The sequence below is a fragment of the Curtobacterium sp. MR_MD2014 genome (assembly GCF_000772085.1).
In the GTDB taxonomy this organism is placed as follows: Bacteria; Actinomycetota; Actinomycetes; order Actinomycetales; family Microbacteriaceae; genus Curtobacterium.
In genome coordinates this window covers 1,774,864-1,832,534 of the sequence record NZ_CP009755.1, presented here as the reverse complement: position 1 = coordinate 1,832,534, position 57,671 = coordinate 1,774,864, and the positions used below count along the sequence as shown (strand labels likewise).

Annotated in this window: 51 protein-coding genes, 1 tRNA gene and 1 pseudogene (2 of these 53 only partly in view); 32 read left to right on the top strand and 21 right to left on the bottom strand. The window is 71.8% G+C overall.

Annotated features, from left to right (window positions below):
• The 4 genes from NI26_RS08455 to tkt all read right to left on the bottom strand — a co-directional run.
• Positions 1-165, bottom strand: the 5' portion of a protein-coding gene (locus tag NI26_RS08455; RefSeq protein WP_066654421.1) for a glucose-6-phosphate dehydrogenase assembly protein OpcA. 780 nt of this gene lie to the left of the window's left edge; only the first 165 of its 945 coding nucleotides appear in the window; its start codon is at positions 163-165; its stop codon lies off the left edge, out of view.
• Complete coding sequence (gene zwf / locus NI26_RS08450; protein WP_066654419.1) at positions 162-1,700, bottom strand: glucose-6-phosphate dehydrogenase; 1,539 nt, start codon at positions 1,698-1,700, stop codon at positions 162-164. The genes NI26_RS08455 and zwf overlap by 4 nt, the downstream gene beginning before the upstream one ends.
• Before the next feature lie 191 nt (positions 1,701-1,891).
• Positions 1,892-3,004 (bottom strand): transaldolase, encoded by a 1,113-nt coding sequence (gene tal / locus NI26_RS08445; RefSeq protein WP_066654417.1) that lies wholly within the window; start codon positions 3,002-3,004, stop codon positions 1,892-1,894.
• A gap of 156 nt (positions 3,005-3,160) precedes the next feature.
• A complete protein-coding gene (tkt, locus tag NI26_RS08440) occupies positions 3,161-5,254 on the bottom strand; it encodes a transketolase (protein WP_066654415.1) in 2,094 nt (697 codons plus the stop codon).
• A 373-nt stretch (positions 5,255-5,627) separates the two neighbouring features.
• On the opposite strand from tkt, the gene NI26_RS08435 reads away from it, so the two are divergent.
• A complete protein-coding gene (locus NI26_RS08435; RefSeq protein WP_066654411.1) occupies positions 5,628-6,572 on the top strand; it encodes a heme o synthase in 945 nt (314 codons plus the stop codon).
• Between the two features lie 596 nt (positions 6,573-7,168).
• Here NI26_RS08435 and NI26_RS08430 read toward each other — a convergent pair.
• Positions 7,169-8,155, bottom strand: coding sequence for a COX15/CtaA family protein (locus NI26_RS08430; RefSeq protein ID WP_081984874.1), 987 nt, complete (start codon positions 8,153-8,155; stop codon positions 7,169-7,171).
• A 250-nt stretch (positions 8,156-8,405) separates the two neighbouring features.
• On the opposite strand from NI26_RS08430, the gene sufB reads away from it, so the two are divergent.
• The 5 genes from sufB (at position 8,406) to NI26_RS08405 (ending at position 12,644) form a co-directional block, all read left to right on the top strand.
• Positions 8,406-9,824: a Fe-S cluster assembly protein SufB gene (gene sufB, locus NI26_RS08425; RefSeq protein ID WP_066654410.1), complete on the top strand. Its 1,419-nt coding sequence runs from the start codon at positions 8,406-8,408 to the stop codon at positions 9,822-9,824.
• Positions 9,825-11,159 carry a Fe-S cluster assembly protein SufD gene (gene sufD, locus NI26_RS08420; protein ID WP_081984872.1) on the top strand — a complete coding sequence of 445 codons (1,335 nt, stop codon included), beginning with the start codon at positions 9,825-9,827 and terminating at the stop codon, positions 11,157-11,159. It begins immediately after the preceding gene.
• Positions 11,159-11,485 (top strand): non-heme iron oxygenase ferredoxin subunit, encoded by a 327-nt coding sequence (locus NI26_RS08415; protein WP_081984870.1) that lies wholly within the window; start codon positions 11,159-11,161, stop codon positions 11,483-11,485. The genes sufD and NI26_RS08415 overlap by 1 nt, the downstream gene beginning before the upstream one ends.
• Before the next feature lie 62 nt (positions 11,486-11,547).
• Positions 11,548-12,315, top strand: a complete 768-nt coding sequence (gene sufC, locus NI26_RS08410) for a Fe-S cluster assembly ATPase SufC (RefSeq protein WP_066654406.1) — start codon at positions 11,548-11,550, stop codon at positions 12,313-12,315.
• The gene (locus tag NI26_RS08405; RefSeq protein WP_022902786.1) at positions 12,315-12,644 is read left to right on the top strand and encodes a metal-sulfur cluster assembly factor; all 330 of its coding nucleotides are present in this window, start codon (positions 12,315-12,317) and stop codon (positions 12,642-12,644) included. The genes sufC and NI26_RS08405 overlap by 1 nt, the downstream gene beginning before the upstream one ends.
• Before the next feature lie 252 nt (positions 12,645-12,896).
• Here NI26_RS08405 and NI26_RS08395 read toward each other — a convergent pair whose 3' ends face one another.
• A complete protein-coding gene (locus tag NI26_RS08395; protein WP_308301845.1) occupies positions 12,897-13,538 on the bottom strand; it encodes a biotin transporter BioY in 642 nt (213 codons plus the stop codon).
• A gap of 74 nt (positions 13,539-13,612) precedes the next feature.
• Here NI26_RS08395 and NI26_RS08390 point away from each other — a divergent pair, with 74 nt between their 5' ends.
• Positions 13,613-15,211 (top strand): ABC-F family ATP-binding cassette domain-containing protein, encoded by a 1,599-nt coding sequence (locus tag NI26_RS08390; RefSeq protein WP_066654400.1) that lies wholly within the window; start codon positions 13,613-13,615, stop codon positions 15,209-15,211.
• A 134-nt stretch (positions 15,212-15,345) separates the two neighbouring features.
• On the opposite strand, the gene NI26_RS08385 is transcribed toward NI26_RS08390, so the two are convergent.
• The 3 genes from NI26_RS08385 to NI26_RS08375 are packed head-to-tail and all read right to left on the bottom strand — an operon-like array spanning position 15,346 to position 17,101.
• On the bottom strand, positions 15,346-16,305 hold the full coding sequence (locus NI26_RS08385) for an SURF1 family cytochrome oxidase biogenesis protein (protein ID WP_081984869.1): 960 nt from the start codon (positions 16,303-16,305) through the stop codon (positions 15,346-15,348).
• Positions 16,302-16,610: a hypothetical protein gene (locus tag NI26_RS08380; RefSeq protein ID WP_081985298.1), complete on the bottom strand. Its 309-nt coding sequence runs from the start codon at positions 16,608-16,610 to the stop codon at positions 16,302-16,304. Before NI26_RS08380 ends, NI26_RS08385 begins: the two co-directional genes overlap by 4 nt.
• Positions 16,610-17,101 carry a DUF3099 domain-containing protein gene (locus tag NI26_RS08375; protein ID WP_081984867.1) on the bottom strand — a complete coding sequence of 164 codons (492 nt, stop codon included), beginning with the start codon at positions 17,099-17,101 and terminating at the stop codon, positions 16,610-16,612. Before NI26_RS08375 ends, NI26_RS08380 begins: the two co-directional genes overlap by 1 nt.
• Before the next feature lie 164 nt (positions 17,102-17,265).
• On the opposite strand from NI26_RS08375, the gene fabG reads away from it, so the two are divergent.
• Positions 17,266-17,979, top strand: a complete 714-nt coding sequence (gene fabG, locus NI26_RS08370; protein ID WP_066654398.1) for a 3-oxoacyl-ACP reductase FabG — start codon at positions 17,266-17,268, stop codon at positions 17,977-17,979.
• Between the two features lie 124 nt (positions 17,980-18,103).
• Here the strand turns inward: fabG and serB are convergent, their stop codons facing one another.
• A complete protein-coding gene (gene serB / locus NI26_RS08365) occupies positions 18,104-18,742 on the bottom strand; it encodes a phosphoserine phosphatase SerB (RefSeq protein WP_066654397.1) in 639 nt (212 codons plus the stop codon).
• A gap of 213 nt (positions 18,743-18,955) precedes the next feature.
• Positions 18,956-20,197, bottom strand: coding sequence for a glucose-1-phosphate adenylyltransferase (glgC, locus tag NI26_RS08360; RefSeq protein ID WP_066654395.1), 1,242 nt, complete (start codon positions 20,195-20,197; stop codon positions 18,956-18,958).
• Between the two features lie 47 nt (positions 20,198-20,244).
• Here glgC and glgA point away from each other — a divergent pair, with 47 nt between their 5' ends.
• From glgA to NI26_RS08345, 3 genes are all read left to right on the top strand, one after another.
• A complete protein-coding gene (gene glgA / locus NI26_RS08355) occupies positions 20,245-21,444 on the top strand; it encodes a glycogen synthase (protein WP_066654393.1) in 1,200 nt (399 codons plus the stop codon).
• A gap of 9 nt (positions 21,445-21,453) precedes the next feature.
• Positions 21,454-22,236 (top strand): ABC transporter ATP-binding protein, encoded by a 783-nt coding sequence (locus NI26_RS08350; protein WP_066654391.1) that lies wholly within the window; start codon positions 21,454-21,456, stop codon positions 22,234-22,236.
• Positions 22,237-22,372: 136 nt separating this feature from the next.
• Positions 22,373-22,621: a type B 50S ribosomal protein L31 gene (locus NI26_RS08345; RefSeq protein ID WP_022905175.1), complete on the top strand. Its 249-nt coding sequence runs from the start codon at positions 22,373-22,375 to the stop codon at positions 22,619-22,621.
• A gap of 871 nt (positions 22,622-23,492) precedes the next feature.
• Here NI26_RS08345 and NI26_RS08340 read toward each other — a convergent pair.
• Both NI26_RS08340 and treS read right to left on the bottom strand, forming a co-directional pair.
• Positions 23,493-24,191: a 3'-5' exonuclease gene (locus tag NI26_RS08340; protein ID WP_066658248.1), complete on the bottom strand. Its 699-nt coding sequence runs from the start codon at positions 24,189-24,191 to the stop codon at positions 23,493-23,495.
• A 382-nt stretch (positions 24,192-24,573) separates the two neighbouring features.
• Positions 24,574-26,286, bottom strand: a complete 1,713-nt coding sequence (gene treS / locus NI26_RS08335) for a maltose alpha-D-glucosyltransferase (RefSeq protein ID WP_066654389.1) — start codon at positions 26,284-26,286, stop codon at positions 24,574-24,576.
• A gap of 215 nt (positions 26,287-26,501) precedes the next feature.
• Here treS and NI26_RS08330 point away from each other — a divergent pair, with 215 nt between their 5' ends.
• Both NI26_RS08330 and NI26_RS08325 read left to right on the top strand, forming a co-directional pair.
• Entirely contained in the window at positions 26,502-27,515 is a 1,014-nt protein-coding gene (locus NI26_RS08330; protein ID WP_081984863.1) for an alpha/beta fold hydrolase, read from the top strand.
• Between the two features lie 5 nt (positions 27,516-27,520).
• Entirely contained in the window at positions 27,521-28,594 is a 1,074-nt protein-coding gene (locus NI26_RS08325; RefSeq protein ID WP_066658246.1) for a glycosyltransferase family 4 protein, read from the top strand.
• Positions 28,595-28,641: 47 nt separating this feature from the next.
• Here NI26_RS08325 and NI26_RS08320 read toward each other — a convergent pair whose 3' ends face one another.
• From NI26_RS08320 to NI26_RS08310, 3 genes and pseudogenes are all read right to left on the bottom strand, one after another.
• Positions 28,642-29,367, bottom strand: a complete 726-nt coding sequence (locus NI26_RS08320; protein ID WP_066654388.1) for a hypothetical protein — start codon at positions 29,365-29,367, stop codon at positions 28,642-28,644.
• 168 nt (positions 29,368-29,535) lie between these two features.
• Positions 29,536-30,171, bottom strand: a complete 636-nt coding sequence (locus tag NI26_RS08315) for a histidine phosphatase family protein (RefSeq protein ID WP_066654386.1) — start codon at positions 30,169-30,171, stop codon at positions 29,536-29,538.
• A gap of 158 nt (positions 30,172-30,329) precedes the next feature.
• Positions 30,330-31,136 (bottom strand): annotated as a pseudogene (locus tag NI26_RS08310) (Sir2 family NAD-dependent protein deacetylase); the annotation flags it as partial.
• Between the two features lie 74 nt (positions 31,137-31,210).
• Here NI26_RS08310 and NI26_RS08305 point away from each other — a divergent pair.
• Positions 31,211-32,038 (top strand): TrmH family RNA methyltransferase, encoded by an 828-nt coding sequence (locus NI26_RS08305; RefSeq protein WP_066654382.1) that lies wholly within the window; start codon positions 31,211-31,213, stop codon positions 32,036-32,038.
• Positions 32,039-32,074: 36 nt separating this feature from the next.
• On the opposite strand, the gene NI26_RS08300 is transcribed toward NI26_RS08305, so the two are convergent.
• Together NI26_RS08300 and NI26_RS08295 are read right to left on the bottom strand one after the other, a co-directional pair.
• Positions 32,075-33,649 (bottom strand): AtzH-like domain-containing protein, encoded by a 1,575-nt coding sequence (locus NI26_RS08300; protein ID WP_066654381.1) that lies wholly within the window; start codon positions 33,647-33,649, stop codon positions 32,075-32,077.
• On the bottom strand, positions 33,646-34,899 hold the full coding sequence (locus NI26_RS08295) for an acetamidase/formamidase family protein (RefSeq protein WP_081984861.1): 1,254 nt from the start codon (positions 34,897-34,899) through the stop codon (positions 33,646-33,648). The genes NI26_RS08300 and NI26_RS08295 overlap by 4 nt, the downstream gene beginning before the upstream one ends.
• 140 nt (positions 34,900-35,039) lie before the next feature.
• On the opposite strand from NI26_RS08295, the gene NI26_RS08290 reads away from it, so the two are divergent.
• Together NI26_RS08290 and NI26_RS08285 are read left to right on the top strand one after the other, a co-directional pair.
• The gene (locus NI26_RS08290; RefSeq protein ID WP_144411301.1) at positions 35,040-36,371 is read left to right on the top strand and encodes a D-alanyl-D-alanine carboxypeptidase family protein; all 1,332 of its coding nucleotides are present in this window, start codon (positions 35,040-35,042) and stop codon (positions 36,369-36,371) included.
• A gap of 10 nt (positions 36,372-36,381) precedes the next feature.
• Positions 36,382-37,779: a serine hydrolase domain-containing protein gene (locus NI26_RS08285; RefSeq protein ID WP_066654379.1), complete on the top strand. Its 1,398-nt coding sequence runs from the start codon at positions 36,382-36,384 to the stop codon at positions 37,777-37,779.
• 73 nt (positions 37,780-37,852) lie between these two features.
• On the opposite strand, the gene NI26_RS08280 is transcribed toward NI26_RS08285, so the two are convergent.
• Positions 37,853-38,644, bottom strand: a complete 792-nt coding sequence (locus NI26_RS08280; protein WP_066654378.1) for an SGNH/GDSL hydrolase family protein — start codon at positions 38,642-38,644, stop codon at positions 37,853-37,855.
• 23 nt (positions 38,645-38,667) lie between these two features.
• Here NI26_RS08280 and NI26_RS08275 point away from each other — a divergent pair, with 23 nt between their 5' ends.
• The 7 genes from NI26_RS08275 (at position 38,668) to NI26_RS08245 (ending at position 46,619) form a co-directional block, all read left to right on the top strand.
• The gene (locus NI26_RS08275) at positions 38,668-39,825 is read left to right on the top strand and encodes an acyl-CoA dehydrogenase family protein (RefSeq protein ID WP_066654377.1); all 1,158 of its coding nucleotides are present in this window, start codon (positions 38,668-38,670) and stop codon (positions 39,823-39,825) included.
• 46 nt (positions 39,826-39,871) lie between these two features.
• A complete protein-coding gene (gene dinB, locus NI26_RS08270) occupies positions 39,872-41,122 on the top strand; it encodes a DNA polymerase IV (protein WP_066654375.1) in 1,251 nt (416 codons plus the stop codon).
• Between the two features lie 164 nt (positions 41,123-41,286).
• Positions 41,287-43,086 (top strand): DEAD/DEAH box helicase, encoded by a 1,800-nt coding sequence (locus NI26_RS08265; RefSeq protein WP_066658243.1) that lies wholly within the window; start codon positions 41,287-41,289, stop codon positions 43,084-43,086.
• Complete coding sequence (locus NI26_RS08260) at positions 43,083-43,292, top strand: hypothetical protein (RefSeq protein ID WP_066654373.1); 210 nt, start codon at positions 43,083-43,085, stop codon at positions 43,290-43,292. The genes NI26_RS08265 and NI26_RS08260 overlap by 4 nt, the downstream gene beginning before the upstream one ends.
• Before the next feature lie 87 nt (positions 43,293-43,379).
• Positions 43,380-44,708, top strand: a complete 1,329-nt coding sequence (locus tag NI26_RS08255) for an NAD(P)/FAD-dependent oxidoreductase (protein ID WP_066654372.1) — start codon at positions 43,380-43,382, stop codon at positions 44,706-44,708.
• A gap of 178 nt (positions 44,709-44,886) precedes the next feature.
• Positions 44,887-46,026, top strand: coding sequence for a zinc-dependent alcohol dehydrogenase (locus tag NI26_RS08250; protein WP_066654371.1), 1,140 nt, complete (start codon positions 44,887-44,889; stop codon positions 46,024-46,026).
• A gap of 11 nt (positions 46,027-46,037) precedes the next feature.
• Complete coding sequence (locus tag NI26_RS08245) at positions 46,038-46,619, top strand: hypothetical protein (RefSeq protein WP_066654370.1); 582 nt, start codon at positions 46,038-46,040, stop codon at positions 46,617-46,619.
• Between the two features lie 175 nt (positions 46,620-46,794).
• Here NI26_RS08245 and NI26_RS08240 read toward each other — a convergent pair.
• Positions 46,795-46,880, bottom strand: a tRNA-Leu gene (locus NI26_RS08240).
• 187 nt (positions 46,881-47,067) lie between these two features.
• Here NI26_RS08240 and NI26_RS08235 point away from each other — a divergent pair.
• From NI26_RS08235 to mshC, 3 genes are all read left to right on the top strand, one after another.
• Positions 47,068-48,384 carry a M20/M25/M40 family metallo-hydrolase gene (locus NI26_RS08235; RefSeq protein ID WP_066654369.1) on the top strand — a complete coding sequence of 439 codons (1,317 nt, stop codon included), beginning with the start codon at positions 47,068-47,070 and terminating at the stop codon, positions 48,382-48,384.
• A gap of 61 nt (positions 48,385-48,445) precedes the next feature.
• Positions 48,446-49,276, top strand: a complete 831-nt coding sequence (locus NI26_RS08230; protein ID WP_066654368.1) for an undecaprenyl-diphosphate phosphatase — start codon at positions 48,446-48,448, stop codon at positions 49,274-49,276.
• Positions 49,273-50,517: a cysteine--1-D-myo-inosityl 2-amino-2-deoxy-alpha-D-glucopyranoside ligase gene (gene mshC / locus NI26_RS08225; protein ID WP_066654366.1), complete on the top strand. Its 1,245-nt coding sequence runs from the start codon at positions 49,273-49,275 to the stop codon at positions 50,515-50,517. Before NI26_RS08230 ends, mshC begins: the two co-directional genes overlap by 4 nt.
• A 190-nt stretch (positions 50,518-50,707) precedes the next feature.
• Here mshC and NI26_RS08220 read toward each other — a convergent pair whose 3' ends face one another.
• On the bottom strand, positions 50,708-51,643 hold the full coding sequence (locus tag NI26_RS08220) for a proteasome assembly chaperone family protein (RefSeq protein WP_066654364.1): 936 nt from the start codon (positions 51,641-51,643) through the stop codon (positions 50,708-50,710).
• Between the two features lie 159 nt (positions 51,644-51,802).
• Between NI26_RS08220 and NI26_RS08215 the strand changes: the two genes are divergently transcribed.
• The 6 genes from NI26_RS08215 to tatC form a co-directional block, all read left to right on the top strand.
• Positions 51,803-52,513 (top strand): HAD family hydrolase, encoded by a 711-nt coding sequence (locus tag NI26_RS08215; RefSeq protein ID WP_235426331.1) that lies wholly within the window; start codon positions 51,803-51,805, stop codon positions 52,511-52,513.
• Positions 52,510-53,640, top strand: coding sequence for a tRNA (adenine-N1)-methyltransferase (locus NI26_RS08210; RefSeq protein ID WP_066654362.1), 1,131 nt, complete (start codon positions 52,510-52,512; stop codon positions 53,638-53,640). The genes NI26_RS08215 and NI26_RS08210 overlap by 4 nt, the downstream gene beginning before the upstream one ends.
• Before the next feature lie 40 nt (positions 53,641-53,680).
• Positions 53,681-54,607 (top strand): FKBP-type peptidyl-prolyl cis-trans isomerase, encoded by a 927-nt coding sequence (locus NI26_RS08205; RefSeq protein ID WP_066654360.1) that lies wholly within the window; start codon positions 53,681-53,683, stop codon positions 54,605-54,607.
• A gap of 72 nt (positions 54,608-54,679) precedes the next feature.
• Complete coding sequence (locus NI26_RS08200; protein WP_066654358.1) at positions 54,680-55,768, top strand: helix-turn-helix transcriptional regulator; 1,089 nt, start codon at positions 54,680-54,682, stop codon at positions 55,766-55,768.
• A complete protein-coding gene (locus NI26_RS08195) occupies positions 55,761-56,732 on the top strand; it encodes a helix-turn-helix transcriptional regulator (RefSeq protein ID WP_066654356.1) in 972 nt (323 codons plus the stop codon). The genes NI26_RS08200 and NI26_RS08195 overlap by 8 nt, the downstream gene beginning before the upstream one ends.
• 208 nt (positions 56,733-56,940) lie before the next feature.
• Positions 56,941-57,671, top strand: partial view of a twin-arginine translocase subunit TatC gene (gene tatC / locus NI26_RS08190; protein ID WP_066654351.1) — the 5' portion only. 22 nt of this gene lie beyond the right edge of the window; 731 of the gene's 753 nt are visible here — the first part of the coding sequence; it begins with the start codon at positions 56,941-56,943; the stop codon falls past the right edge of the window.

Here is a 57,671-nt window from a genome sequence, read left to right as displayed (position 1 = left end):
CGACGCCTGGTTCGCGGCCGAGATCGCCTCTTCCTCGTGCCCGAGGGCGGTCGAGATGATGAGCGTCAGCACGCGGCCGAGGGCGACGGCGCCACCCTCCTCGCGGATGTGGACGAGCTTCTTCTGGATCTTCGAGACCGTGGTGTTCGGCAGGTCGATCTTCATGGACGCCTCCAGGTCCGGCCGTCGCGGGCGAGCAGGGCATCGGCGGACGCCGGACCCCACGTGCCGGGACGGTACTGCTCGGGCTGGCCCTGCGTGGCCCAGAACTCCTCGATCGGGTCGAGGATCTTCCACGACAGTTCCACCTCTTGGTGACGGGGGAACAGGGGAGGGTCGCCGAGGAGCACGTCGAGGATGAGTCGCTCGTACGCCTCCGGCGAGGCCTCGGTGAACGCGTGTCCGTAGCCGAAGTCCATCGTCACGTCGCGCACCTGCGTGCCGACGCCCGGGACCTTCGAGCCGAAGCGGAGCGTGACGCCCTCGTCCGGCTGGACACGGATGACGAGCGCGTTCTGCCCGAGGGGTGCCTGCGTGTTGCCGTAGACGTCCTCGGGGACGCGCTTGAAGACGATCGCGATCTCGGTCACGCGACGGCCGAGGCGCTTGCCTGCCCGCAGGTAGAACGGGACGCCCTGCCAGCGGCGGGTCGCGATGTCGAGCTTGATCGCCGCGTAGGTCTCGGTCGTGGACTCGGGGTCCATCCCCGCTTCCTCGAGGAAGCCCAGGACCTTCTCGCCGCCCTGCCAGCCACCGTCGTACTGGCCGCGTGCCGTCGCCGTGGCGAGGTCCTCGGGCAGGCGCACGGCGGAGAGCACCTTCTCCTTCTCGGCGCGCAGGTCAGCGGCCTTGAACGAGACGGGTTCCTCCATCGCGGTGAGCGCGAGGAGCTGTAGCAGGTGGTTCTGGATGACGTCGCGGGCTGCGCCGATGCCGTCGTAGTACGCGGCCCGACCGGCGACGCCGATGTCCTCGGCCATCGTGATCTGCACGTGGTCGACGTAGTTCGAGTTCCAGATGGGTTCGTACATCTGGTTCGCGAACCGGAGCGTCAGCAGGTTCTGGACGGTCTCCTTGCCGAGGTAGTGGTCGATGCGGAACACGTCGTCGGGCGCGAAGACGCTCTCGACGATCGCGTTCAGCTCGCGCGCGGTGCGGAGGTCGGAGCCGAACGGCTTCTCGACGACCACGCGGCTCCAGGAGCCCTCGCGCTTCTCGGTCAGTCCGGAGACCTTGAGCTGCTCGGTCACCACCGGGAACATCTTCGGTGGGATGGAGAGGTAGAAGGCGTGGTTGCCGAGCGTGCCGCGCTCCGCGTCGAGCTCGTCGACGGTGCGCTTCAGCTCGAGGAAGGCCTCGGGGTCGTCGAACGAGCCCTGCACGAAGCGGATGCCCTGCTCGAGCTGCTTCCAGACGGCCTCGTCGAAGGGGGTGCGGGAGTGGTCCCGGACCGCGTCGTGCACGAGCTGGGAGAAGTCCTGGTCCTCCCAGTCGCGCCGGGCGAACCCGACGAGTGCGAATCCCGGGGGCAGGAGCCCTCGGTTCGCCAGGTCGTAGACCGCGGGCATCAGCTTCTTGCGGGACAGGTCGCCCGTCACGCCGAAGATGATGAGGGTGCTGGGCCCCGCGATCCGGTTCAGACGTCGGTCGGTCGGCAACCGGAGCGGGTTGTGCTCCGGGGTGATCGCCACCGGTGACATGAGTGTGGACTCCTTGTGGGTCGAACGGAGACGGCGGAGCGCTGCGCTGCGGGGGCAGCGGCGACTCCGCCGTCGTGGTGGTCAGGTCCGGCCGGGAGGCGCGTCGCGGCTCCGGCGGTCGGGTCCTGACCGGGGGTGCCTGCGTCCGGGGGACGGTGGTCCCGTCCTCCGGACGCAGGCTCCGGTCGTGCTTACTTGCTGTTCTCGAGCGCGGTCTTCACCGTGTCGACGAGCTCGCCCCAGGAGACGTTGAACTTGTCGACGCCCTCCTTCTCGAGCAGCGCGACGACGTCGTCGTAGTCGACACCGGCGGCAGCGATCTGGTCCATGACCTGCTGCGCGTCGTCGAACGAGCCGGCGATGGCGTCACCGTGGATCTCGCCGTGGTCGAACGTCGCGTCGAGCGTCTTGCCCGGCATGGTGTTGACCGTGTTCGGCGCGGCGAGCTCGGTCACGTAGAGCGTGTCGGGCAGCGACGGGTCCTTGACACCGGTCGAGGCCCACAGCGGACGCTGCGTGTTGGCACCGGACTCGAGCAGGCCGAGGGCACGCTCGGTGGCGAACTGCTCGGTCCAGACCTGGTACGCGAGCTGCGCGTTGGCGATGCCGGCCTTCGACTTGAGGGCCTTCGCCTCGTCGGTGCCCGCGGCGTCGAGGCGCTTGTCGATCTCGGAGTCGACACGCGACACGAAGAACGAGGCGACCGAGTGGATCTTCGAGAGGTCGTGGCCCGCGGCCTTGGCCTTCTCGAGGCCACCGAGGTAGGCGTCGATGACGGCGCGGTAGCGCTCGAGCGAGAAGATCAGGGTGACGTTGACCGAGATGCCGGCACCGATGACCTCGGTGATGGCCTCGAGGCCCTCGAGCGTCGCGGGGATCTTGATGAGGACGTTCTCGCGACCGACCTTCTCGAACAGGAACTTGGCCTGCTCGATGGTCTTCTGGGTGTCGTGGGCGAGGCCCGGCTCGACCTCGATCGAGACACGGCCGTCGAAGCCCTTGGTCTCGTCGTAGATCGGCTTGAAGACGTCGGACGCGTTCGCGACGTCCTGCGTGGTGATCTCGAAGATCGCCTCGGTGACGTCGGTGCCCTTCGCCGCGAGCTCCTTGACCTGCGAGTCGTAGCGCTCGCCCTTGGCGAGGGCCGACGCGAAGATCGTCGGGTTCGTGGTGACGCCGACGACGTTCTTCTGCTCGATCAGCTCGGTCAGCTTGCCGGTCTCGAGCAGCTCGCGCGACAGGTCGTCGAGCCAGATGCTGACGCCGACCTCGGAGAGGGCGGCGGTGGGGGTGTTCTCAGCCATGGTTTCTCTTCTTCTTTCGTCGACCGGCCCGGTGCGCGGAGGCGACCAGGGCCGTGTGTGTCGTGGTCTGTGGGCCGGGAGGCGCGGTGGCGGGGCCGCCGCGTGCCTCCCGGCAGAGGGGCCGGACCCGGCGTACCGGATCCGGCCCCTCGTGGGTCAGGACGCTGCGATCGATTCCTTGGCGGCGGCGACGACGTGCTCGGTGGTGAAACCGAACTCGGCGAACAGGCGCTGGTAGTCGGCCGATGCACCGAAGTGCTCGATCGACACGCTGCGGCCCTTGTCGCCGACGATGTCGCGCCAGCTCATCGCGATGCCGGCCTCGACCGAGACGCGCGCGGTGACGGCCTTCGGCAGGACCTGCTCGCGGTAGGACTCCGACTGCTCGAAGAACCACTCGAGCGAGGGGGCGCTCACGACGCGGGCGTTGATGCCCTCGCCCTTGAGCTGCTCACGCGCGTCGACCGCGATCTGGACCTCGGAACCGGTCGCGATGAGGATCACGTCCGGGGTGCCGTTCGGCGCCTCGGCCAGGACGTACGCGCCCTTCGCGACGTTCTTCGCCGAGGCGAGCGTCTCGCCGGAGGCGTCGCCCTCGCCACGCTCGAAGACGGGGAGGTTCTGACGGCTCAGCGCGATGCCGGCCGGACGGTCCTTGTGCTTGAGCATCTCGAGCCACGCGTACGACACCTCGTTGGCGTCGGCCGGACGGACGACGTCGAGACCCGGGATCGCACGGAGCGCGGTGATCTGCTCGATCGGCTGGTGCGTCGGGCCGTCCTCGCCCAGGGCGATGGAGTCGTGGGTCCAGACGTAGATCGCCGGCGCCTTCATGAGCGCGGCGAGACGGACCGCCGGACGCATGTAGTCGCTGAAGATGAGGAACGTGCCGCCGAAGGGGCGGGTGTTCCCGTGCAGGACGATGCCGGACAGGATCGAGCCCATCGCGTGCTCGCGGATGCCGAAGTGCAGCACGCGGCCGTACGGGTCGGTGCTCCAGGTCTTCGTCGACGCCTCGGCCGGACCGAAGGACTTCGCGCCCTCGATCGTGGTCAGGTTCGACTCGGCGAGGTCCGCCGAACCGCCCCAGAACTCGGGCATGAGCGGCGCGATGGCGTTGATGACCTTGCCGGAGGCGGCGCGGGTCGAGACGGCCTTCTCGGTGGAGAAGACCGGCAGCGCCTCCTCGAGGCCCTCGGGGAGCTCGCCCGCGTTGATGCGGTCGAGCATGGCCTTCTTCTCCGGGTTGGCCGCAGCCCACGCGTCGAAGATCTTCGTCCACTCGGCGTGCTCGGCCTGGCCCTTGGTGATCGCACCGCGGGTGTACTCGAGCACCTCCGGGTCGACGTGGAAGGTCTTGTCCGCGTCGAAGCCGAGGACCTCCTTGAGGCCCTTGAGCTCGTCGGCACCGAGCGCCGAACCGTGGATCTTGCCGGAGTTCTGCTTGGTCGGCGACGGCCAACCGATGATCGTCTTGAGGACGATGAGCGACGGCTTGGTCGTCTCGGCCTTGGCGGCCTCGACGGCGCGGTGGAGCTCCTCGACGTCCTCGGAGTACTCGCCGGTCTTCTTCCAGTCGACGTGCTGGACGTGCCAGCCGAGGGCCTCGTAGCGGGCCGCGACGTCCTCGGAGAACGCGATGTCGGTGTCGTCCTCGATCGAGATCTGGTTCGAGTCGTAGAAGACGACCAGGCGACCGAGCTGCTGACGGCCCGCGAGGCTCGCGGCCTCGTTGGTGACGCCCTCCTGCATGTCACCGTCACCGGCGATCACGTAGGTGAAGTGGTCGAAGGGCGACTCGCCGTCGGCGGTCTCCGGGTCGAACAGGCCGCGCTCGAAGCGCTGCGCGTAGCCGAAGCCGACCGCCGAGGCGAGGCCCTGGCCGAGCGGGCCGGTGGTGATCTCGACACCGTCGGTGTGGCCGTACTCCGGGTGACCCGGGGTCTTCGAGCCCCACTTGCGCAGGTGCTGCAGGTCCTCGAGCTCGAGGCCGTAGCCGTGCAGGTAGAACTGCACGTACTGCAGGATCGAGGCGTGACCGGCGGAGAGGATGAAGCGGTCGCGACCGATCCAGGTGGAGTCGCTGGGGTCGCGACGCATCACCTTCTGGAAGAGCAGGTGGGCGACCGGCGCGAGGCTCATCGCGGTGCCGGGGTGACCGTTGCCGGCGGCCTCGACCGCGTCGGCGGCGAGGACGCGTGCCGTGTCGACGGCCTTCCGGTCGATGGCGTCCCAGGTGAATTCAGCCACTTGGATGTTGACCCTTCGTTGTTGCGACATGTGCGAGGGCTCGTGCCATCGCACGGACATGATCGCCGTCCCGGGGCCGTGTGTCGTGTCGCCGTCGAGCGGCGGCCGACCGGCTCTTCGCGGCCGACGTCTTCGGGGCACACGATGCGGGAGGGCGTGTCCAGCATAGTGACCACGCACTCAGAAGGTGTCCAGGTGACGACGGTGCCGTGTCGGGCAGCCGGCCCGGTCGGCGAGGCGGGGCATCCTCGCGGCGCCTCGATGGCCTAAACTGGTGTCGACCCGTGTGCATTCCGGGTCGACGCACGCCCCGACGGTGACGGAGCCGCCCACCGAGCGTGCGAGCTGACGCGAACGGACTGAGGTTCCCCTGTTGACTGCCACCGCGACCCGGCCCGACACCGATCGACCCCGCTCGACGCTGTCCCGCAAGGTCCGCGCGTACGTCTCGCTGACGAAGCCCCGGGTCATGGAGCTGCTCCTCGTCACGACCGCTCCGACGATGTTCCTGGCGGAGCGCGGGGTCCCGGACCTCTGGCTCGTGTTCTGGACGATGCTCGGCGGCGCGATGTCGGCAGGGTCGGCCTCGGCGTTCAACTGCTACATCGACCGCGACATCGACCGGCTGATGAAGCGCACCAGCCAGCGCCCCCTGGTCACCGGTGAGCTCTCCGACAAGGAGGCACTGGTGTTCTCGTGGACGCTCGCCGTCCTGTCGACCGCCGTCCTCGGCTTCCTGGTGAACTGGCTGGCCGCCGCGCTCAGCGTCGTCGCGATCCTGATCTACGTCTGCGTCTACACGCTCTGGCTCAAGCGCCGCACCCCGCAGAACATCGTCTGGGGCGGATCCGCCGGGTGCATGCCGGTGCTCATCGGCTGGGCCGGTGTCACCGGGTCGCTGACCTGGGCGCCGATCATCCTCTTCATGGTGATCTTCCTCTGGACGCCGCCGCACTACTGGCCGCTGTCGATGAAGTACCGCGACGACTACGACGCCGCCGACGTGCCGATGCTCGCGGTCGTGCGCGGCCGCACCGTCGTCGGGCTGCAGGTCGTGCTCTACGCCTGGGCGACGCTCGTCTGCTCGCTGCTGCTCATCCCGGTCGCGCACATGGGGCCGCTGTACACGGTCGTCGCCCTGGCCGGGGGCATCTGGTTCGTCGTCGAGTCGCACCGGCTGTACTCGCGGGCGATCCAGCACGTGGAGCAGGTCCAGCCGATGCGGGTGTTCCACAGCTCGATCACGTACCTGACGCTGCTGTTCATCGCGGTGGGCATCGACCCGCTGCTGCCGCAGGTCTTCACCTTCACGATCTAGCCAGGGTTCGTCGCCCGCGCACGGAGCGCCGCCGGTCTGCCGGCGGCGCTCCGTGCGTCGGGGCGCAGCGCGGGCGGTCCCGGGTCGGGCGTTCGCGGGTCGGGTGGGCGCGGCTCGGACACGGGCGCGCGGGGTGCGTGCCCGGGTCGACCCGGGTGGCGCGGGCCGACGCGACAGCTCCGCTGTCGTACGACGACGGGGATGTCGCGGCTGTCCGCCGGCGACGTGGGCTGCACGATGCGCGTGCGCCCTGCGACGATGCCGCTGTCGTACGACGACGGGAATGTCGCAGCAGACGCGCGGCCGCGACCGGGCGTCGGACGGGAGGCGCGGGGTGGGCGGTGCTGCGCCTCCCGTCCGCATCGTGGCCGGCCCGGTGCCGAGGTGCGGGACGGCGGCGTCCGCACGAGACGGTCGCACCTGCGCGAGACGGTGCCGGATCCGGAGGCGTCCCGCGTGGTCGGAGGCGTCCTGCGCCGACGCCGGCGTCCTGTGCGTGGTCACGGGACCGGAGCCGTGCGGACGACGACGTCCCACGCGTCGGCGCTCGGGACGGAGGCGACGCGTGGGACGTCGGAGGGTGGCGAACGACCGCGTCAGGCGGTGATGCGCTCCCGCGCGGCCTGGCGACCGGCGCTGCCGCGCGTGCTGAGCACGACGACGGTGACCGCACCGACGAGGAGTCCGGCGAGCACCATGTGGGTCCCCACCAGGCCGACCGGCAGGCCCGTGCGCGCCTGGGTCAGGCCGACGGCGATCTGCACGAACTCGACGACGAGCAGGACGAGGGCCCAGCGGCTCGACAGCCGGAGGACGACCGCGCCGACGACGAGCGCCAGCGTCAGCGCGAACAGCGCGTAGGCCGGGATCGCGTGCAGGTGCTCCATCAGCTGCGGGTCGAACCCGGTGCGGTGCAGACGGCCCCCGTCGACCGCCTCGCTCGCACCCGCGTGCGGCCCGGAGCCCGTGGTCAGGATGCCGACCAGGACGGTGACGACCACCGCGACGACGGTGCCGCGGACCAGGCCGGTGTACCAGCCCGGGACGAGCCGCACCGCGGTGCGCGGACCGTTCATCGAGCGGTACACGAGCGTCGCCGTCACCGTGACGAGCGTCGTCGACACCACGAAGTGCAGCCCGACGACGAACGGGTTGAGGTTCGTGAGGACGCTGAGGCCGCCGATCACCGCCTGCACGGGGATCGCGATGCCCTGGGCGAAGGCGAGCCAGAAGAGCTCGGGGCGCGTGCGGCGCATGCGGACGACGGCGAGGAACATCGCGACCGCGACCACCACCAGCACGAAGGTGAGCAGACGGTTCCCGAACTCGATCACGCCGTGGATCCCCATCTCCGGGGTCGACACGAGCGACTCGGCGGTGCACTTCGGCCACGTCGGGCAGCCGAGCCCGGACGCCGTCAGGCGGACGAGGCCGCCGGTGCCGATCAGCACCACCTCGACGACGAAGGACGCCCAGGCGAGCCAGATCACGCGGGGGTCGACGGCGCGGGGGAGGGACCACCACCGCGGCGTGCGGGTGCCGGGGCGGACGCCCTGCTCGACGGTGGGTCCGACGCGAGTCACGAGGGTGGTGCCTTCCTGTTGTTCCGTGCGGTGAACCTGTAGGATTCGAGGGTTCAGCAGCAGTCAAGTCTAGGCAGGCGCCGGCTCCGAATGGGCCGTGATCGCCGATCGGTCGGACGACTGCGTGGGACCATCGACGTTGCGAGGCAGCAACGCCGTGGGACTCCTGTCGGAGGTCCGCGGTGGAATGGCGTCCGGACGTCACGGGTTGTCCCGACAGACGCTGCCGCGAGAAGGAAACGAGGAGACCATGTCCGACGTGCTCATCGACCGTCCAGAACTCGAAGGGCTCGGCCAGTACGAGTTCGGCTGGTCCGACTCCGACACGGCCGGCGCGTCCGCGCGCCGTGGTCTGTCGGACGAGGTGGTCAGCGACATCTCCGCCCGGAAGAACGAGCCCGAGTGGATGCACAAGCTCCGCCTCAAGGCGCTGACGCTGTTCGACCGCAAGCCCATGCCGTCGTGGGGTGCCGACCTGTCGGACATCGACTTCGACAACATCAAGTACTTCGTGAAGTCCACCGAGAAGCAGGCCCAGACCTGGGAAGAGCTGCCGGAGGACATCCGCAACACCTACGAGCGCCTCGGCATCCCCGAGGCGGAGCGCCAGCGCCTCGTCGCCGGTGTCGCCGCCCAGTACGAGTCCGAGGTCGTCTACCACCAGATCCGCGAGGACCTGGAGCAGCAGGGCGTCATCTTCATGGACACCGACACGGCGCTCCGCGAGCACCCGGAGTTCTTCGAGGAGTACTTCGGCTCGGTGATCCCGGCCGGCGACAACAAGTTCGCCGCGCTGAACACCGCCGTGTGGTCCGGCGGCTCGTTCGTCTACGTCCCGAAGGGCGTGCACGTCGAGATCCCGCTGCAGGCCTACTTCCGGATCAACACCGAGAACATGGGCCAGTTCGAGCGGACGCTGATCATCGCGGACGAGGACTCCTACGTCCACTACATCGAGGGCTGCACGGCGCCGATCTACAAGTCGGACTCGCTGCACTCCGCCGTGGTCGAGATCATCGTGAAGAAGAACGCCCGCGTGCGCTACACGACGATCCAGAACTGGTCGAGCAACGTCTACAACCTCGTCACCAAGCGCGCGATCGCGCACGAGGGCGCGACGATGGAGTGGATCGACGGGAACATCGGGTCGAAGGTCACGATGAAGTACCCGTCGATCTACCTCGCCGGTGAGCACGCCAAGGGCGAGACCCTGTCCGTCGCGTTCGCCGGTCCGGGCCAGCACCAGGACGCCGGCGCGAAGATGATCCACATGGCGCCGTACACGACGTCGTCGATCGTCTCGAAGTCGATCGCCCGTGGCGGCGGCCGCGCCGGCTACCGCGGTGAGGTCCGCGTCGACCCGGCCGCGCACCACGCCGCGAACACGGTCCGCTGTGACGCGCTGCTCGTCGACACGGTGAGCCGCAGCGACACGTACCCGGCGATCGACATCCGCGTCGACGACGTCCAGCTCGGCCACGAGGCCACGGTCTCCCGCGTGAGCGAGGAGCAGCTGTTCTACCTCATGTCGCGCGGCATGCCGGAGGACGAGGCCATGGCCATGATCGTCCGCGGGTTCATCGAGCCCATCGCCCGCGAGCTCCCGATGGAGTACGCGCTCGAACTCAACAAGCTCATCGAGATGAGCATGGAAGGATCCGTCGGCTAGATGTCGAACACCAGCACCAACCCGACACCCACCGACGGGGCCACCCCCGCACCGCGCATCGACCAGCCGGTCGAGCCCTCGGCCGTCGCACAGGGCCAGCAGGCTCCGTCCGCACGCAGCACGCAGGGCACCGACCAGCACGGTGCCCGCGCGCACTCCGACGGCGGCTGGGACGCGAAGGTCCCGGTCCAGACCCGGTCCGAGCGGCCGCAGTCCGGTGACCTCGACGCGTTCCCGCCGGTGACCGGCCGCGAGGTCAACTGGAAGTTCGCGCCGCTCGCGAAGCTCCAGCCGTTGCTCGAGGGTGGCCTCGACGGCTCCGCCTACCCGTTCCTGGCCCGCCAGACCGAGGGGGCCGACGTCGAGTGGGGTCGCAGCGACGACCCGGTCGTCGGCACCGCCGGCCTGCCCGAGGACCGCGCGGCCGCGGCGGCCTGGACCGCCCGCGACGCGGTGCTGAAGGTCACCGTCAAGGCGACCGAGGCGCACGAGTCGATCTCGATCACCCGCTCGGACTTCGGCACGCAGGCCCGCGCGGCGCACACGGTCATCACGGCCGAGCAGCACGCCCAGGGCATCGTCGTCATCGACAACCGCGGGTCGGCGCTCCTCAGCGAGAACGTCGAGATCGTCGTCCGTGACGGCGCACGGCTCACGGTGGTCAGCCTGCAGGACTGGGACGACGACGCGGTGCACGTGTCGACGCAGTTCGCCGAGGTCGGTCGCGACGCCTTCCTCAAGCACGTCGTGGTCTCGCTCGGCGGCGACGTCGTCCGCGTGAACCCCTCGACGCACCTCGGGGCGCAGGGTGCGGACACCGAGATGTACGGCGTGTACTTCGCCGACGCCGGCCAGTACATCGAGCAGCAGGTGTACGTGAACCACGACGCCCCGAACACCCGTGGCCGCGTCAACTACAAGGGCGCGCTACAGGGGGAGGGTGCGCACACGGTCTGGATCGGCGACGTGCTGATCGGGCGCGCCGGCGACGGCACCGACTCGTACGAGCAGAACCGCAACCTGGTGCTCACCGACGGCACGCGCGCGGACAGCATCCCGAACCTCGAGATCGAGACGGGCAACATCGAGGGGGCCGGGCACGCCAGTGCGACCGGTCGCTTCGACGACGAGCAGCTCTTCTACCTGCAGGCCCGTGGCATCCCCGAGGAGGAAGCCCGGCGCCTCGTCGTGCTCGGCTTCCTGGTCGAGGTCATCCAGAAGATCGGCGCGCCCGAGCTCGAGGAGCGCCTGATCGCCGCGGTCGAGCAGGAGCTCGCCGACGGCCGGACCGCGGTCGCCGCTGCGGAGCCCGAGGCCGAGCAGGCGGACGCCTGATGGCCGAGAAGGTCTGCGCCGAGTCGGAGATCGCCGTCGACAGCCCGATGCGCGTCGTCGTGGACGGCACCGCCGTGGCGATCGTGAAGGACTCGGCCGGGGCCGTGCACGCGATCGGCGACACCTGCACGCACGGGGACATCTCCCTGGCCGAGGGCTTCGTCGAGGGCGACACACTCGAGTGCTGGGCCCACGGGTCGCGCTTCTCGCTGGCCACCGGCAAGCCGCAGAACTTCCCGGCGTACGAGCCGGTGCCGGTCTTCCGGGTCGAGGTCCGTGACGGCGACGTCTACGTCGACGTGCACGACCCGGTCCCCGTCGACTGAGCGACACCACCACTCTTCCCGCGCGGCTGACGCCGCACAGCAGCTGTAACCGAAGGAACGCAATGTCCACTCTCGAAATCCGCGACCTGCAGGTCTCGATCGACACCGACCAGGGCACCAAGGAGATCCTGAAGGGCGTCGACCTCACCATCAACGAGGGCGAGATCCACGCGATCATGGGGCCGAACGGCTCCGGCAAGTCCACCCTGGCTTACACGATCGCCGGTCACCCGCGCTACAACGTCACCGGCGGCTCGATCACGCTCGACGGCGAGGACGTCCTCGCGATGAGCGTCGACGAGCGCGCCCGCGCCGGCATGTTCCTCGCGATGCAGTACCCGGTCGAGATCCCCGGCGTCACGGTGTCGAACTTCCTCCGTACCGCGAAGACCGCGATCGACGGCGAGGCCCCCGCACTCCGTGGGTGGGTCAAGGACCTGCGCCAGTCGATGGCCGACCTCAAGATGGACTCGTCGTTCGCCGAGCGCAACGTCAACGAGGGCTTCTCCGGCGGCGAGAAGAAGCGCCACGAGATCATGCAGCTCGAGCTCCTCAAGCCGAAGTTCGCCGTGCTCGACGAGACCGACTCCGGCCTCGACGTCGACGCGCTGAAGATCGTGTCCGAGGGCGTCAACCGCGCGAAGGCAGCGACCGGCCTCGGCGTCCTGCTGATCACGCACTACACGCGCATCCTCCGCTACATCAAGCCGGACTTCGTCCACGTGTTCGTCGCGGGCAAGGTCGCCGAGCAGGGTGGTCCGGAGCTGGCCGAGCGCCTCGAGAACGAGGGCTACGACCGCTACGTGCAGGCCGCAGCGGCGGGCAACTGATGATCACCGCACTCTCCCCGGAGAAGTTCGACGAGGTCGTCGAGGGCCTCAAGGAGGTCCAGGACCCGGAGCTCGGCGTCAACATCGTCGACCTCGGCCTCATCTACGACCTCGCGATGGACGACGAGGCGAACGCCCTCGTGATCAGCATGACGCTGACGAGCGCGGGCTGCCCGCTGACCGACGTCATCGAGGGCGACACCGCCAACGCGCTCGACGGCATCGTCGACGCGTTCCGCATCAACTGGGTGTGGATGCCGCCGTGGGGTCCGGAGCGGATCACCGACGACGGACGCGAGATGATGCGCGCGCTCGGTTTCTCGATCTAGCCGCCACGACAGACGGACGGGAGGCGCGGTGCCAGCTGGCACCGCGCCTCCCGTCCGTCGTCGGTGCGGTGCGCCCGCCACGCCGAGTGCGCACGATCCGTCACGTTCGACCGGTCCCCGCGACGCCCATCGCCCGCCCGGCGATCGTCGCGCGGCGTGTCGTGCTCGCTCGCGTCGGGAGACAGCAGCCCGGGTCGGAACAGCGACGGGCCCCGCACCAGCAGGTGCGGGGCCCGTCGTCGTGCGGGTGCGTCAGCGGCGGCCGACCAGCTTCCACGCCAGAGGCAGGACACCGGCGGCGATGAGGGCCTTGGCGACGCCACCGACGATGAACGGGTAGAGGCCGGCGGCGAGCACCGACTGGAGGTCGTTCGGCGCGCCGAGCTGACCGAGCACCACCGCGAGCCAGGGCAGGCCCGTGACGAAGGGGACGGCGGTCGCCAGGAGCATCGCGACCGTGGCACGCCCGACCTTCCGGTCCCAGTTCCGGCGGGCGAGCCAGCCGACCAGGCCGGCGGCCGGCACGAAGCCGATGACGTAGCCGAAGCTCGGCGAGGCCAGGGCTGCGAGACCACCGGAGAACTCGGCGAAGAACGGTGCACCCGCGAGGCCCGCAACGGCGTAGACGAGCAGCGACAGCATGCCGCGTCGGGCGCCGAGCGTGGCGCCGACGAGCACGACGGCCAGGGTCTGCCCGGTGATCGGGACCGGCCACATCGGCACCTGGAGCTGTGCCATCGCGGCGGTGAACAGCGCGCCGCCGGCGACCAGGGCGGCGTCGGTGGCGAGCCCCGAGGTGCGAAGACGGTCGGCGAGGACTGCGCGGCGAGCGAACCCGGTGGCGTTCGTCATGGATTCTCCTAGAATGGACTGCTGGTCCCGTTCGAGGACCATCGGTCCCGTCAGCGTAGCGGTGCACCTCCCGCACACGTCGTTGTGCACATCACCAACTGATTGGACGTCCTCCTGTGCTTGCCGTGCACGACCTCGAGATCCGCGTAGGCGCTCGCCTCCTCATGGAGCACGTGTCCTTCCGCGTCGAGAAGGGTGACAAGATCGGGCTCGTCGGGCGCAACGGCGCCGGCAAGACCACGATGACGAAGGCCCTCGCCGGTGAGTCGCAGCCGACCGACGGCAAGATCGAGCGCTCGGGGGAGATCGGCTACCTGCCGCAGGACCCGCGCTCGGGCAACCCCGAGGACACCGCGCGCAAGCGCATCCTCGACGCCCGTGGTCTCGGCGAGCTCGTCGAGGGCATCCGTCAGGCGACGCTGGACATGGCGAGCGACGACGCCGACGTGGCCGAGAAGGCCATGCGGCGGTACAGCCGGCTCGACGACCAGTTCAACGCGCTCGGCGGGTACGCCGCCGAGGCCGAAGCGGCGTCGATCGCATCGAACCTCAAGCTGCCGGACCGCATCCTCGACCAGCAGCTGAAGACGCTGTCGGGTGGCCAGCGGCGGCGCATCGAACTCGCCCGCATCCTGTTCTCGGACGCCGAGACGATGATCCTCGACGAGCCGACGAACCACCTCGACGCCGACTCCGTGGTGTGGCTCCGCGAGCACCTGAAGACCTACCCCGGCGGCGTCATCATCATCTCCCACGACGTGGAGCTGGTGGACGAGGTCGTCAACCGCGTCTTCTACCTCGACGCGAACCGTCAGACCATCGACGTCTACAACATGGGGTGGAAGCTCTACCAGCGGCAGCGCGTGGCCGACGAGGAGCGCCGCCGCAAGGAGCGCGCCGGCGCCGAGAAGAAGGCTGCGACCCTGAAGGACCAGGCCGCCCGCTTCGGCGCGAAGGCATCGAAGGCTGCCGCTGCGCACCAGATGGTCGCGCGCGCGGACAAGCTGCTCGCCGGACTGGAGGACGAGCGCGTCGCCGACCGCGTCGCGAAGATCCGTTTCCCCACGCCGGCACCGTGCGGTCGCACTCCGCTGATGGCCGAGGGGCTGTCGAAGTCGTACGGCTCGCTCGAGATCTTCGCCGGAGTGGACCTGGCGATCGACCGTGGGTCGCGCGTGGTCATCCTCGGGTTCAACGGTGCGGGCAAGACGACGCTGCTCCGGATCCTGGCGGGTGCGGACCGACCGGACACGGGCGAGATCCTGCCCGGGCACGGCCTGCGGATCGGGTACTACGCGCAGGAGCACGAGAACATCGACGTGAACCGCACGGTGATCGAGAACATGGTGTCGGCGTCGACGGACCTCAACGAGACCGAGGCCCGTCGTGTGCTCGGTTCGTTCCTGTTCACCGGCGACGACGGCTACAAGAAGGCCGGCGTCCTGTCCGGTGGTGAGAAGACCCGGCTGTCGCTCGCGATGATCGTCGTGTCGGGCGCGAACGTGCTGCTGCTCGACGAGCCCACGAACAACCTCGACCCGGCGTCGCGCGAGGAGATCCTCAACGCGCTGGCCGGCTTCGAGGGCGCCGTGGTGCTCGTGTCCCACGACGCCGGTGCGGTCGACGCGCTCAACCCCGAGCGGGTGCTGCTGCTGCCGGACGGTACCGAGGACCACTGGAACAAGGACTACGCGGAGCTCATCGAGCTGGCGTAGCGACCCCCTGACGGACGGGCGCGCACCGCTCGACGGCAACGCGGAGCGTTGCGCGGGGCGCGCCGACCGAGCCTGCGAGGGAGGACGGTGCCGGCCGGCACCGCGCCTCCCGTCCGTCCCGGGGTCGCGATCCGTCAGCGGTGCGCGCCGAGCAGCTCGTCCTCGACCTCGTCGTCGGACCTCGGCTTGGCGTCCTTCCGCCGCTGCCGTTCGAGGGCACGCTCGCGCTCCTCGGGGTCGTCCTGGTTGAGGTTCCGGTACTCCTGCACCATCACGTAGGCCAGGAAGCCGAATCCTCCGGCGGCGAAGAGGAACCACTGGATGAAGTAGCTGAGGTGCAGACCGGTGTCCGCGGACGGTCGGTCCCACCCGAGGGGCCGGGCCTCCGCAGGAGCGGGGGACTCGGAGGCGAGCTGGCCGTACGCGCCCGTCCAGATCGGGGCGTCGACCTTGCCCGCGACGTCGGCGAGCGTCACCGACTGCACCTGGTCGGTGTGCGAGGGGTCGGTGCGGCCGGGGATGCGCGGCTCGCTCTGCTGCAGGCGTGCGATCACCGTCACCTGTCCGCTCGGCGGAGCGGGGACGCTGTCCGGCGCGTCCTGCCGGTTGCCGGTCGGCACCCACCCGCGGTCGACGACGAACGCGCGACCGTCGGCGGTGACGAGCGGCGTGAGGACCTCGAACCCGGGCTGGCCGTTGTGCACGCGGTTGCGGACGAGGAGCTGGTCGTCGACGTCGTACCGGCCGGTGACCTCGACCCGGAGCCACTGCTGGTCGTCGGTCCAGGACGAGGCCCGGGGGAGCGCCTGGTCGAGCGGCACGGGCGTGTGGTCGTAGTTCTGCGCGATCTGCTCGTTCTGCCGGACGGCCTCGTTGCGCCGGTCCCACTGCCACATCCCGAAGAGCGTGCAGATGATCGCGAAGGCCACGGCGATCGCGAAGTACCCGAGCCAGCGGCGGCTCCGGACGAACCGCCAGCCGACCGTCGGGCCGTCGGTGGTGTCCGCGTGGACGGACCCGGGAGCGGCGTCGCGCTGGAGCTTCGCGGCGTGCTTCCGGCCGTAGCGGGCGCTGGGGTCGAACTCGTCCGTCATCGTCCGGTGCCGCTGGAGCGCACCCCGACGTCGTTCTTCGGGGCGTCCTCCCGCGCACGGACGTCGTCGAGGCTGTCGACGTCCTCGTGCATCCCGGTCACCCGGACCGGGAAGGAGCGGGAGCGCAGGTAGTCGGCGAGGAAGTCGCAGTGCTCCTCGCAGGCCGCCCAGATCTTCACGCGGTCGACGGCGTGGATGCGCGGGTTCCGCCAGTTGATCCGCCACTCGGCGGTGTTCGTGCAGCCGGCCCGGGAGCAGACCGGTGTCGCGCCGGGCTCCGTGAAGAGGTCGAACGTCGCCCCCATCAGCGGCGCGTCCGGGACTTCGCGGACCACACACGGGAGCGGTCGCCGTTCCGCTGCCACTCCTCCTGCGCGTGCTGGGCCTGCTCGCGGAGGCGTTCCTGCTCGGCACGGTAGGCCTCGGCCCGGGCGTCCTCCTGCTGCTCGCGGAGGCGGGGGTCGACGGCGTCGTAGAGCTCGATGGCTCCGGCCGGGGCGACGATGTCGCTCTCGGCGTGGTTGCCGGCGTTGGCGAGGATGACCGCGACCCACGGGATGACCGCGGCGAGGACGATCGGGATGACCGCCAGCCACGTGTGCCAGGTCGTCCACACGAGGACGGCGCCGATGAAGCACACCACGCGCACGCCCATCTGCCAGACGTACTTGGACAGGCGGTGCGCCCGGTCCAGCTCGGGGGAGTCCGGCAGGGACGTGATGCTCTGCGTGGACCCGGAGTGGGTGTGCGTCGCGTGGAACCGGCGCTGCGTCGACTTCATACGGTGTTCTTCCATTCGCCAGGGTCAAGCCTAAGCCCGGACCACCGACAGTTGCCCCGCCGCGCGGGGGACAGCTGCGGGGAACGGCTCCGGTACGCTCGTCCGGGCGTGTCCAGCGGCCCACGGCTCGGCCGTCAGGTCGGCGGACACCGCGTCACCACCACTCGAACGGAGCGATCATGACCACCCCCCGTACCGTCCTCATCACCGGCGGCAACCGCGGCATCGGGCACGCCCTCGCAGCGCGTTTCGTCGCCGCCGGGCACCGGGTCGCCGTGACCTCCCGCAGCGGCCAGGGCGGACCCGAGGGGGCGCTCACCGTCGCCGCGGACATCACCGACTCCGCCTCGGTCGACGCGGCCTTCACGCAGGTCGAGGCCGAGCTCGGGCCGATCGAGGTCCTCGTCGCCAACGCGGGCATCACGAACGACCAGCTCCTGCTCCGCATGTCCGAGGAGGACTTCACGAGCGTCGTCGACACGAACCTGACCGGCACGTTCCGGGTCGTCAAGCGCGCGACCAAGGGGATGATGAAGGCGAAGTTCGGCCGCATCGTGCTCATGTCGAGCGTCGTGGGCGCCTACGGACAGGTCGGTCAGGTCAACTACGCCTCGTCCAAGGCTGCCCTGGTCGGCATGGCCCGCTCGATCACGCGCGAGCTCGGGTCGCGCGGCATCACGGCCAACGTCGTCGCGCCGGGGTTCATCCAGACCGACATGACCGCAGCCCTGCCCGAGGAGCTGCAGGCCGAGTTCAAGAAGCAGATCCCGGCGGCGCGCTACGGCACGGTCGACGACGTCGCCGACGCCACGCTCTTCCTGGCGAGCGACGGTGCCGGGTACGTCTCGGGTGCGGTGATCCCGGTCGACGGCGGTCTCGGGATGGGGCACTAGCCCCGGACACCGACCGGCGGCCCGCTCGGACCGTCCTCGAGACTCGGCTGGGCGGACACGTTCGCGACGTGGAGTCCGCGAACGTGTCCGCGGAGGCGAGACTCGGCTCCGCGGCGCGTGCGGCTCAGCCCCGCAGGCCCAGCGTCGCGAGCACCGCGGACAGGTCGCGGTCGACGACCGCCACGTCCGCCCGCTCGCGCACCAGCGGCTTCGCGTCGAAGGCAACGCCCAGGGCGGCGACACCCATCATGACCAGGTCGTTGGCGCCGTCGCCGACCGCGACCGTGCGCGACAGCGGGACGTCGTCCGCCCCGGCCCACGCACGCAGGGTCTCGGCCTTCGCCTCGGCGTCGACGACGTCACCGAGCACCCGACCGGAGAGCACGCCGTCGACCACCTCGAGACGGTTCGCCCGGCAGTGGTCGAGGCCGAGGCGCGCGGCGAAGGGGTCGAGCACCTCGTGGAAGCCGCCGGACACGACGCCGACCGTGCCGCCTGCGGCGTGGACGCCCCGGACGAGCTCCTCGGCTCCGCGCGTGACGCGGACCGCCTGCTGCGCGCGGGTGCAGACGTCGGCCTGGAGGCCCGCCAGGGTCGCGACCCGCTCCCGGAGGCTCTCGGTGAAGTCGATCTCGCCGCGCATGGCGCGCTCCGTCACCGCCTGCACCTGTGGCCGGGTCCCGGCGTGGTCGGCGAGCAGTTCGATGACCTCGTCCTCGAGCAGCGTGGAGTCGGCATCGAGGACGACGAGGAAGCGTGGCACGGACCAACGGTACCGACAGCAGGAGGCGCGGCCGACGTCTGTGACGTCAGCCGCGCCTCCAGGCCGGTGCGGTGGGGTCAGACCTCGACGCGGACGCCCTTGCCGACGTCAGCGGGTGCAGCCCGGACTCGGCGACCGTCCCGGACTAGGCCTCGACGCGGACGCCCTTGCCGACGTCGGTAGGTGCAGCCCGGACTCGGCGACCGTCCCGGACTAGGCCTCGACGCGGACGCCCTTGCCGACGACCGTGATGCCGGACTCCGTGACGGTGAAGCCGCGGGCCTCGTCGGTCTCGCGGTCGACGCCGACCTGCGCACCGGGCGCGATGACCACGTCCTTGTCGAGGATCGCGCGGTTCACGACCGAACCGGCGCCGATGGACGCCCGTTCGAACACGATGGAGTCGAGGACCTTCGCGCCCGAGTCGATCCCGCACCACGGACCGATGACGCTGCGCTCCACCTGGGCGCCGGAGAGCAGGCACCCGAGCGCCACGATCGAGTCGACCGTCGAGCCGGTGTTGCCGTTCGCGTCGCGGACGAACTTCGCCGGCGGCAGGTTCGTCTGCTGGTTGAAGATCGGCCAGTCCTGGTTGTACAGGTTGAAGACCGGGACCGGCGCGATGAGGTCCATGTGGGCGTCGAAGAACGAGTCGATCGTCCCCACGTCGCGCCAGTAGTACCGGTCGCGGTCGTTCGAGCCGGGCACGTCGTTGCGCTGCAGGTCGTAGACGCCGGCGTCGCCGCGGGCCACGAAGTCGGGGACGATGTCGCCGCCCATGTCGTGCTTGCTCGACTCGATCTGGCCATCGCGGAGCACCGCGTCGACGAGGGCGTCGGCGTTGAACACGTAGTTGCCCATCGACGCGAGGATCTCGTCCGGCGAGTCGGCCAGGCCGACGGCGTCCTTCGGCTTCTCGAGGAACGCGTCGATCTTGGTCGGGTCGTCCTGGTCCACCTGGATGACGCCGAACTGGTCCGCGAGGCCGATCGGCTGCCGGATCGCCGCGACCGTGGCACTGCGGCCGGAGGCGATGTGCGCCTCGATCATCTGGTGGAAGTCCATGCGGTAGACGTGGTCCGCACCGACCACGACCACGATGTCCGGGCGCTCGTCGCGGAGCAGGTTGAGGGACTGCAGGATCGCGTCCGCCGAACCGGCGAACCACCGCTTGCCGAGTCGCTGCTGCGCCGGCACCGACGCGACGTAGGACCCGAGGAGCCCCTCCATGCGCCAGGTCTCGGCCACGTGACGGTCGAGGCTGTGCGACTTGTACTGGGTCAGGACGACGATCTTCTGCAACCCGGAGTTCACGAGGTTGGAGAGCGCGAAGTCGATGAGACGGAAGTTGCCGCCGAACGGGACGGCGGGCTTCGCGCGATCGGCCGTGAGCGGCATGAGCCGCTTGCCCTCGCCGCCGGCGAGGACGATGCCGAATACCTTCTTTGGTGCCATGTGGTTCACAGTAGGCGTCCGGACGGCGAACCCGTTACGTTGAGTCCGTGCGAGTCGATCTACTGACCAGGGAGTATCCGCCGGAGGTCTACGGCGGAGCGGGTGTCCACGTGGCCGAGCTCACGGCTGCGCTGCGGTCGGGGACGGACACGGACGTCCGGGTGCGCGCCTTCGGGGCGTTCCGTGACGAGGAGGGCGTGTGGGCGTACCGCACGCCCGAGGGCCTCGAGGACGCGAACGGCGCGCTCCAGGCGCTCGGTACCGACGTCCGCATCGCCGCCGACGTCGCGGGCGCCGACCTGGTGCACTCCCACACCTGGTACGCCAACGCCGCGGGGCGCATCGCGCAGCTCACCCACGGCATCCCGCACGTGGTCACGGCCCACAGCCTCGAGCCACTGCGCCCGTGGAAGGCCGAGCAGCTCGGGGGCGGCTACCGCCTGTCGAGCTGGATGGAACGTGAGGCGTTCGAGCAGGCCGACGGCGTGATCGCGGTCTCGAAGGCCATGCGGGCGGACATCCTGCGCTCCTACCCGTCCATCGACCCGGCGAAGGTCCACGTCGTCTACAACGGCATCGACATCGACGAGTGGAAGCCGACCGTCGACGAGGACGCCGTGCGCGCGCTCGGCATCGACCCGTCGCGCCGCTCGGTCGTGTTCGTCGGCCGGATCACCCGGCAGAAGGGCCTGCCGTACCTGCTCCGCGCGGTGGCGTCGCTGCCGTCGGACGTGCAGATCGTGCTGTGCGCGGGCGCTCCGGACACGCCGGAGATCATGGCCGAGGTGACCGGACTCGTCGAGTCCCTGCGCGCGGAGCGCGACGGTGTGGTCTGGATCGACCGGATGCTCTCCCACCAGGAGGTCGTGAACGTCCTGTCGTCGGGGACCGTGTTCGTCTGCCCGTCGATCTACGAGCCGCTCGGCATCGTCAACCTCGAGGCCATGGCCTGTGGCATCCCCGTGGTCGGCACGCGCACGGGCGGCATCCCCGAGGTCGTCGCCGACGGGCTGACCGGGCGCATCGTCCCGATCGACCAGGCACAGGACGGCACCGGCACGCCGAACGACCCGGACCGCTTCGTGGCCGACCTCGCCCGGACGCTGGACGAGGTCCTGGCCGACGAGGGGCTCGCCAAGCTCATGGGACGCGCAGGACGCCTCCGCGTCGAGAGCGAGTTCACGTGGGACGCGATCGCGCACCGCACGCGGCAGGTCTACGACGAGGTGCTCGCCCGGAAGCCGTAGGCTGGAGCCATGCCCTCGGTCGTGCGCTTGTCAGACGTCTCCGTGGTCCGCAACGGGGCCACCATCCTCGACGGGATCTCGTGGGAGGTGCAGGACGACGAACGCTGGGTGGTGCTCGGTGCCAACGGCGCCGGCAAGACCACGCTGCTGCAGGTGGCCGGTGCCCAGACGTTCCCGACGTCGGGCAGTGTCGAGGTGCTCGGCACCGAGCTCGGCGGCGCGGACCTGTTCGAGCTGCGTCCGCGCATCGGCTTCGCGTCGACCGCCCTCGCCCGCCGGATCCCGGTCACCGAGAAGGTCGTCGACGTCGTGCTCACCGCCGCGTACTCGGTCACCGGTCGCTGGAACGAGGAGTACGAGGAGCTCGACGTCCGCCGCGCCCAGCGGGTGCTCGACGAGTGGGGCCTCGGTGACTTCACCGACCGCACGTTCGGTGAGCTGAGCGACGGCGAGCAGAAGCGCGTGCAGATCGCGCGCGCCGTGATGACCGATCCCGAGGTGCTGTTCCTCGACGAGCCGGCTGCCTCGCTCGACCTCGGTGCGCGCGAGAGCTTGGTGCGCACGCTCGGCGGCTACGCGCAGAGCAGCGACTCGCCGGCGATCGTCATCGTCACCCACCACGTGGAGGAGATCCCCGAGGGCTTCACGCACGCCCTCGTGCTCGCCGACGGTGGGATCCAGGCCGCCGGCCCCATCGACGAGGTCCTGACGGCTCCCACGCTGTCCCAGGCCTTCGGCGTGGAGCTGACCGTCTCGAAGGACGCCGGTCGGTACACGGCGCGCGCGGCCTGACGCTCCCGATCCTGCCCGTCGTCTGGTAACGTGGACGGCTGGCGCACGCCGCAGACTTCCCGCGCGGGGGTCCCGATCGAGTCCGCTCGAACCGGCCGTCCGCGCATCTCCCACAATCTCCAACCGAGGAATCTCCATGAAGACCGACACCCACCCCGAGTACAACGCCATCGTCTTCCGCGACCTGGCCTCCGGTGAGACGTTCCTGACGCGTTCGACCGCGACCAGCGACAAGACCATCGAGCTCGACGGTGCGACCTACCCGGTCATCGACGTCGAGATCTCGTCGGCGTCGCACCCGTTCTACACGGGCAAGCAGCGCATCCTCGACTCGGCCGGTCGCGTCGAGAAGTTCAACCAGCGCTTCAAGGGCTTCAGCAAGTAAGTCCGCGTTCGCGCTCGGACGGGCGGCCCTCCTTCGGGAGGGCCGCCCGTTCTGCGTTGCCCGGGTGGTGGTGCCGGGGTGGGGCGCCGGGTCCGGGTACGGCGCGCTGTGGTCGGTGAGAACGCGAGACGCGCCCTGCTGCGGATGCTGTGCCCCGGCACACCGGGGCGCAGGGTCCGGAACGGGGCGCAACAGCGCACGGGCGGCGCGAGCGCGGCGCGGGCGCGGGCGCGGGCGCGGCGTCCAGCATGCGCGCACGGCGTCGTCGTGCTGTCGCGCCGTGGCGCGTGGTGCTCGCGCGCAACACGAAGCACGTCGCGCCAGGCGTTCACGTGGTTCGAGGTGCGTCTGGCTGTGCGCGTACTGCGGGCGCGAACCGCGGTCACGGCCGGGAGGCTCGGTGTGGGACCGCCGGGAACGCTCGCCGGTCGAGGTGGCAGCGTCGCGCCGCCCGACGGCCGGCAGCGCACCGTGCGACGCAGCCTCGGTGCGCGGTGCGCGGTGCGCCGGTCGTGGTGCACGGGCTGTGAGGTGCGCAGGCCGTGGTGCACGGGCTGCGAGGTGCGCAGGCCGCGGTGCGCGGGCCGTGGTGCGCGATGCTCGCGCACCACGGAGAGCACGTCGCACCACGTGATTCCACGGCGCGACGTGCTTCCGGTTCTGCGGGACAGCAGGCGGGTGCCGGACGCCGGCGCCCGGCGCTGGCAGGGAGCGCCGATGTGCGGCACCGCTCGCTGGGCGGCCCAGCTGCGGCGCGCGGCGACAGCGGCCGCTCAGCGCCGGCGCGGCAACACCGGCTCAGCGGCCCAGTGGCGGCGTGGCGACAGCGGCTCAGTGGCGGCGCGGAGACGGCGCCGCGGCGACCGCGACGCTACGAGCCGTTGCGGTGCGGCCAGCGACCGTCGGCGGTGAACGAGGGGTCGCGCTTCTTCCGCATGTAGTCCTGGAACGAGGTGGCCTGCTCGGCACACCAGCCGACCTGCTTGCGGTGCAGCTCCTCGGCGGAGACACCGAGCTCCTCCGGGTACTTCGCCGCGATGGCCTGCGCGACACGCCCGGCAGCGATCGCGTCCGCGGCGGCGTCGTGGGCGTCGGACAACGTCACGCCGTAGAGCTCGGACGCTGCCTCGAGCGTGCGCTTGCCCTTGCGGTAGGTGTCGAGCGCCTTGTCCATCACGAGCGGGTCGACGACGTTGCCGATGACGGGGGAGGCGATGCCGTGCCGTCGGGCCTCGCGGTCGAGCACCGTCAGGTCGTACGGAGCGTTGTAGATCACGAGCGGGATGCCGCGCGCGAACACGGCCTCGACCGCTGCCACGATCTCGGCGACGACCTCGCCGGCCGGGCGCCCCTCGGCCTGGGCGCGCTCGGTCGTGTAGCCGTGCACGGCGGCAGCGCCCTCGGGGATCGCGATCCCGGGATCGGCGATCCAGGCACCCTCCGCGATGGAGCGTCCGGTCATGTCGATCAGGCCGACGTGCGCCGTGACGATGCGGGCGGTCTCGACGTCGACGCCGGTGGTCTCGAGGTCGAACACGCCGAGCGCGTGCCACCAGGGACGACCGCTCAGGTCCTGCACGGCCGGGGCGGCGGGTGCGGGCGTGTCGAGCGCTGCTGGGGAGTACGTCACGGCACGAGGCTAACGGGACGGTCCGACACGCTCCACGCGACCCGCCTGGCGGGCACGCCGCGACCCGCCCGCGTCCTGGTCGACGAGCGCGGCCGGTGCGCCCCGGTCGATGCGCCGGACGCGGCGACGAGCGGGTGGTGAGCCACCCGGCGGGGGCGAGTCGAGCCTCCAGGCCGGCAGCGCCTCCCCGACGGACGGTCGCCCTCCGACGGACGGTTGCCCTCCGACGGACGGTCGCTCTCCGACGGACGGCCGCCCTCCGACGGACGGTCGCCCTCCGACGGACGGTCGCCCCCGACCGGCGGCCGCCCGCCGACGCTCGCTACACGCCGACCGGCGCGCCCACGTGCAGCCAGTAGAACGACTGCGTCCCCATGGTGAGGGTGACGTTGCCGTCCTCGTCGAACGCGGGGAACGACCCGCCGCCGAACAGGTCGTACAGCGGCCGTCCGGCGAACTCCGGCGCCGAGATCGTCACCGACGTCGGGTTGGTGGCGAAGGAGAACACGCAGAGGACGTCCTCGGCGGACGGGCCGAACTGCTGCCCGGACCCCTCCCACGACCGGACGAACGCGAGCACCGAGTCGTTGGTGGTGTCCTGCACGTGCAGCGAGCCCAGGCCGAAGACCGGGTGCGCCTTGCGGACGTGGATGACGTTGCGGACCCAGTGCAGCAGGGAGCGGGACTGGGCGAGCTGCGCCTCGACGTTGACCTGCGCGTAGTTGTAGACGAGCGACTGCACGACCGGCAGGTACAGCTTGCCCGGGTCGGCGGTCGAGAAGCCCGCGTTGCGGTCCGGGGTCCACTGCATCGGCGTGCGCGAGGAGTCGCGGTCCGACAGCCAGATGTTGTCGCCCATGCCGATCTCGTCCCCGTAGTACAGGAACGGCGACCCGGGCAGCGAGAACAGCAGGGCGTGGATGAGCTCGAGCTCGGCGCGTGAGTTGTCGAGCAGGGGAGCGAGGCGACGACGGATGCCGATGTTCGACCGCATGCGCGGGTCGTAGCCGTACCAGCCGTACATCGCCTGGCGGTACTCCTCGCTGACCATCTCGAGCGTGAGCTCGTCGTGGTTGCGGAGGAACACCCCCCAGGCGGCCTTCTCGGGGACGTCGAGGGTCTCGGACAGGATCGCCTTGAGCTCGGCGGCGTGCTGCGCGCGGAGCGAGTAGAAGATGCGCGGCATCACCGGGAAGTCGAACGCCATGTGGCACTCCGGCTCCTCGTCGGTGCCGAAGAACGCGGCGGTCTCACGCGGCCACTGGTTCGCCTCGGCGAGCAGGACACGCCCGGGGTACTCGTCGTCGACCATGGCCCGGAGCTTCTTGATGAACTCGTGGGTCTCCGGCTCGCCCTCGCCGTTGCCCTCCTCGGACTCGAAGAGGTAGGGGATGGCGTCGAGCCGCAGCCCGTCCACACCGAGGTCGAGCCAGTGCCGCACGACGTCGTAGACGGCCTCGACCACGGCCGGGTTCTCGAAGTTGAGGTCGGGCTGGTGCGAGAAGAACCGGTGGAAGAAGAACTGCCGGCGGACCGGGTCGAAGGTCCAGTTCGACTCCTCGGTGTCCACGAAGATGATGCGGATGTTCTCGTAGTGCTCGTCGGTGTCACGCCACACGTAGAAGTCGCCGTAGGGGCCGTCCGGGTCCTCGCGGGACTGCTGGAACCACTCGTGCTGGTCGGAGGTGTGGTTGATCACCATGTCGATGACGATGCGCATGTTCCGCTCGTGCGACTTCGTGACGAGCTCGCGGAAGTCGTCGAGCGTGCCGAACTCGGGCAGGATCGCCCGGTAGTCGGAGATGTCGTACCCGCCGTCGCGCATCGGGGACTGGAAGAACGGCGGCAGCCAGATGGCGTCGACGCCGAGCCACTGCAGGTAGTCGAGCTTGCCGATGACGCCCTGGATGTCCCCGATGCCGTCGCCGTTCGAGTCGACGAACGAGCGGATCATGCACTCGTAGAAGACCGAGCGCTTGTACCACTGCGGGTCCAGGGTCAGGCCGGGCAGCTGGATCGGGGCCGTGAAGGTCAAGCGTGCTCCTCGTCGTCGGCGGGCCGGCGGCGTGGCCCGACCACGGCCACAGTAGGCGCGTGCTCCTGCTGCTGTCCGCGGGTCGCCGTGACGACCGCGTCACGTGGCCGGACGGGAGGCGCGACACCCCTCCACAGCGTCCCTCCCGTCCGTCGTCCTCCACAGCGGGGCGCGGGACGCACCCCGCCCGGTCGCCGCTTCGTAGACTGGCCGCGATGCAACCACCCGTGATCTCCCCGTACCAGTCGCTCGTCGCCGCGACACCGGTCGTGCACCGGGCCGTGACCCTCGACGGCCGCACCACGCACTACTGGGAGTACGGGCCGGTCGACGCGACCGAGACGGTCCTCGCCGTGCACGGGTTCCGCGGCGACCACCACGGACTCGAGACGATCGCCGCCCACCTCCGGGGCGTCCGCGTGGTCGTCCCCGACCTGCCCGGCTTCGGGATCTCCGACCCGCTGCCGGTCTCCGACGTCGACGCCTACGTCGGGTGGCTCACCGGGTTCCACCGCGCGCTCGCCCTGGGTCCCGAAACCGTGGTGCTCGGACACTCCTTCGGGTCGATCGTCACGGCGGCCACCGTCGCGGCCGGCCTCCACACCCGGCTGCTCGTGCTGGTGAACCCGATCGCGGCACCCGCGCTGCAGGGGCCCCGGGCCGTCGGCACCGGCATCGCGATCAGCTACTACCGGGCCGGCGCGGTGCTCCCCAGGCCGCTCGGACTCGGGCTGCTCCGGAACCGCGCGATCGTGCGGGCGATGAGCCTCGCCATGCTGAAGTCACGCGACCGCGACCTGCGGCGATGGGTGCACGACCAGCACGACCGGTACTTCTCGGCGTTCGCGGACCGCACGAGCGTGCTCGAGGCGTTCCGCACCTCGGTCACGCACGACGTGTCCGAGTACGCCGACCGCATCGACGTCCCCGTGCTGCTGGTCGCCGCGGAGCACGACGACATCACGGCCTTGCCCGAGCAGCGTGCACTCGCTTCCCGACTCCGCGACGCCGAGCTCGTCGTGGTGCCCGACGTGGGACACCTCGTGCACTACGAGACGCCCGGAGCCGCCGCCGACGCGGTGCTCCGTCGCATGGCCGAGCCGACGGCCCGCCGTCGTGCCGGACGTGGGAACCCGCGCAGGACGAGGTCCACCGCACCGCAGCAGGCTCCCGACACGTCGGCGGCGTCACCGTCGGCCGGCGGCACCCCGGGGGAGTCCGCGTCGTGAGGCGCCTGCGGATCGGCATCGACTGCCGGTACGTCCGGATCGGTCGGCACGACGGCATCAGCCGCTTCACCGCCGGCGTCGTCGCGCACCTGCCCGACCGGCACGACCACGTCCTGCTCGTGCACGACGAACGGCAGCTCGCGTCGCTGCCCGACGGCATCCCGTGGGAACGCATCCCGGCCCCGACGGACGCGGGGGAGCCGCTCGTGGCCCGGACGGTGAACCGGCTCGGTCTCGACGCGGTCTTCTCACCGATGCAGACCATGGGGTCCCGCGGCCGCCGCTACGCCCTCGTGCTCACGCTGCACGACCTCATCTACTACCGGAACCGCACGCCTCCGCGGGAGTTCTCGTGGCCGATCCGGCTCGGTTGGCGGCTCTTCCACCTGAGTTGGGCGCCGCAACGCCTGCTGCTGAACGGCGCGGACGGCGTCGTGACGGTGTCCGAGACCACCGCGGGGCTCATCGAGCGACACCGTCTGACGAAGCGCCCCGTCACGGTGGCGTACAACGCGGCCGACCCGGCCGTGCCCCGCGAGCCCGACGGGAGCCGTGCGCGGACGCTCGTCTACATGGGGTCGTTCATGCCGTACAAGAACGTCGAGACGCTCGCGGCCGCACTGCCCCTGCTCGGAGCCGACTGGACGCTGCACTGCATGTCGCGGGTGTCCGACGCGGACCGACGACGGCTCGAGGCCCTGGCGCCGACCGGGGCGATCGTCTTCCACGACGGTGCCTCCGACGACGAGTACCTGGCGACCCTGCGCGGGGCGACGGCGCTGGCGACGGCCTCGTTCGACGAGGGTTTCGGCATCCCCCTGGTCGAGGCGATGGGTGTGGGGACCCCGGTGGTCGTCAGCGACGTCCCGATCTTCCGCGAGATCGGCGGGGACGCGGCCGAGTACTTCGACCCGTCGTCGCCGTCCGCGGTGGCAGCGGCGGTGCGGCGACTCGAGGACCGCTGGGACGAGGCATCGCGGGCCTCGCTCGAGCGGGCGGCCCGGTTCCGGTGGCAGGACTCGGCGGAACAGGTGACCCGGGCCGTCGAGCGCGCGGTGCAGGACCGAGAGCAGCGCTGACCGGGACCGGCGCACGAGTGGTGGCGGCGCCGACAGCAGCGGTGTCGTCAGGACGGCTGACGCGAGGTCACCTCGGCGCCGGGGAAGACCCCGTGCGTCTCACGTTGTGCGACGTCCATGATCGCGGCGAGGGCCACACCGGTGCCGACCGTGGCGAGCTCGACGCGCTGCGCGTCCGGCTCGTCCGACGGTGCCCCCGGACCCCAGTCGCTGCGCACCGCGACGACCCCGCCGATCGCCGCGACCGAGCGAGCGACCTCGAGCCGCTGTCGCGTGACCTCGGCGTCCGTCGTGACCCCGACCACCAGGGTGTCGAAGCGGGCCTCCGCCGACACGACGACTCCGCTGCCGTCCGCGTCGGCCGCCGCGGCGCTCAGGGCGCGGACGAGGTCGACCTGCTGACCGGGCGACAGGTCCGGTGACGCCTCGACGACGGCGGACACCCGGTAGGCCGCGAGGGAGTCGCGCGTGGTCTCCTCGTCACGGACGGCGAGCACGCCCGGTACGTCGGCCGCCGCGGTCCGGAACCGGTCGAGCGCTGCCTGGGGTCGCGGGAACACCCCGCCGACCCCGGTCTGGATGCTGCCGACGATCGTCGACAGGACGACGGCGATGACGACGCCGACCGCGACGAAGGACAGCGTGATGACGGTGCCGCGTCGGAGTCGTTGGCCGGTGGACGGCCGGGTGACGGAGGCCGTGTCCGGGCCGAACGCCCGGTCGAGGTCGTCGGACGAGTCGACTCGGTCGTCCACCGGTCCCTGGTTCGTCACGGCCCCTCCTCGCGCACGGGTGCGAGCACCACCGGACGGTGGTCGGGCCGCCCGTGGACCGGAGCCTAGTCCGAGCGGGCCCCCGCGCTCGCGGAGCCGCAGGTAACGGTCCGGTACCGGTCCACCGTCCGGTACCGGTCCACCGTGCGCGACGGGCCGCCGCCCGCGCTACCGGCGCTCGAGCGGGTTCTGCTCGGCGAAGGACTCATCGCCCGTCTGCTCCGAGACCTCGTCGAGCGGGTCGTCGAAGCGGACGAGCTCGGCACGGAACCGCTCGGGGTCCCAGCGGAAGGAGTGCACGGACCCGTTGCGGATCGGCGTCGTGTACCGGTCCGCCGTGCCGGGAGCCGCGGCGTTGACGACGGCCCGGATGACGGCACCGTGCGTGGCGACCACGACCGACCCCGCGTCGAAGCGGACGGCGATCTCGGCCAGCGTCTCGGTCGCCCGTGCGAGCAGCGCGGAGCGGGACTCCCGTCCGGGGACGTCGTCGTGCGGGTAGCGCTGGGCGACCTCGGTGTCGGTGAGCCCCTCGGCCTCGCCGTACGAGCGCTCCGCGAGACCCGGGTGGGTGGCTGGCTCCGGCAGCCCGAGGTGGCGGGCGATGATCGCGCCGGTCTCGAACGCGCGTGACAGCGGTGACGCGACGACCGCGTCGAACCGTCGGCGACCGAGGAGCAGCGCGGTGGCCGCGGCCTGGGAACGTCCGGTGTCGTTGAGGGGGATGTCGGTCGATCCCTGGATGCGCCGCTGCGCGTTCCAGTCGGTCTCGCCGTGCCGGACCAGGGTGAGGAGCGTCGTCACCCGTCGATCCTGCCAGAGCGCTCCGGAGCAGCCGACACCGGAGCAGCCGACTCCGCAGCAGCCGACACCGGAGCAGCCGACTCCGCAGCAGCCGACACCGCAGCGGACGACTCCGCAGCGGGCGGCGCCGGTGCAGCCGACGCCGCGGCGGACGGGACGAGCCGCGCAGCCAGTGCCTCGAGCGTCTCCGTGGTGCCGGCGTCGAGCTTCGCCACCGCGCGCCGGTCGCTGCGGGTGGCTCCCCGGTTCACGATGACGACCGGGAGCTTCCGCCGGGTGGCGTGGTCGACCAGTCGGACGCCGGAGTTCACGGTGAGCGACGAGCCCACGACGAGCAGCGCGTCGGCGTCCGCGACGATCGAGACGGCCTCGCGGAACTTCTCGGCGGGCACGAACTCGCCGAAGAACACGACGTCCGGCTTCAGCACCCCGCCGCACACCGAGCAGTCGGGCACCCGGAAGCGCTCCACGTCGGTGATCTCGACGTCGCCGTCCGGCTGCAGCTGCACCGTGCCCGGCTCGTCGATCCAGGGGTTCTCGCGATCGAGCACACCGGCGAGGTCGGCACGCGAGAACACCTGCCCGCACGTCAGGCAGACCGCGCGGTCCATCGAGCCGTGGATCTCCACGACCCGCCGGGACCCGGCGCGGAGGTGCAGGCCGTCGACGTTCTGCGTGACGACCCCGGTGACGATGCCGGCGTCCTCGAGGGCGGCGAGCGCGCGGTGACCGGTGTTCGGCCGGGCGGCGGCGAAGGTGCGCCACCCCAGGTGCGAACCGGCCCAGTAGCGCTGGCGCTTCGCCGGGTCGGAGCGGAACTCCTGGAAGGTCATCGGCTTCCGCACCACCCGGCCCGCGCCGCGGTAGTCGGGGATGCCGGAGTCGGTGCTCAGCCCGGCGCCGGAGAGCACGGCGACGCGCTTGCCCGTCAGCAGCTCCACGACGCGGTCGAGCTCGTCCGTCATCGGGTCGGTCAGCACGTCGTCCACGGTACCCTCAACAGCCGAACGCCCAGCCGCCTTCCCACGAAACGAGCCCCGTGCACCCCGTCCGCATCGACTCTCTCGACGACCCCCGACTCGACGACTTCGCCCGGCTCACCGACGTGGCGCTGCGGCGGGTCACGGAGCCCGAGGGCGGGCTGTACATCGCCGAGTCGAACACGGTCATCGAGCGCGCGGTCCGCGCCGGGCACGTCCCGCGGAGCGTCATCGTGCAGGAGAAGTGGCTCGACAGCGTGCTGCCCCTGGTGGCGGACCACGACGGCCCGGTCTTCGTCGGACCGGATGCGCTGCTCGAGGACCTCACCGGCTTCCGGATGCACCGGGGTGCCCTCGCCGCGATGCACCGACCGGAGCTGCCGTCGGTGGCCGACGTGGTCCGGGACGCGAAGGTCGTCGTGGTGCTCGAGGACGTCGTCGACCACACCAACGTCGGCGCGGTGTTCCGCAGCGTCGCCGGCCTCGGGGCGGACGCGGTCCTGGTGAGCCCGCGCTGCGCGGACCCCCTGTACCGCCGGAGCGTCCGGGTGAGCATGGGCACGGTGCTCCAGGTGCCGTGGACCCGCATCGGGGAGTGGCCGGCCGCCGGCGAGGAACTCCGCGCGCAGGGCTTCCACCTCGCCGCGATGGCGCTCACCGACCGCTCGGTCGACCTGGACGCGTTCGTCGCCGACGTCCCCGAGCGGGTCGCGCTCGTGATGGGCACGGAGGGGCAGGGCCTGACCGACGCCGCGATCGCCTCCGCCGACACGACGGTCCGCATCCCGATGGCGCACGGCGTCGACTCGCTCAACGTGGCGGCGGCGAGCGCGGTGGGGCTCTGGGCGGTCACGCACGCGCAGCGCGCTGCACGTCCGACCACCTGACCAGCTGACCGCTCGTCGACGGCCCGGCGTACCGCTTCAGGCAGCGCCGGCCGGGAGGCCCGTGCCGACCCCGTCGCGCAGCCAGCGGTCCGCCGTGGTCACCAGTGCTCGGTCGGTGCCGGTCCCGCCGGTCAGGCACAGGCCGACGGGTGCGTCGTCGACGGTGAGCGCCGGCACGCTCAGGGAGGGCACCCCGCCCACGCTCGCGAGCGCGGTCATGGTGGTCGTCGCGGTGCGGACGCGCTCGAGCTCCTCCGCGCCGGCGCCGAGCGACGGGGCCGGGCCCGGAGCGGTCGGCGTGACGAGCACCCGGTCGACCAGGGCCGCTCGGATCGCCGCCCGGACCCCCGGGAAGCGCCGGAGGGCCTCCGCGACGAGGTCCGGCGGGTTCGCGGCGGCCGCGGCGAACCGCTGCCCGACGACGGCCCCGAGGGCGCCGGGGTGGGCCGCGATCCACTTCCCGTGCGCCGCCGTCGCCTCGGCACCCTGCACGAGCCGCAGGAGCTCGCGGAGGTCGTCGAGCGCGGGGAGCCCGAGGTCGTCGAGCGTCACGACCGGCAGGTCACCGACGACGGCGTGGACGGCGTCCTGCGTCGCCGGGTCCGCGGCGGCGAGGAGCTCCGCGAGCACGACCGGCGCCCCGGACTCCGACACGGGGTGCGACCCGTGCGGCACCGAGGCGTCGAGGGCCCGGACCATGGTGTCGGCGTCCCTGGTCAGCCACCCGACGGTGTCGAACGACGGCGCGAGCGGCAGCAGTCCGGCGCGGTCGACGACGCCGTGGGTCGTCCGCAGGCCCCAGAGCCCCTGGTACGAGGCGGGGATCCGCAGCGATCCCGCGGTGTCCGTACCGAGTCCGACGTCCGCCACCCCGGAACGGACGGCCGACGCTGATCCGCTGGACGAGCCTCCCGGCACACGCGACGGGTCGGCGCCGTTCGGCGGGGTGCCGTGGTGCTCGTTGCGTCCGGTCAGCGCGTAGGCGAACTCGTCCGTCCGCGCGATGCCGCGGACCGACGCGCCGGCGTCGAGGAGGGCGGCGACCGCCGCTGCGGAGGCGGGGACGGGCACGGACTCCTGCAGGTACGTCGGGTTGCCGGCCCCGACGCGGTGGCCGGCGACGGCGTACAGGTCCTTGACCGCCACCGTGGCGCCGTCGAGACGGCCGCGGCCGGTCGGCGGCAGGAGCGGGTCGCCGACGACGCGCCACACGGTGGTGTCGAGGGGTCGGGATCGACCGGTGACGTGCGCCGCCTCGATGCGCCACCTGTCGGCCTGACGGCGCCAGAGCTGGGTCTGCAGACCCGAGCCGCCGTCGCGGAACGCGGCGACGCAGACGACGAGCGCGAGGTCCTCGGCGAGCACCCGGACCTCGGTGCGGGACAGGTGGCGCGGCGCGACTCCACCCCGCGCACCGCGGAAGGTGCTGATCGCGTCGTGCCCGACGAGCAGGCCGCGGTCGTCGCCGCGCAGGGTGTCGGCGGAGCGGACGAACGCGTCGTCGAGCGCCGCGAGGTCGTCGTCGGCGAGTGCCCGTTCGTAGGCGTCGAGGGCGTCGAGCAGGCCGGTCGGTGCCGACGGACCGCCGGTCGGCCGTGCCGCGGCCGTCACCGGACGTCCGCGAAGTCGGCCTTGCGGATGCGGGCGTGCGCCCCGGTCACCAGGTCGACCACCTGCGACACGTCGAAGTCCGTCGCCGCGCTGAGGTAGGCGTACGCGAGGTGCGGTTCCATGCCGTACCGCGCGCCCAGGATCGCGATCGCGTGCCGGACGCAGGCCCGGACGGCCTCGTCGAGGTCGGGGTCGAGTCCGGTCGGCACCAGGTGGTCCCGCGTCTCGACGAGCGGCCAGACGAGCTCCCCGAACTGCTGCGCTGCCTCGGCGGCCGGCGTGACGTCGAAGCGCACCGTCGCACGGAGGGAGGCCTCCATGGCGGTGAGCGCGACCTCGCCGTCCCCCTGCGCGAAGTGCGGGTCGCCGACGTAGGCCAGGGCACCCGGCACGAGGACCGGCAGGTGGAGCTGCGCACCGGCCTGCAGCAGGTTGACGTCGATGTTGCCGCCGTGACGTCCGGGCGGGACCGAGTGCAGCCGCTCGCCGGGGGTCGCGACGCCCATGATGCCGAGGAAGGGCGCGAGCGGGAACCGGGCGTACCGGTCCCCGCGCTCGGTGAGTGGGATGCGTCCGAGGAGCCGGTCGTCGCCGGGCCTGTCGTCGCCGGGCCCGTCGTCGCCGGGCCCGTCGTCGGCGGGCACCACGTCGGCGAAGACGCTGACGGTGCGCCCGTCGACCGGGTACTCGCCGTGCAGGGCCCCGCGGCCGTGCCGGTTCGACACCACGCCGTACGGCACGCGGGGGAGCGTCTCGAGCACGGTCATGGTCAGGACGTCGCCCGGCTCGGCACCGTCGACGGCGATCGGTCCGGTGACCACGTGCGGGCCGTCCCGCTCCGGGTCGCGGCGACCGGTCCGGGCGATCGCGACCGCGTCGGCGAGCACGTGCTCCGGCGCGACGCCGTGGCGGCCGAAGAAGGCGACGGGGTCACTGCCCTGGTCCGGCAGGAGCCCCTCGTGGCTCACGGTGTCGATCGTCAGGTCGTCACCGGGAGCGAGCGTCACGACCGGGCGGTCGTCGCCGTTCGGGAGCCGTCCCCAGAGCACCCGGTCGGCCTCGGCCGGCAGGTACCGCGACGACCGGACCGGGCCGGTGTCGGGCTGGAGCACCGTGACCGGAGCCGGAGCCGGAGCCGGAGCCGGGCCCGGTGCGGTCTTCTTGCCCTCGGCCGGGTCGGTGGCCGGGTCGGTGGACGGGGCGGTGGTGCGGCCGCCACGCGTGGCGCCCGGGGTGGTTCCGTGGTGCATGTCCAGCACGCTAGGGGCTGCCGGGCGACGCACGGATCCCGGAGCGCGATGTTTTACGTGTTCGTCACACGACGGTCGGGGGACGACCGGCGGCTCGCTGTCGGCCGGCACCCCGGGACTGCCCGGTACCCTCGGTTCCCGTGCCCCGTGTCGTCCGCAGCCCCCGCTCCGCCGTCAGGAGGCCCGTGACGATCGGCGTCGTCGCGGTGCTCCTGCTCGCCGTCGGGTACCTGGTGGCCGTCGCCGTCGTGCCGTTCGCGCCGGCGAGCGCCACCACGACGAAGTACTCCGCCCCGACCTCGACCCTGCCGGACCTGCGGTTCCCGGGCTACGGGGCGACCGCGGTCCAGGCCACCGGGTTCCCGGAGAGCCTGCGCACCAGCGGGGACACCAAGGCCCGCTCGATCGCGAGCATCACCAAGGTCGTGACGGCCCTGGTCGTGCTCGATGCGAGACCGCTCGACCGCGGGGAGTCCGGCCCGACGATCCGCTTCGACGCGCAGATGCAGGCGCTCTACGCCGAGTACCTGGCGCAGAACGGCGAGGTGGCGCCGATGCCGGACGGCCTGCGGCTGTCCGAGCACCAGACCATGCAGGTCATGCTGATGAAGTCGGCGAACAACTACGCCGGTGCACTCGCGCTCTGGGCCTTCGGGTCGATGGACGGCTACGAGCGCGCCGCCTCGGCCTGGCTGGACGAGCACGGGTTGGACGACACGACGATCCACGAGCCGACCGGCCTCGACCCCGCGAACCGCTCGACGGCGACCGACCTGGTGCGGCTCGGACAGCTCGCACTGGCTGACCCCGTCGTGAAGGAGATCGTCGGGACGGAGCAGGTGACCGTGCCCGGGGCGGGCGAGATCGAGAACTCGAACAAGCTCCTCGGGATGGACGGCATCGAGGGGATCAAGACCGGCACGCTCGACGAGGCGGGGGCCTGCCTGCTGTTCGCCGCCACGTACCAGCGCGGGGGCCGGCAGGTCACCGTCGTCGGTGTCATGCTCGGCGGCAGGGACCACCCGTCACTCGACGTCGACGTCCGCCGCCTGCTCCGCTCGGTGGCCGACAACTTCCAGACGGTCACGCTCACGCACGCCGGCCAGACCTTCGGCACCTACTCGACGCCCTGGCGGGACGACGCCGACGCCGTGGCCGCCGATGCCGCCGAGGTCCTGGTCTGGGGCGACACGACGGTCACCGCACGCACCCGGCTCGACAGCGTCACGCTCGGCGAGCGGGGCGAGCGGGTCGGCTCCGTACGGTTCTCGATCGAGCACCACGACCCCGTGACCGTGCCGCTCGAGCTCGAGCGCTCCATCGAGGACCCGGGGCTCTGGTGGCGCTGGACGAACCCGTTCCGCGGCGTCGAGACCAGTCCGTCGGCAGCCGCCGCCGGCGCAGCCCCGCGCGCGGCCTCCACGTCGCTCGACCCCGCGTCGCCACCGCAGCGCTGGGGGCTCGCCGCGTAGGCTCTCGAGCGTGACGACGACGTTCCCGCGCAGCACCCCGTCCGCCCTCGGCATCGACGCACGCGGGATCACCGCGTTCCTCGACGCCCTCGAGTCGACACCGGACGTCGAGCCGCACAGCATCGTGCTGCTGCGACACGGCCGGGTGGCCGCCGAGGGATGGTGGGCCCCCTACGCCGCGGACCGCGTCCACCTGCTCTACTCGCTCAGCAAGAGCTTCACCGCCGCTGCCGTCGGCATCGCCGTCCGTGAGGGGCTCGTCGACCTCGACGCCACGGTGCTGTCGTGCTTCCCTGAGCTCGACGCGGACGTCACCGACGAGCGCAGTCGCCGGATCCGGGTCCGACACCTGCTCGCGATGGCGTCCGGGCACCGCGAGGAGACCCTGCAGCGGGCCGAGGCCACCGACCCGGAGGACCTGGTCCGCGGGTTCCTCCTCACCCCGCCGGACGAGGAACCCGGCACGGTCTTCGCGTACAACCAGCCGTGCACGTACACGCTCGCCGCGATCGTCCGCCGGGCGAGCGGCGAGTCCCTCGTCGACTACCTGCGCCCGCGCCTGCTCGACCCGCTCGGCATCGACGACCTCTCGTGGAAGCGCGACGACACGGGCGCCGAGCTCGGGTTCAGCGGTGCGTACGCGCCGACGGCCGCCGTCGCAGCGCTCGGCCAGCTGTACCTGCAGCGGGGCGTGTGGGACGGGCAGCGCATCCTCGACGAGGACTGGGTCGACGCCGCCACGAGCACGCAGGTCGACAACCCCCACGAGGAGAACGCGGACTGGCGGCAGGGCTACGGCTTCCAGTTCTGGATGGCCCGCCACGGCTTCCGCGGCGACGGCGCGTACGGCCAGTTCTGCGTCGTGCTGCCGGAGCAGGACGTCGTGCTCGCCCTGACCGGGCAGTCGCTCGACATGCAGGCGGTGCTCGACGCGGCCTGGCAGCACCTGCTGCCGGCGATCGCGCCGCAGGACGGCGACGAGGGCGCTGCGGGCACGGCCGCCGGTGTCGACGCGGACCCCGGTCTGGAGGCACGGCTCGCCTCCCTCGGGCTGCCCCCGGTGCAGGGCGGTCGCCTGGCCGACGCCGTGGCCGGGTCCTACGAGTCCGACGGCGTGCTCGAGGGGCTCCGGTTGGAGTCCGACGCCGAGGGCTGGCGACTCACGGTCGACGTCGACGGCGGGCTGCTGTCGGTCCCGGTCGGTCAGGGCGCGTGGTCGGTCGAGGGGCCGCTCGCCACGAGCGGTGCGACCGGACCCGACGGCACCGTCGAGGTCGTCGTCCGCTTCGTCGAGACCCCGCACGCCGCCCGGCTCCGGCTCGACCCGACCGCGGGGACGGCGACGGGGGAGTGGACCACGCAGCCGCTGCACGACGGGCCGCTCACGCTGCGCCGCCCGGTCGACTGACCGATCGCGCCCCCTGGCGGACACCGCGCCGCGCACACGGGGGTGCGGCCTCCGACCGAGGGTGCACTCCGGGTCAGGGCGTGTCGGACGTCACGTCAACGGGCTGCAGGTCGGGCCGCTTCGCGCTGATGCCGTCGCCGGACGACGTGTGCCGGATGCGCCGCACGACCCAGGGGACGAGGTACTCGCGCGCCCACCCGAGGTCCTCGACGCGGGCCTCGCGCCACGGTCTGGCCTCGAGCGGCTCCGGCGTCACCGGGTCGAGCCCGTGCTCGACCCCGAGGGCGTCGAGCACGGCCGCGGCGACGGTCGCGTGGCCGGTCGGGGAGTGGTGCAAGCGGTCCGGCGCCCACATCCGGGGGTCGCGGAGGACCCGGAGCGCCCACATGTCGGCGACGAGGGCACCGTGCTTGAGCGCGATCGCGTGCAGGTTCTCGTTGTAGATCGCCGTCTTGCCGCGGACCATGCCGAGCACGGGTGTCATGCCGACGTCGGGGCCGGTGAAGAGCACGACGGTGGCGCCGTCGCTCCGCAGCCGCCCGACCATGCCGTCGAACCGTTCGGCGAGCTCGTCGGGGTCCGAGCCGGGGCGGATGATGTCGTTGCCGCCGGCGGACACCGTCACGAGGTCGGGGCGGAGCGCGAGGGCCGGCTCGACCTGCTCGTCGACGATCTGCCCGAGCAGGCGCCCGCGGATCGCCAGGTTGGCGTACGCGAACCCGTCCGCCCGGCCGGCGAGGACCTCGGCCACGCGGTCGGCCCACCCACGGTTGCCGCCGGGGACGGTGGGGTCCGGGTCACCGATCCCCTCGGTGAACGAGTCACCGATCGCGACGTACCTGGACCACGCATGACGAGCTGACACGCCTCCGACCGTAGTCTCGTGGCATGACGTTGGCCGACGAACCCGGGTGGACGCTGTCGCAGGACCTGCTGGAGCGGATCGCCGCCCGCGCGCCGCGGTACGACGCCGAGAACGCGTTCTGCGCCGAGGACCTCGAGGAGCTGCGCGCGGCCGACTGGCTGCGCATCGGCGTCCCGGTCGGGCAGGGCGGCGCTGGGCTCGGCCTCGCCGCGACGAGCGCCCTGCAGCGGCGGCTCGCGCAGGCCGCGCCGGCGACCGCGCTCGGGCTCGGGATGCACCAGGTGTGGGTGCAGGCGGCGCGCGCCGTCACGGCGCGGGGCGGGTCGTTCCTCCAGGCCGTCACCGACCACGCGGCGGTCGACCACCTGCTCGCCTTCGGGGTGAGCGAACCGGGCAACGACGCCGTGCTGTTCGACTCGTCGACGACGGCGGAGCCGGACGGCGACGGCGGCTACCGCTTCACCGGCACGAAGGTGTCCACCTCGCTCGCCCCGGCGTGGGACGTCCTCAGCGTGTTCGGCAAGGACACCAGTGGTCCGGAGCCACGGCTCGTGCACGGCTTCGTGCTGCGGTCCGACGGCGACGTCGAGCACCTCGACGACTGGGACACGCTCGGGATGCGCGCGACCCAGAGCCGGACGACGCTGCTGCACGGCGTGCACGTGCCGGCGTCGCGGATCGTCCGGGTGCTCCCCGTCGGTCCGACGCAGGACCCGCTCGTCTTCGGGGTGTTCGCGGCGTTCGAGCTGCTCGTGGCGTCGGTGTACGTCGGGATCGCCGAACGGGCGCTCGGACTGGCCGTCGCAGCGGTGTCCGGTCGACGCGGGCGCGACGGCGTCCCGCGGTCGCAGGACCCCGACGTCCGCCGTGCGGTCGCCGACCTGCGCGGCGCGGTCGACGCGGTCGCCCTGCAGGTGTCCGCCCTGGCCCGGTCGGTCGACGAGCTGGACGACCTCGGCCCCCGCTGGTTCCCGCTGCTCGTCGGCACCAAGGCGCGGACGGTGGACGCGGCGCAGCACGTCGTGGACGAGGCGCTGCGGCTCGCCGGCGGCTCGGCGTTCCGGGCGTCGTCGGAACTCGCCCGGCTCGCGCGGGACGTCCGTGCGGGGCAGTACCACCCGTCGACGCGGGACTCGGCGGCGCGGACGATCGCCGCCGCGGAGCTCGGGCCGCTCGCCTGAGCCGGAGCCCGGCCCGGGTGTCGGTGGTGCGTGGCATCATCGCCGGGTGAGCAAGCAGGACGGACGCAACCGGCTCGTCTCCGAGCGTCCGGTCGACGACGTGACGGCGACGGTCCTGCACGTCGACATGGACGCCTTCTTCGCCTCCGTCGAACTGCTGGACCGTCCCGACCTGCGCGGGCTCCCCGTCATCGTCGGACACGACTCGGACCGCTCCGTCGTCACCGCCGCCACGTACGAGGCCCGTCGCTACGGCGTGAACTCGGCGATGCCGATGGCCGTGGCGAAGCGCCGGTGCCCGAACGCCGTCATCGTCGAGCCGCACTTCGAGAAGTACGCGGCGAAGTCGGCCGCGGTGATGCGCGTCTTCGGGCAGTTCACCCCGAAGGTCGAGAAGCTCGGGATCGACGAGGCGTTCCTCGACGTCGCCGGTGCGCTCCGGCTCTACGGCACCCCGTGGCAGATCGGCACCGCCATCCGCGCCGCGGTCCTCGCCGAGACGGGTCTCCACTGCTCGGTGGGCGCGGCCTCCACCAAGTTCGTCGCCAAGCTCGCGTCGAGCCGGTCCAAGCCGGACGGGCTCCTCGTCGTGCCGGCCGCGCACACCGTGGCCTTCCTGCACCCCCAACCGGTCGCGGCGCTCTGGGGCGTCGGCGGCACGACGCAGGAGAAGCTCGAGCGCCGTGGCATCCGCACGGTCGGGGACCTCGCCCACACGCCGCTGCCGTCGCTCGTCGCCGCACTCGGTCCCGCCGGCGGACAGCGCCTGCACGACCTGTCCTGGGGCCGCGACCCGCGCGTGGTCGACACCGGCGTCAGCGAGAAGTCGATCGGGCACGAGGTCACCTTCGGACGTGACCTGACCGAGCGTGACGACGTCGCCCGCGAGCTCCTGCGCCTGGCCGACAAGGTCGCCGTGCGCCTGCGCCGCGCCGACGTGCAGGCCCGCACGGTCGCGCTCAAGGTGCGGTACACCGACTTCAGCACCCTCACCCGGTCCCGGACGCTCGCCGAACCGACCGACGTGGCGAAGCGGCTCCACCACGAGGCGGTCGAGCTCTACGACGTCCTGCACCGGCCCGGCAACCGGATCCGCCTGATCGGCGTGCGCGGCGAGAACCTCGTCCCGGCAGCGGCGAGCAACGCGCTGTGGGACGACGACGCGCCGTGGCGGGAGACCGAGACGACGGTCGACGCGGTCGCCGCACGCTTCGGTGCCGGCGTGCTCCGGCCCGCCTCGCTCGTGCGCGGCACGCCCGAGCAGCGTCCGCCGCACGCCCGGCAGGACCCGGCCTGACGGTAGGATCGCGTGAAGTGAGCGCAGCGGAGTACGACGACCAGCAGCAGCCCGCGACGCTGTGGGGCGACGCCCCGGACGGCGACGACCGGGCGACGCGGGAGCAGTCCGCGGTCGGTGGTGAACCGGCCGCGCCGGGCGCTGCCCGACCCCACGACGAGGCCGTGGTCCAGGCGGAGAACGCCGGCAACGCGGCCGCCGAGCACCTGTCACCGGCCTTCCCGGAGCGGGCTGCGTGGGGAACCGCGTCGAAGCTCCGTGCGTGGCAGGTCGAGGCGCTCACGAAGTACTTCGAGACCGAGCCGCGCGACTTCCTCGCCGCCGCGACCCCCGGCGCCGGCAAGACCACGTTCGCGCTCCGCCTCGCCACGGAGCTCCTCGCCCGCGGCACCGTCGACCGCATCGTCGTCGTGGCCCCGACGGAGCACCTCAAGCGGCAGTGGGCGGACTCTGCCGACCGCGTGGGCATCCGGATCGACCCGATGTTCAAGAACGGCGACGGGATGTTCGGGCGGCACTACCAGGGCGTGGCGATCACCTACGCGCAGGTCGGCATGAACCCCGAGGTCCACCAGAAGATCACCGAGGGCGGTCGCACGCTGGTGATCCTCGACGAGGTCCACCACGGCGGCGACGCACTCACCTGGGGCGACGGCATCCGCGAGGCCTTCACGAAGGCGACCCGTCGGCTGTCCCTCTCCGGCACCCCGTTCCGGTCGGACACGGCCCCGATCCCGTTCGTGCAGTACGCCCCCGACGAGCAGGGCATCCGGACCTCGATCTCCGACTACAACTACGGGTACGGCCGCGCGCTCAAGGACGGCGTCGTCCGCCCGGTGCTGTTCATGGCCTACGCCGGGCAGATGCGGTGGAAGACGCGCATGGGCGACGAGATGTCGGCGTCCCTCGGCGAGCAGGTCACGAAGGACATCACCGCACAGGCGTGGCGGACCGCGCTCTCGCCGGAGGGCGAGTGGATGCCCGCCGTGCTGTCGGCCGCCGACAAGCGGCTGACCGAGGTCCGTCGCGGCGTGCCGGACGCCGGCGGCCTGGTGATCGCGACCGACACCACGACCGCGCGCGCCTACGCCCGGATCCTGCAGCAGATCACCGGCGAGCGACCGACCGTGGTGCTCTCCGACGAGGCCGCCGGATCGAGCCGGATCCAGGCGTACGCCGAGGACACCTCGCGCTGGATGGTCGCCGTCCGCATGGTGTCCGAGGGCGTCGACGTACCCCGGCTCTGCGTCGGCGTGTACGCCACGAGCGCGAGCACACCGCTGTTCTTCGCGCAGGTGATCGGGCGCTTCGTCCGGGCCCGCCGCCGCGGCGAGACCGCGAGCGTGTTCCTGCCGAGCGTGCCCGGGCTGATGGCCCTCGCGGCGTCGCTCGAGCTCGAGCGCGACCACGCCCTCGACCGGCCGAAGGACAGCGACGACGGGATGTACAACCCCGAGGACGCCATGGTCGCCGAGGCCAACAAGGAGGACCGGGCGTCCGAGAGCCTGCTCGAGGTGCAGCCGTTCGAGGCGCTCGACTCGCAGGCGTCGTTCGACCGGGTGCTCTACGACGGCGGCGAGTTCGGCACCGGGGGCGAGGTCGGCTCGCTCGAGGAACTCGACTTCATCGGCATCCCGGGGCTCCTCGAACCCGACCAGGTGCGCGATCTCCTGCGGGCCCGTCAGGCATCCCAGGCGAAGCGGTCGAAGGGCCGCGCGGCGAAGGACGGCCTCCCCAAGCCCAAGCCCGACGAGTCGCGCCCGATGTACCAGACCATCAAGGAGCAGCGGACCGAGCTCGCACGGCTCGTCTCGATCTGGTCCCGGCACGCGAACGAACCGCACGGGGCCATCCACGCCGAGCTCCGTCGGATCAGCGGTGGGCCGGCCGTGGCGCAGGCGAGCATCGAACAGATCCAGAAGCGGATCGACGTGCTGCGCTCGCGGATCGGCAACCGACGGTGATCGAGCCCGTCGACGACCGCACGTGGCTGGTGAAGCGCACGCCGGAGTCCTCACCCGAGGCGATCATCGACCGCTTCGGCGGCGGGTACCGCCTGCGCCGGTTCTCGCTCACCGAGTCCCGTCGCACCCAGCACGGCGTCCACACCGGCCCCGAGCTGGCCGAGACCGCCTGGTGGCGCCTGCAGGACCGTCCGCCCGGACGGTGATCGCCCGGTGAGCGATCCGGTTGCGGTGCACGGACCGGGCGGCGCGGCTTGGTGACGTCACAGGGGTTCTTCCGGTAGACCGGGTGCATGGCAGACTCCATCCCTCACGTCCTCGTCCTCGGCGGCGGCTCCGCCGGCTACACCACGGTCAAGCAGCTCCAGAAGCACGCCGCGACCGTGCCGATGCGGATCACGCTGGTGGACCAGAACACGTACTACACGTACCTGCCGTTCCTGCCGGAGGTCGCGGGCGGGCACATCGCCCCGAAGGACGTCACCTTCGAGCTCCGTCGCGCGCTGAAGAAGACCCGCGTCATCCAGGGCAAGGTCACCGGCATCTCGTCGAAGGACAAGACCGTGTCCATCGCCACGGCCGGCGGCGACGACCGCACGCTCGGCTACGACCAGCTCGTCGTCGCGCTCGGCTCGGTGACCCGCACGTTCCCGACCCCCGGGCTCGAGGAGTACGGCGTCGGCTTCAAGACCGTGGAGGAGGCCGCCTACGTCCGCGCGAAGCTCCTCGACAACATCGCGAAGGCCGCTGCCACCCGTGACGAGGACGAGCGTCGCCGTCTGCTGACGAGCATCTTCGTCGGCGGTGGCTACACCGGCGTCGAGGCGATCGGTGAGCTCTTCGACGTCTCGCAGGCCGCCATCAAGACCTACCCGTCGCTCGCCGGTGAGCAGCCGCGCTGGGTGCTCATCGACGCGCTCGACCGCGTCGCGCCCGAGGTGGGCCCGGAGCTGTCGAAGTGGACCCTCGAGTCGCTCCGTGCCCGCGGCATCGACGTCCGGCTGAAGACCACCATGCCGAGCGCCGAGGGCGGGGTCATCAAGCTCTCCGACGGCGACGAGTTCGCCACCGGGCTGCTCGTCTGGACCGCCGGCGTCAAGCCGAACCCGCTCCTCGACGCCACGGACCTGCCGCGTGGTCCGAAGGGCCACCTCGCTGCGAACGCCAAGCTCCAGGTCGAGGCCGAGGACACGCACGAGGTCGTCCCGGGTGTCTGGGGCCTCGGCGACGTCGCGCAGGTCCCCGACCTGACCGCCGAGAAGCAGCCGGCGTACTACCCGCCGAACGCGCAGAACGCCGTCCGTCAGGCCGTCGTCGCCGCGGACAACGTGGTCGCCACGATCACGGGCAAGCCGCTCGAGGAGTACCGCCACCCGTCGATCGGCACCGTCGCCTCGTACGGCGTCGGCAAGGGCGCCGGCAACATCAAGGGCGTCAAGATGACGAACCTGCTCGCCTGGCTCGCGCACCGCTCGTACCACGTGTACGCGATGCCGACGCTGAACCGGAAGGTCCGCATCGTCATCGGTTGGATCACCGGCGCGGTGTCCGGTCGCGACGCGACCAGCCTCATCAAGGAGACCGACCCGCGACGCAACTTCGTCGAGGCCTCGAAGAGCTGACACAGGTCGACGTCACCACGTGACGGACGGGAGGCGCGGTGCCGGTCGGCACCGCGCCTCCCGTCCGTTCGCCGGTCCCTCGTCGACGGTCCCGGTCGTTCTGCTCAGATCGCGCGGTCCTGGATCGCCTCGCACGGCACCGAGGCGAGCGTGGGCTCCACGAACGAGAGGAGCGCCCATGCGTGCCATGACCTACCGCGGACCGTACCGGGTCCGTGTCGAGGAGAAGCCCGATCCTCGGATCGAGCACCCGAACGACGCCGTCGTCCGGGTCGAACGGGCCGCGATCTGCGGTTCCGACCTGCACCTGTACCACGGCATGATGCCCGACACCCGCGTCGGGCACACCTTCGGCCACGAGTTCATCGGCGTGGTCGAGGAGGTCGGTTCGTCGGTGGCGTCACTCGCCGTCGGCGACCGCGTGATGGTGCCCTTCAACGTCTACTGCGGCTCCTGCTGGTTCTGCGCGAGGGGGCTGTTCTCGAACTGCCACAACGTGAACCCGAACGCGACGGCCGTCGGCGGCATCTACGGGTACTCGCACACCACGGGCGGCTACGACGGCGGGCAGGCGGAGCGCGTCCGCGTACCGTTCGCCGACGTCGGCCCGTCCGTCATCCCGGAGGGGCTGGACGCCGAGGACGCCCTCCTGATGACCGATGCCCTGAGCACGGGCTACTTCGGCGCACAGCTCGCCTCGATCCGCGAGGGCGACACCGTGGTGGTGCTGGGCGCCGGCCCGGTCGGGCTGTTCGCTGCTCGGTCGGCGTGGTTCATGGGTGCCGGCCGCGTGATCGTCATCGACCAGCTGGAGTACCGGCTCGAGAAGGCGCGCACCTTCGCGCACGCCGAGACCATCAACTTCGCCGAGGTCGACGACGTCGTGCTCGAGATGAAGCAGCAGACCGACTTCCTCGGAGCGGACAGCGTGATCGACGCCGTCGGTGCCGAGGCGGACGGCAACTTCACCCAGCAGGTCACGGCGTCGAAGCTCAAGCTGCAGGGCGGGTCACCGACCGCGCTCAACTGGGCGATCGACGGTGTGCGCAAGGGCGGGACGATCTCCGCCGTCGGCGCGTACGGACCGATCCCGAGCGCGGTGAAGTTCGGCGACGCCATGAACAAGGGCCTGACGATCCACACGAACCAGGCGCCGGTCAAGCGCCAGTGGCCCCGGCTGCTCGAGCACATCCAGGCCGGACACTTCCGTCCGAGCGACATCATCACGCACCGGGTCCCGCTCGAGCACATCGACGAGGCCTACCACCTGTTCTCGTCGAAGCTCGACGACTGCATCAAGACGGTGATCGTGCCGTGAAGGAGACACCCGTGACCGACCACACGCCCTACATCGCCGACCCGCCCCGACGTGTGCCCTCGTCGGCGGAGCTCCGTGAGCGCATCCCCGGGTGGGGGAGCGACCTCGACCCGGCCGACCGTCCGTCGGTGCCGAAGCTCTCCCGCGAGGTCGGACTCGCCTCGGGTGCCCACTGGGACGTCCCCGAGCCACAGCCCGGCGGCGAGGGCCGCGAGCGGTCGATCGAGCACGCCCACGTCACGCCCGTGTTCGGGACGGCGCAACCGCTGTCCGGGCTCGCCGGGGTCGTGAAGCGGTTCGCCTACCGACGCTTCAGCGAGGGCCGGCTGGCGCACTGGCTGCTCCTCGTGCTGGGCGACCGGATCGACGTGGCCACCCACCGGGTGACGGACGCGCTCCGCGGCCGACCGGACCGGGTCGTGCACGAGACCGGGTGGCGCGCCGAGCTCGGCAACCGGCCCGTCTCGACGCGTCTGGGCTCCTCGCGACGGGACGGGCGCCACCAGCTGCTCGACCCGGTCGTGGCGAACTGGGGCTGGCTCGCCGCCCTCGGCGGCCTGGTGCTGGTCGTGCGTCGCCTGCGGCGTCACTGAGACGCGGGGCGGAGGCCCTCGCGCCGCGCGCCTCCTGCGACACCGCGCTCGTCGTTCGACAGCGGTGATGTCGCACGATGCGCGTGCATCGGGTCATCGGCCCGCGATGCTCGCCGGGCGAGCACGGACGAGAAGAGCCCCCTCGCCGACAGGCCAGGGGGCTCTTCTCTTCTTGTGTCCGAGGGGGGACTTGAACCCCCACGCCCTAATACGGGCACTAGCACCTCAAGCTAGCGCGTCTACCAATTCCGCCACCCGGACAGGGTGTTCTGCACTTGTTCGGCTGTCGTTCCGGGCTGTTTTCCCGGCGTTCCTGCCGAGAGAAGACACTAGCACGGCTCTGAACGCACGATGAACACGGGCGCGCATCCCGGGCGAGTCCTTCGGAACGACGGGCGAGCAGGGGGCGTACGCGGGTGCGTCGCGGGCTGCCGGTAGCGTTGGTGGCATGAGCGACGCCCTGCCGACCGAGCCGGACCTCGAGGCCACCGCCGCCATCGCGCGGGACCTGATCCGCATCGACACCACGAACTGGGGCGAGGGCAGGTCGGTCGGCGAGACCGAGGCGGCGCAGTACGTGGAGGCGGAGCTGCGCGACCTGGGCTTCGCGCCGCAGCTCTTCGAGTCGGAGCCGGGCCGGGTGAGCGTCGTCGCCCGTGTGACGGGGCGGAACGCCGACAAGCCGGGGCTCGTCGTGCACGGGCACCTCGACGTGGTGCCGGCCGATCCCGCGAACTGGACGGTGGACCCGTTCGGCGGCGAGGTGCGCGACGGCATGCTCTGGGGCCGCGGCGCGGTCGACATGAAGAACATGGACGCGATGATGCTGACGGCGTTGCGCGACGTGGTCGAAGGTCAGGGCGCACCCGAGCGTGACCTCGTCATCGGGTTCTTCGCGGACGAGGAGGCGGGCGGGGTGCTCGGCGCCCACCACGTCGTCGACACGCACCCGGAGGTCTTCGCCGGCGCGACCGAGGCGATCAGCGAGGTCGGCGGGTACTCGGTGACCCTCGGCGGGCAGCGGGCCTACCTGCTGCAGACCGGCGAGAAGGCCCTGATGTGGATCAAGCTCGTCGCGCGGGGCACCGCGGCGCACGGCTCGCACGTGATGCGGGACAACGCGGTGACCAAGGTGGCCGCCGCGGTGGCGCGCATCGGAGCGGAGGAGTGGCCGGTCCGGCTCTCCGGCACCACCGAGGCGATGGTCCGCGAGATCGCGCGGCTCCTCGGCGTCGACCCCGTGACGACCGGGCCGGACGAGGTCGCCCTCGCGACCGGGTCCGCCTCGCGCTTCATCCACGCGGCGCTGCACACGACGACCAACCCGACGGTCCTCCGCGCCGGGTACAAGCACAACGTGATCCCGGACGCTGCCGAGGCCCTCGTCGACCTCCGCTGCCTGCCGGGCGACGAGGAGACCGTGCTCGAGCGGGTCCGGGAACTCGCGGGCGACGACGTCGAGGTCGTGATGACGCACCGGGACGTCGGCCTCGAGCAGGACTTCGGCGGACCCCTCGTCGACGCCGTGCGCGGGACGCTCGAGCGCCACGACCCCGGGGCGCCCGTGCTGCCCTACCTGCTGTCCGGCGGCACCGACAACAAGGCGATGTCGCGGCTCGGGATCGCCGGGTACGGGTTCGTCCCGCTGCAGCTGCCGGAGGACGTCGACTTCCCGGCGATGTTCCACGGCGTCGACGAGCGCGTGCCCCTCGACGCCCTCGCCTTCGGGCGGCGCGTCCTCGGCGACCTGCTCGCCACGTACTGATACATTGCCGGGTCGCCCCTCGGCGGCAACCCGCGACGACCGGCACGAAAGGCCCCGCTCGATGCACATCCTCGAGGCGATCTTCCTCGGCTTCGTGCAGGGACTCACCGAGTTCCTGCCCGTGTCCTCCAGCGCGCACCTGCGCATCGTCGGGCTCTTCCTGCCCGATGCGAAGGACCCAGGTGCCGCGTTCACCGCGGTGACGCAGCTCGGCACCGAGACGGCCGTGCTGATCTACTTCTGGAAGGACATCACCCGGATCGTCGGGCGGTGGTTCCGCTCGGTGTTCCGGCGCGACGTGCCGCAGGGCGACCCGGACGTCCGCCTCGGCTGGCTGGTCATCCTCGGCACGATCCCGATCGGGGTCGCCGGACTCCTGCTCAAGGACTCCATCGAGACCACGTTCCGGTCGCTCTGGATCGTGGCGATCGTGCTCATCGTCTTCGGCGTCGTGCTCGGCGTGCTCGACGTCGTCGGGCGCAAGGTCCGTCCGATCGAGCAGATGACGTTCCGGAACGGCCTGCTCATCGGCGTCGCCCAGATGCTGGCGCTCGTCCCGGGCGTCTCGCGCTCCGGTGCCACGGTGTCGATGGGACTCGCCCTCGGCTACACCCGACCGGCCGCGGCGCGCTTCGCGTTCCTGCTCGCCGTCCCCGCGGTCTTCCTGTCCGGCTTCTACGAGGCCGCGACGAGCCTCGGTGACCACGGCGCGCCCTTCGGTCTCGTCGACACGCTGGTGGCGACCGTCGTCGCGTTCGTCGTCGGGTTCGTCGTCATCGCCGCGTTCATGAACTACATCTCGAAGCGCAGCTTCATGCCCTTCGTGGTCTACCGGATCGCACTCGGTATCGTGCTCATCGTGTTGCTGTCGCTCGGAGTGATCCAGCCGTGAGGGCCTGGCAGGTCCCGTCCGTCCCGTCCGTCCCCGGTGACGCGCCCCGACCCGTGGTGCACGACACCGCGGCCGGGCGGCCCGTGGACCCGACCCACGGCGCGGAGGGCGCGACGCTCTACGTGTGCGGCATCACGCCGTACGACGCCACCCACCTCGGCCACGCGGCGACCTACCTGGCGTTCGACACGCTCGGTCGCGCCTGGCGGGACGCGGGGCTCGAGGTCGAGTACGCGCAGAACACCACCGACGTCGACGACCCGCTGCTCGAGCGCGCCGAGCGGGACGGCATCGACTGGCGCGAGCTCGCCGCGTCGCAGATCGACCTGTTCCGCCGCGACATGGAGGCACTCCGCGTCCTGCCGCCGGACCACTTCGTCGCGGTGACCGACGAGGTCGAGCGCATCGCCGAGGCCGTCGGGTACCTGCAGGAGACCGGGTACGCCTACGACGTGCCGACCGACGACTCCGAGGGCGACGACGTCTACTTCGACGTGAACCGCCCCACCGAGGCGTGGGCGCTCGGCGACGAGAGCCGCCTGGACCGCGAGACGATGCTCGTGCTGTCGGCCGAGCGGGGCGGGGACCCGGACCGCGCCGGCAAGCGCGACCCGCTCGACCCGCTGCTCTGGCGTGCCGAGCGCGCCGGGGAGCCGAGCTGGGACACCGAGCTCGGCCCGGGACGACCCGGCTGGCACATCGAGTGCAGCGTGATCGCGGGCGACAAGCTCGGCCTGCCGATCAGCGTACAGGGCGGCGGCAGCGACCTCGTCTTCCCGCACCACGAGATGAGCGCCGGGCACGCCGCCGCGCTCGCGCACCAGCCGCTCGCCAACGCCTTCGTCCACACCGGCATGATCGCCTACCAGGGGTCGAAGATCTCGAAGTCGCTCGGCAACCTCGTCACCGTGCGCGGCCTGCTCGACGACGGCGCCGACCCGCGGGCCGTCCGGCTCGCACTGCTGTCGCACCGGTACTCGGACGACTGGGAGTGGTTCGACGGCGAACTGACGAGCGCGACCACCCGGCTCGCGACGTGGGACGCCTGGGCGTCCGGCGACGCTCCGGGTCACGAGGACGACGCCGCCGACGCGATCGCCCGCATCCGCGCGCGTGTCGCCGACGACCTCGACACGCCGGGTGCGGTCGCCGCGGTCGACACCGCGATCGCCGCGCGGACCCGCGCGACACCGGAGCTGGTCGACCTCGTCGACGCCCTGCTCGGCATCCGCCTGGCCTGAGACCGGGGGCTCGGGCAGGCGCTCTCCCGGTCGCGCGACGTGCCGCCGGTGGCCGTCGCGGTCGCACGACGTGCCGCTCACCCCAGAGGTGAGCGGCACGTCGTGCGACCGGAGCGCGTGCCGACCACGGGACGGACGGGAGGCGCGGTGCCAGCCGGCACCGCGCCTCCCGTCCGTCCCGTGGTCGCGACTACTGCTGCGGCGGCTGCGGGGGCCGCCACGGACCCTCGCCGCCGGCGGTGCCGCCGTCCTTGCCGTCCTTGCGCTCGCGTCGGCGGAGGTACTGCTCGAACTCCTGCGCGATCGCGTCCCCCGACGCCTCGGGGGAGTCGACCGTGTCGCGGGCCTGCTCGAGCTGGCCGATGTAGCTCGCCATGTCCTCGTCGTCGGCGGCGAGGGCGTCGATGCCCTCCTCCCACTCGGTGGCCTCGTCGAGCAGGCTGCCCCGCGGGACCGTGACGTCGGCGAGCTCCTCGATCTTGTCGAGGAGGGACAGGGTGGCCTTCGGCGACGGCGAGTTGTGCACGTAGTGGGGGACCGAGGCCCACAGGGAGAGCGTGGTGAGCCCCGCGGTGTCCATCGCGTCGGAGAGCACGCCGAGGATGCCGGTCGGTCCCTCGTACGTCGACCGGTCGACGTCGAACGCCGCACGGACACCGGCGTTCTCGCTCGACACGAACACCGAGATCGGTCGGGTGTGCGGGACGTCCGCCAGCATCGCGCCGACGAACACCACCGCGTCGATCGAGTACACGTCGGCGAGGTCGATGACCTCCGCACAGAACCCCCGCCAGGTCCGGGACGGCTCCGGCCCGACCAGGACGAACACGTCGCGCTCGGTCTCGGAGCCGGCCGCACCGATGACCGGACGACCCTCGGCGCCGGGCCCGTGCAGGACGATGCGGGGCCAGCGGATGGCTCGGGAACCGTCCTCGGCGGTGCCGACCTCCGGCCGGTTGAACTGGTAGTCGACGTACCGCTCGCCGTCGATCTCACGCAGCTCGTCGAGTTCCAGCGCGTCGACGATCCGGCGGGCGAGGCCGCTCGCAGCCTCGCCGGCGTCGTTCCAGCCCTCGAAGGCGACGACGAGCAGTCGGCCGTCGCTGAAGGGGGAGTGCTGTGGCACGGAGGGGCCTCCTGGTGGTGGAGCGGGGCGCGCACGGTGATCGCGCGCGGCCGGACACGGTCGATCACCCAGGATATGCCGGAGCCGCCCGCAGGCACCCCTCCGTCCGCCCCGAGCGGAACCGCGGCGCCGGTCGGTGCCCCGGTAGACTCGTCGCCCGTGACCGCCCAGCACCCCGAACGCGTCCTCCCCGCAGCCGTGCTGTGGGACATGGACGGCACGATCATCGACACCGAACCGATCTGGCAGCAGTCCCAGGTCGAGCTGACCGACCGGTACGGCGCCGAGTGGACCCACGAGGACGGCCTCTCCCTGGTCGGGAGCGGGCTCGAGCGGTCGGGTGAGATCCTCCGCGACCGGGGCGTCGACATGGAGGTCGAGGAGATCGTCCTGTGGATGACCGACTACGTGACGCAGCGCCTGCAGGGCGGTGAGCTCCCCTGGCGTCCCGGCGCCCGCGAACTCGTCGAGGAGCTGCACGACCGCGGCATCCCGACCGCGCTGGTGACGATGTCCCGCCGCACGATGGCGCTCGTCACCGCCGACGCCCTCGGGGCACGTGGCTTCCGCGTGGTCGTCGCCGGCGACGACGTCGACCGTCCGAAGCCCCACCCGGACGCCTACCTGGCCGCGGCGGCGCAGCTCGGGGTCGACCCCACCGCGTGCGTCGCGATCGAGGACTCGGCCACCGGGGTCGCCTCGGCCGTGGCCTCCGGCGCCGTCACCGTCGCGGTCGAGCACATCGTGCCGCTGTCCGAGATCTCCGGTGGCGACGTGCACCTGACGACGCTGGCGGACGTGGACGTCGACCGCCTCGTCGAACTGACCAGCCCGGCCCTCGCGGCCCGTACCGAGACGGCGAGCCGATGACCGAGCAGACCCAGCAGCCCTCGCAGGACGACGTCGTCGCCCTGCCGCACACCGCCGGTGGCGCCCCGCACACCCCGCCGCGCGGTCCGTTCCGCGCCGGTGACCGCGTGCAGCTCACCGGCCCGAAGGGCAAGCTCACGACGCTCTCGCTCGAGACCGCCGGCGAGTACCACACCCACCGCGGCGTGCTCCGGCACGACGACGTGATCGGGCAGCCCGACGGCTCCGTGATCCGGGCGAGCACCGGCGACGAGTACCTCGCGCTCCGGCCGCTCCTCAACGACTACGTGATGTCGATGCCCCGCGGCGCGGCCATCGTCTACCCGAAGGACGCCGCCCAGATCGTCGCCTTCGCGGACGTCTTCCCGGGCGCCCGGGTCGTCGAGGCCGGCGTCGGCTCGGGAGCACTCTCGCTCTTCCTGCTCCGGGCGATCGGCCCGACCGGCCGGCTGCAGTCGTTCGAGCGCCGCGAGGAGTTCGCCGCCATCGCGCGCGGCAACGTCGGCACGTTCCTCGGCGCCGTGCCGGACAACTGGTCGGTGACCGTCGGCGACCTCGTCGAGGAGCTCCCCGGCGCCACCGGACCGCAGAGCATCGACCGCGTGGTCCTCGACATGCTCGCGCCGTGGGAGTGCGTCGACGCCGCGGCGGACGCGCTCGTCCCCGGCGGGCTCGTCGTCTGCTACGTGGCGACCGTCACGCAGCTGTCCCGCACGGCCGAGGCGCTGCGGGACACCGGGCGCTTCACGGACCCGCAGTCGAGCGAGACCCTCGTGCGCACCTGGCACGTGGAGGGTCTCGCCGTCCGTCCGGACCACCGGATGGTCGGCCACACCGGGTTCCTCGTGACCGCCCGACGCCTCGCCGACGGCGTCGTGCTGCCGAACCTGAAGCGTCGTGCAGGCAAGGCCGAGTTCTCGGACGAGGACGTCGAGGCCTGGACCCCCGGCGCCGTCGGCGAGCGGTCCGCCAGCGACAAGAAGCTCCGGAAGGTCGCCCGTCAGGCAGCGGCCCAGGCCCGCAGGGTCGCCGCTGCCGAGGCCGGGACGGACGCGCAGGGGATCGCGCACGGCGGCGCCGAAGGCACCCCGGATGCCTCGCACGATGCCGCCGACGGCGACCGCTAGGCTACGCATGCCCGTCCAGCACCGAACGGAAAGAGGGTCCGTGCGCACCATCCCCGCACTCCTGGTCACCATCGGCCTCGCCGCGTCCCTGACGGGGTGCGCCGCCAGCGGGGCCGGTACGACCGCGTCCTCCTGCCCGGCTCCCGGTGCCGCGTCGGCAGCGGTGACGGCGTCCGGTGCGTTCGGCAAGGAGCCGAAGGTGTCGGTGCCGTCCGGGCTGACCACGACGGACACGCAGGTGTCGGTCCTGCGCTCCGGCGACGGCCGCCAGATCGAGGAGGGGACGCCGGTCCTCGTCGAGTACACCCTCGTCGACGGCAGCACCGGTCAGGTCGCGCAGACCAGCGGGTACTCCGGGCAGACCGCCCCGATCACCGCGGGCGCTGCGAACTACGGCCCCCTGGGCACCGCGCTCGAGTGCGCCCACGTGGGCGACCGGCTCGCCGTCGCCCTGCCGAAGAGCGAGCTGAGCGGGAGCGCGACCGCCGGATCCGGCACGTCGCGCAAGGCCGAGGACGCCGTGATCGCGGTCATGGACGTCAAGCAGGCCTTCGACGCCCGGGCGACCGGCACGCCGCAGCTCGCCGGCGACGGCATGCCCGCCGTCGTCCTCGCGCCGTCGGGTGCGCCCGGCATCACGATCCCGTCGTGGAGCGCCCCGAAGGACGACGCGCTGCACCTGCTCCGCAAGGGGTCCGGGGCGGAGCTCACCGCGAAGGACACCGCGGTCATCAAGTACACGGCCGTCTCGTGGGCCGGCAACAACGGCGACTCGTCCGTCGTCGGCTCGAGCTGGACCGACGGATCGGGCGCACAGGCGATCCCGCTCGCGAAGGGCCAGGTCATCGACGGCGTGCGGAACGCCGTCCTCGGCCACCGTGTCGGGGACCAGGTCCTGGCGATCGTGCACCAGCAGGACGGCACCACCGCGTACGTCATCGACGTGCTCGGGAAGATGCCCGCCTGACCCTCGACGGTCCGTCCACCGACCGCGCGCGGGTGCACTCCGGTGCACCCGCGCTGCCGTAGGATCGGGCTCGTGCCAGCCACCCGAGCCCCCCGCGTCCCCGCCGAGGAGCGGCTCTTCAGCCTGGTGCTCGCGCTGCTCTCGACCGAGGCCGGGCTGACCAAGGCGGAGATCCTGGCCAACGTGCAGGGCTACCGGCAGCGGTACACGTCCGGTGGGGACAACGCGTCGCTCGAGCGGCAGTTCGAGCGCGACAAGGACGACGTCCGCGACCTCGGCATCCCGCTCGAGACGATCGAGACGCCCGGTGCCGCCGGCAACAACCAGACGCTCCGGTACCGCATCCCGAAGGGCGAGTACGACCTGCCGCTCGACGTCCGCTTCACCCCGGACGAGTCCGCGCTGCTGTCGCTCGCGGCGATGGCCTGGCGCGAGGGCGCACTGTCCACCGACTCACGACGGGCGCTGCTGAAGGTCCGGTCCGCCGGTGCCGACGACGGAGGGACGGCCACGGCGCAGGGCGTCGCCGGCATGGCCGCCTACTCGCCCCGGCTCCGCGCCCGTGACACCGCGTTCGAGCCCCTGCGTTCAGCGCTCGACCGTGGCGCTGCCGTGCGCTTCGACTACATCACGCCGGGCGAGCACGCGCCCCGCCGACGTGACCTCGCACCGCTCGCGCTCGTGCAGCACGGCGGTCGCTGGATGCTCGCAGCGCACGAGTTCTCCACCGGCGGCACGAAGAACTACCTGCTCTCGCGGATCGTCGGGCCGGTCAGCGTGCACCAGGTCGGGCAGCACCCCGCTCCCGCCGGCGCCGCCGAGCGTGCCCTGACCGAGCTGGACCGGGTGTGGGCCGAACGGACGGCGCGGATCGCGGTCGTGCCCGGTTCCGATGCCGAGCGCCGGCTCCAGCGTCGACGCGGCACCGAGGTCGACGACGACGGCGTGCTCGTCGTGCACCACGTCGACCCGCAGATCCTCGCCGAGGAACTGGCGGCCTTCGGTCCCGAGGTCCGGGTGCTCGAGCCCGCCGCGGTCCGCGAGCTCGTGGTCGCCCGCCTGCGCGCCCTCGTCGCCGACCACGCGGAGGCCGGCCGAGCCGACGCAGACCAGACCACCGACGCCGACCAGACCGCCGACGCCGGAGGTACCCGTGCCTGACCAGCAACCGCTCCAGGCACAGGACAAGCTCGCGTTCCTGCTCGTCCTCGTGCCGTACCTCATCGACCACGAGCGCGTGTCCGTGGCCGAGGCCGCACGGCACTTCGGCGTCCCCGAGCAGCGCATCCGCCGTGCGGTCGAGCTCATCGCGGTGTCCGGGGTGCCCGGCGAGACGATGCAGTACCAGCACGGTGACCTGTTCGACATCGCCTGGGACGACTTCGAGCAGAACGACATGATCGTGCTGACGAACCTCGTGGCGATCGACGACTCGCCCCGGCTGTCGGCGCGTGAGGCCTCGGCCCTGATCGCCGGCCTGCAGTACCTGTCCGCGCTGCCCGAGGCCGCCGACCGGGACGCGATCCGGTCCCTCATGGCGAAGCTCTCCCGCGGTGCCGGGGGAGCGGCGTCGAACGTCGCGGTCGGTCAGGACCTGCACGACGCGGCGCTCGCCACCATCCGCCGTGCCGTCGCCGACGGTCGTGGTCTGGCGTTCGAGTACGCCGGGCCGCGCACCCGCGGCGGGACCCGCCGTGTCGACCCGCTCCGCGTCGAGTCGATCGACACCGACTGGTACCTGCGTGCCTGGGACCTCGACCGGCAGGCGCTCCGGACCTTCCGGCTCGACCGGATGACGAGCGTGCGCGTGGACGACCGCCCGGCCGAGAAGACCATCGGCGACGTCGTGATCCCGGACACGCTCTTCCAGCAGTCCGGCGGCGACGTCATCGTCACGGTGGAGCTCGACTGCTCGGCGCTGCCCCTCGTCGCGGACTTCCTGGCGGACACCGCCGACGCCGAGGACGCAGACGGCCGCGTCCGCATCCGGCTCGCGGCATCGAACGGCTTCGACGGGGTCGTCCGGCTGGTGGCCGGCCTGCCGGGCCGCGCGGTCGTCCTCGACCCGCCGGCGGCCCGTGCCGCCGTCCGCGCGTTCGCCGAAGCAGCCCTGGCCGCCGAGTAGCGCGCGCACCGCGCCCGCCGCGCACCCTGACGGACGGGAGGCACGGGGCGGGCCCGACGTGCGCCTCCCGTCCGGTCGTCCGCCTGTGGGTCCGCCGCCGACGGCCCGACTGTCGGCCCCGGTCCCGTAGGATCGGGCCATGGCTTCGACGACCGCGAGCGGGCGAGCGAGGCGACCAGGCCGTCCGGAGAAGGACACCGAGGGTCGCATGTCGCTCGGGCAGCACCTGATCGAGCTGCGGAACCGTCTCTTCAAGGCCGTCGTCGCGGTCGCGCTCTGCGCGGTCGGCGGGTGGTTCCTCACCCCGTTCGTGCTCGATGCCCTGCGGCAGCCGGTCACCCAGCTGGCCGAGGTCGGCGGCCACACGGCCGAGCTGAACTTCCCCCAGATCACCGGCGCGTTCGACCTGCGACTGCAGATCGCGATCACGATCGGTGTCGTCATCTCGAGCCCCGTCTGGCTCTACCAGGTCTGGGCGTTCATCGTCCCGGCGTTGGTGCGGCGCGAGAAGCAGTACGTGTTCGGGTTCCTGGGCACCGCGATCCCGCTGTTCTTCGCGGGCTGCTGGTTCGGCTGGTACGTCCTGCCGCACATCGTCGGGATCCTGGGCAGCTTCGTGTCGGCGCAGGACACGTCGATCGTCGACGCCAAGGCGTACTACGACTTCGTCATCAAGCTCATCGTCGCCGTGGGCATCGCGTTCGTGCTGCCGGTGTTCCTCGTGCTGCTGAACTTCGTCGGGGTGCTGTCGGCCAGCTCGATCATCAGGTCGTGGCGCGTCGCGATCGTGTGCATCCTGGTGTTCTGCGCGATCGTGACCCCGTCGGCCGACGTCATCTCGATGTTCCTGCTGGCGATCCCGATGACGGTGCTCTACGCAGCAGCGTGTCTCGTGACCTGGCTCCACGACCGCAGGCTGGCGAAGCAGCAGGCGAAGCT

Coding starts and splice junctions, on each gene's coding strand:
- NI26_RS08345 (WP_022905175.1), top strand. CDS start 22,373: ATGAAGACCGACACCCACCCCGAGTACAACGCCATCGTCTTCCGCGAC.
- NI26_RS08405 (WP_022902786.1), top strand. CDS start 12,315: ATGATCACCGCACTCTCCCCGGAGAAGTTCGACGAGGTCGTCGAGGGC.
- NI26_RS08350 (WP_066654391.1), top strand. CDS start 21,454: ATGCCCTCGGTCGTGCGCTTGTCAGACGTCTCCGTGGTCCGCAACGGG.
- NI26_RS08375 (WP_081984867.1), bottom strand. CDS start 17,101: ATGGAAGAACACCGTATGAAGTCGACGCAGCGCCGGTTCCACGCGACG.
- NI26_RS08250 (WP_066654371.1), top strand. CDS start 44,887: ATGCGTGCCATGACCTACCGCGGACCGTACCGGGTCCGTGTCGAGGAG.
- fabG (WP_066654398.1), top strand. CDS start 17,266: ATGACCACCCCCCGTACCGTCCTCATCACCGGCGGCAACCGCGGCATC.
- NI26_RS08275 (WP_066654377.1), top strand. CDS start 38,668: ATGACGTTGGCCGACGAACCCGGGTGGACGCTGTCGCAGGACCTGCTG.
- sufC (WP_066654406.1), top strand. CDS start 11,548: ATGTCCACTCTCGAAATCCGCGACCTGCAGGTCTCGATCGACACCGAC.
- tal (WP_066654417.1), bottom strand. CDS start 3,004: ATGGCTGAGAACACCCCCACCGCCGCCCTCTCCGAGGTCGGCGTCAGC.
- glgC (WP_066654395.1), bottom strand. CDS start 20,197: ATGGCACCAAAGAAGGTATTCGGCATCGTCCTCGCCGGCGGCGAGGGC.
- NI26_RS08415 (WP_081984870.1), top strand. CDS start 11,159: ATGGCCGAGAAGGTCTGCGCCGAGTCGGAGATCGCCGTCGACAGCCCG.
- NI26_RS08210 (WP_066654362.1), top strand. CDS start 52,510: ATGACCGAGCAGACCCAGCAGCCCTCGCAGGACGACGTCGTCGCCCTG.
- NI26_RS08385 (WP_081984869.1), bottom strand. CDS start 16,305: ATGACGGACGAGTTCGACCCCAGCGCCCGCTACGGCCGGAAGCACGCC.
- NI26_RS08395 (WP_308301845.1), bottom strand. CDS start 13,538: ATGGTCCTCGAACGGGACCAGCAGTCCATTCTAGGAGAATCCATGACG.
- zwf (WP_066654419.1), bottom strand. CDS start 1,700: ATGTCACCGGTGGCGATCACCCCGGAGCACAACCCGCTCCGGTTGCCG.
- NI26_RS08380 (WP_081985298.1), bottom strand. CDS start 16,610: ATGGGGGCGACGTTCGACCTCTTCACGGAGCCCGGCGCGACACCGGTC.
- NI26_RS08330 (WP_081984863.1), top strand. CDS start 26,502: ATGCAACCACCCGTGATCTCCCCGTACCAGTCGCTCGTCGCCGCGACA.
- sufB (WP_066654410.1), top strand. CDS start 8,406: ATGTCCGACGTGCTCATCGACCGTCCAGAACTCGAAGGGCTCGGCCAG.
- NI26_RS08230 (WP_066654368.1), top strand. CDS start 48,446: ATGCACATCCTCGAGGCGATCTTCCTCGGCTTCGTGCAGGGACTCACC.
- NI26_RS08255 (WP_066654372.1), top strand. CDS start 43,380: ATGGCAGACTCCATCCCTCACGTCCTCGTCCTCGGCGGCGGCTCCGCC.
- sufD (WP_081984872.1), top strand. CDS start 9,825: ATGTCGAACACCAGCACCAACCCGACACCCACCGACGGGGCCACCCCC.
- NI26_RS08295 (WP_081984861.1), bottom strand. CDS start 34,899: ATGCACCACGGAACCACCCCGGGCGCCACGCGTGGCGGCCGCACCACC.
- NI26_RS08235 (WP_066654369.1), top strand. CDS start 47,068: ATGAGCGACGCCCTGCCGACCGAGCCGGACCTCGAGGCCACCGCCGCC.